The organism is Mycolicibacterium rhodesiae (assembly GCF_002086695.1).
GTDB lineage: Bacteria > Actinomycetota > Actinomycetes > Mycobacteriales > Mycobacteriaceae > Mycobacterium > Mycobacterium rhodesiae.
In genome coordinates this window covers 114,082-169,723 of record NZ_MVIH01000010.1, presented here as the reverse complement: position 1 = coordinate 169,723, position 55,642 = coordinate 114,082, and the positions used below count along the sequence as shown (strand labels likewise).

Below are 55,642 nucleotides of genomic sequence, written 5' to 3'. Positions count from 1 at the left end.
TCGTCGCCGTACTGACCCACCAGACCGCCCTGGCCGAGCGGCGCACCTCGTCGCCGCTGGAGCGGGCCTACCTGGACTGCGCGGGCAACCTCCTGCACATGCTGTCGGAGGGCACCTTCCCGAACGTCGGCGATCTGGCGCTGTCCCGATCGAGCCCACGCGTCGGCGACGGGTTCATCCGCCTCGACGTCGACGGCGTCGTCGCTTATGCCAGCCCCAACGCGTTGTCGGCCTATCACCGGATGGGTCTGGCCGCCGAGTTGGAGGGCCACAACCTGGTGGTCATCACCCGGCCGCTGATCTCCGACCCGTTCGAGGCTCAGGAGTTGGCCGAACACGTCCGCGACTCACTGTCCGGCGGGTCGAGCATGCGCCTGGAGGTCGATGCCGGGGGCGCCGCGGTGCTGCTGCGTACGCTGCCGCTGGTGGTTCACGGCGCCGCTGCGGGGGCGGCGGTGCTCATCCGGGACGTCACCGAGGTCAAGCGCCGCGACCGCGCTCTGCTGTCCAAGGACGCGACCATCCGCGAGATCCACCACCGGGTGAAGAACAACCTGCAGACCGTCGCCGCGCTGCTGCGCCTTCAGTCTCGCCGCACCAGCAACGAGGAGGCTCGCGAAGCCCTGATGGAGTCGGTGCGCCGGGTCGCCTCCATCGCCCAGGTCCACGAGGCGCTGTCGATGTCGGTGGACGAGGAGGTCAACCTCGACGAGGTGATCGACCGGATCCTACCGATCATGAACGACGTCGCCCGGGTCGATACCCCCATCCGCATCAACCGGGACGGGGCGTTGGGGGTGCTCGACGCCGACCGGGCCACCGCCCTGGTGATGGTGGTGACCGAGCTGGTGCAGAACGCCATCGAGCACGCCTTCGAGTCGACGGCCAAGCAGGGCTGCGTGACCATCCGGGCGGAGCGTTCGGCGCGGTGGCTGGACGTCGTCGTGCACGACGACGGGCGGGGGCTTCCCGAAGGGTTCTCGCTGGAGAAGTCCGACCGGCTCGGCCTACAGATCGTGCGCACGCTGGTCACCGCTGAGCTCGACGGCTCGCTGGGAATGCACGATGTCCCCGGCGGTGGGACCGATGTTGTGTTGCGGGTACCACTCGGCCGGCGTTCGAGTGCTCGACTTCCCCAATAGCAAATGTGACCGAGGCGACATTTGCAAATAGAAATCGCGGCCCCGGCATTTGCCGGGACCGCGATGTCAAGATTGTCGAAAGAGCGGGCTAGACGGTGCTGCGTGCGCGGGTGCGGGCGTTGCGACGCTTGAGCGCACGGCGCTCGTCCTCGCTCATGCCGCCCCAGACGCCGGCGTCCTGGCCGGATTCCAAAGCCCAGCTCAGGCACTCCGTCGTCACGGGACAACGGTTGCATACGAGCTTCGCGTCAGCGATCTGGGCGAGCGCCGGGCCGCTGTTCCCCACGGGGAAGAACAGTTCCGGATCCTCGTCACGGCAGACCGCCTTATGGCGCCAATCCATTTGTCGCTACTCCTTACTATGTGCGCAACGAAGCGCACTCGATTTTTCTTCGGCTGTTAATGCGGTGCACACAAATGTTTCTGTGTTGTTGCATCCGATCGTTTCACGTCCTCGACGGATGTCAATAGAACTCAGTTAACACGTGGGCAATGTCACTACAAGGTCTGGCTGGGGGTGGGTTACCGAACCCTCTATCCGTTTGTACTACACTCAACCCATCTGCGCCCTGAATCCTTCGGCGCAATCCCATTACTGCTGGTCAGCGCCCTTCGCTGCGGGCGGCGCGACGACGCAGAGGGCTCCCGGAACAACGCGGAACGTCATTTCCGCGCGCAAACCCAGAAAATCTCCGTCGATCTGGCTGGCGACCGGCTCGGTGGCGGTGACCCGCACCCACGCCACGTCGTCGTGGCGGATCAGGTGCTTGGCCTTGATCACCGGCTTCTTCGACAGCATCCGGCGCACCAGCATGAGGTTGCGCCAGACGTTCATGCTGGTGATCGCGAAGACGCCTAGGCCGGTCTCGAAGGTGGTGTCCGGGTTGGTCCACACCGGCCTGGTGTTGGCGTACGTCCACGGGCTGGAGTTGGAGATGAACGCGAAGTAGACGCCGCTCTGCGGTGGCTGGCCGGGCAGTTCGAGGGTCATCAGCGGCTCGTTGCGCGCGCTGGACAGCATCTCGCGGACCGCGACGCGGATGTAGCGGCCCGGGGTGACCTTGCGGCCCTTGGCGCGCTGCGCCTCGACGGCCGCGACCACGTCGCCGTCCACCCCCATGCCGGCGGTGAACACCGCCCAGCGCTCGCCGCAGTCCATCAGCCCGATCTCGCGCCAGGCTGCGCCGTTGCGGCGCGCACTGAGCAGGTCGACCAGCTGGTTCGTTGCCACGATCGGGTCGGGGCTGATCCCGAGCGCACGGGCGAACACGTTGGCCGAGCCGCCCGGCACCACCGCCACCGCGGGCATCGTCTCCGGTAATTCCCGGCCTGGCCTGCCCAGCAGCCCGTTGACCACTTCATTCACCGTTCCGTCGCCGCCGTGGACGATGATCACGTCGGTACCGTCGTTGCGGGCTGCTTCGGCGATCTCGATGGCGTGGCCGCGGTGGTCGGTGTGGACGACGGACAGGTCCACCCGGCTCTCCAGCGCGTGGGCGAGGAGGTCGCGGCCGGCCGCAGTGGTGGAAGTGGCGTTCGGGTTGACGATCAGGACGGCACGCACGAGCCATGAGCCTAGACGGGTGCGGGAGGGATGCTCGAAGTGTTTGTCTGCTCATCACGAAGCAGACAGCTGCCGGTGGCATGCTCGCGACGTGGTCGTGGGGTCGGAGCCGGGATCGGCCAGTGCCGTCGGCTGGTTCCACCGGGCCTGCGAGGCGGTGGTCGCGCGCCTGCCGTTCGGGCTGAATTCGGTTGTGCCGCCGACCTTTCTGGGCTTCGTGGTGATCAACTCCGGCACCTTCGCGCTCGACCTGCTGGTGCTCACGCTGCTGCACGGGGTGCTGCACGTGACGTTCGGGGCCGCGGTGACGGTGGCTTACGTGTGCGCCTTCGCGGCCAGCTATGTCCTCAACCGGGTAGTGAATTTTCAGTCGCACGGCGCGGTGGGACCGCAGGTGGGTGTCTACGTCGTCGTGGTGGCGATCAACTATCTGGCGTTCATCCTCGGTGTCTCCACCGCGTTGCGGGCCTTCGGTGTCGAGTACCACGTGGCCCGGATGGCGGCCGGCGGCTGCGAGGGCATCTTCATGTACTGCGCGATGCGGTGGGTGGTGTTCCGGCGCTAGGGGCGATGACGCGGGTCGCCGCCTCGATCGCCGCAGACCGCCGATGGGCCAGCACCGCCGCCGAGGTGGTCTCCGCAGCGGGGTCGGGCCAGTGCGCCCATGCCAGGGCGATCCCGAAGAGGACGACGATCAGATCGCCTGGATCCCACGCCGGGTCGACATGGCCCGTGGCCTGAGCCTCTTCGATCGCGGCGAGGGCCAGCTGGGGCAGGGGTAGCCCGTCAGCGCTGGGCGGCTCCAACGTCAGCCCCTCGAGGTGAGCCCACGCGACCATTCGGTGGTGCTCGGGCCTGCGCACGCTCAGGTCGAACATCCCGCCGACGAATTCCGGCACGTTGTCGGGCAGCATCCGGACCGCGTGGAAGAACTCCGCGACGTTGGCGGTGAGCACCTCGCGAAACAGCGTCTCTTTATCGCCGAAGTGCGCGTACAGGCGCTCTTTGCTGGCGCTGGCTGCCGCCGCAATGCGGTCGATGCGGGCGCCGGCGAACCCGCACCGCGCGAACTCGCCGCGAGCCGCGGCCAGAATCTCCTCCCGCAGCTCTGAGGTGCTTCTCATGAAGAGCGAGTATAAAGAACGAACTAGTTCGTCTGGACGATGGGAGCGGTCGACATGGTCGCCGAGAGCAGCCAAGCAACGGTCGACGTGTCGGCCGTCATGAATCACCCGCCGCGGGTCCGCGCCATCAAGCAGGTGCTGGGAGCCGTCGCCGACGGTATCCAGCCGGTGGTCGACCTGTGGCGCCCGTACGTCGACGGGTTGCACAACCTGCCCGCTGACGGCCGATTTCTGTTGGTGGGCAACCACACTCAGGGCGGTGCCGAGGCATTCCTGATCCCGTACGTCGTGCGCAGGCAGATCGGGGTCCGGGTGCGGCCGCTGGCCGACCGTCAGTTCGGCCAGATCCGTGGCCTGTTCGGCGACCTGCTGGCGGCATTCGGCGGCGTTGTCGGCGCCCCGGAGACCGCACGGGAACTCATGCGCCACGACCAGACCATCCTGGTCTTCCCGGGCGGCGGTCGGGAGATCCCGAAATTCAAGGGCGAGGAATACACCCTGCGTTGGCAGGGCCGGTCCGGATTCGCGCGGATCGCGGTGGAGAACGGATATCCCATCATTCCGGTGGGACTGGTCGGCGGTGACGACGTGTACCGGAGCATGACGTCGCGGGACAGCACGTGGGGTCGGTTCAGCCAGGCCCTGAGCGGCCGCTTCGGCGGCCGCCAAGACATGGCGATGCCATTGATGCGCGGCATCGGACCGACCCTCATTCCTCGGCCGGAGCGGATGTACCTACGGTTCGGCACACCGGTCGACACCACCACGCCGGCGGGCGTCGACGCTACGGGCTGGGCTGAGGAGGTGAAGCGCCGTACGCAGACCGCGCTCGAGCAGATTCTCGATGACCTTCTCGGTCTGCGGGAGACCGATCCCTACCGGAGCCTCAGCCCGCTGGGCTGGTCTCGCGCCGCGCGTCCCGGATCGCCATAGGCCGCGCGGCCCCGATGGGCACAACGTGACCCGCTACCTTACGAAGGTGACCGAATCCGTTGTCCCGCCCGTGGTCCGCTACGCCGGCTTCGTGGCGGCTGCTGAAGGTGTGGTGGCGATCGTCGTGGCCGTGGTGCTGGTGGTGCGCGCTCTGGCGGGCGCTGACCAGCACATCGTCAACGGGTACGGCACGGCAGGCTGGTTCGCGGTGATGGGCGGGGCGGTGGCAGCCGCCGGTTGGGGGCTGATCACCGGGCGTCGCTGGGGTCGGGGCATCGCGGTGTTCGCCAACCTGCTGCTGCTGCCGGTGGCCTGGTACATCGTGGCCGCCCACCAGCCGATCTATGCGATCGCCATGGGTGGGGTGGCAATTGCGGTGCTGGCGTTGCTGTTCAGCCCGCCCGCGCTGCGCTGGGCGTCGCGGGCCGGCGGCTAGACCTCAGCTGCCAGCGCCGCAAGCTCCGGGCCGCTCACGCGGTAGTTGATCCACTCCGACATCTGCTTGCCGCCGACGGCGTCGTAGAGCGCGATCGCGTTGACGTTCCAGTCCAGCACTTCCCACGCCAGGCGGGTATAGCCGTTGTCGACGCAGACCTTGGCCAGCGTCGCGAGCAGCGTGCGGGCCAGGCCGCGCCTGCGGAACTTGTCGCGGACGAACAGGTCTTCCAGGTAGATGCCGGCCACGCCGTCCCAGGTGGAGAAGGTTCGGAACCACAGCGCCACCGCGGCGGCTTCGCCGTCGACCTCGACCACGTGGCAGGATCCAACCGGATTGTCGCCGAAAAGCGCTGCGGTGATCTGACTTTCGGTCACGGTGCACTGATCGATGGCGTGCTCGAACTCGGCGAGTTCGCGGATCATCGCGACGATCTCGGGCTCGTCGCCGGGACGGGCCATCCGGATCACGGTCATTGCTGCACCCCCAGGGCTGACAGAATGGTTGTGAATTTCGTTGTGGTCTCAGCGACTTCGTCATCCGGGTCGGATTCGGCGACGATACCGCCGCCGGCCTGGGCGAGCGCCCCCAACCGGTCGGCGGACAGTTGCGCGCCGCGGATCGCCACCACCCATCGGCCGTCGCCGCGAGCGTCGCACCAGCCCACTGCGCCTGCGTAGAAGCCGCGGTCACCTTCGAGCTGCGCGATCAGATCGACCGCTGCCGCGGTGGGCACCCCGCCCACCGCCGGGGTGGGATGCAGTGCCAGCGCTAAATCGAGTGCGGTGGTGGAGGTGTCGCGCAACCGGCCGCGGATCGGGGTGGACAGATGCCACAGTGCGGCGGTGCGGCTCAGTTGCGGTTGCGGCGCGATCTCCAGATCGGCGCACAGCGGTTCGAGCGCAGCGCGCATCGTGTCGACGACCAGCTGATGTTCGTGGCGGTTCTTGCCCGATTCGGCCAGCGCGGCACCGTTGGCGGCGTCGGTCTGCGGATCGGCCGATCGCGGCGCGGACCCGGCGAACGGCTGGCAGGTCACCACCTCACCGGAGCGGGCGACCAGCAGTTCGGGGCTGGCCCCCACCAGCGCGGTGCCCGCGTGGTCACCGCCCGCGACGGACAGGTCGGCCAGGTAGGCGCATGCTTCGGCGTCGGCGGCCACCAGGCGGTCCAGGATCGCGCGTGCGTCGAGTGGCCCGTCAGCGACCAGACGCAGCGCCCGCGCCAAAACGACCTTCTGCAAAGCACTTTCGGGCGCGGTCAGGCGATCCAGCGCAGCGCGGATTCGGGCACGATGCTCCGCGGGCGCCGGTAGCATCGCCTCGACACGCACCGCGGGCAGCGGCGCCGTCGACCAGGACGGAAGGGCGTCGCGGAACGTCACCGTCGTCGGCGTCAGCAGCGCCGTCCTGCTCCGGATGTCGAACGGCAGCGCGCCCACCAGCACGTCCGCCGAACCGTCGGCCAGCGCCGCCGCCGCTGCCGCGACGTCGTCGTACCCCGTCCGGATCCCCTCGGCGACGACTGTCCCGGCGGGGCCGCTCAGCACAAACGACGGAAGGGCCATCACGTCCCGGTGACCGGCTCGCGGTGGCTGGTCAAGCCCAGCGCCGAGAGCTGCCGCAGGCCGTATTCGAAGCCGCACACCGCCACCGAGGCAGCGCCGAACCCGTAGCGCGCACCCTCACGCAGTGGCTGCTCCACCCAGCGCGTCACCACCGAGCGGGAGAAATGCCCGTGGCCGACGAACACCACGTCACGGTCGACCATACGTTCCAGCGCGTAGGACACCGCCTGGTCGGCCCGCATGCTGACCTGGTCGACGCTCTCACCGCCGGGGCAGCCGTAGGTCCACAGCAGCCAGCCCGGGGTGTCGGTGCGGATCTGGTGGGTGGTCAGGCCTTCGTAGTCGCCGTAATTCCACTCCGACAGCAGCGGCGACACGTCGTCGACCGTCAGACCGGCCAGCTCGGCGGTGGCCAGGGCGCGCTTGCGGGGGCTGCTGACCACCAGTGGGTTGTCCAGTCCGAGGTGCTCGATCGTGTGCGCGGCCAGTTTGGCCTGCTCGCGCCCGTGCTCGGTGAGATCGAGGTCGGTGGTACTGGTGTGCTGACCGCTCTTGGACCACTCGGTCTCGCCGTGCCGAAGCAGGACCAACCGATGCGTACCGACACTCACGATGATTGATTCTGCCCGATGACCAGGCGCGCCGTGGCAGCCGGGACGTAACGGCGGCGAACCTGCAAGGATGGTCCGTGTGACCCGAGTATTGGCGGTGGCCAACCAGAAGGGTGGGGTGGCCAAGACAACCACGGTCGCGTCTCTTGGGGCGGCTTTCACCGATGCGGGCAAGCGTGTCTTGCTCGTCGACCTGGACCCGCAGGGGTGCCTGACGTTTTCGCTGGGCACTGATCCGGACAAGTTGGCGGTGTCGGTGCACGAGGTGCTGCTCGGCGACGTCGAACCCAACGCGGCGCTGGTGGAGACGACCGAAGGCATGACGCTGCTGCCGGCCAACATCGACCTCGCCGGTGCGGAAGCCATGCTGCTGATGCGCGCCGGACGCGAGTACGCGCTCAAGCGCGCGCTGGACAAGCTCGACCAGTTCGACGTGGTGATCATCGACTGTCCGCCGTCGCTGGGTGTGCTCACCCTCAACGGGCTGACGGCGGCTGACGAGGTGATCGTGCCGCTTCAGTGCGAGACGCTGGCGCACCGCGGGGTCGGCCAGTTCCTGCGCACCGTCGACGACGTGCAGCAGATCACCAACCCGAACCTGAAGCTGTTGGGTGCCTTGCCCACGTTGTACGACTCGCGCACCACGCACAGCCGCGACGTGCTGCTCGACGTCGCCGACCGTTACGACCTGCCGGTGTTGGCCCCGCCGATTCCGCGCACGGTCCGCTTCGCCGAGGCAAGCGCATCCGGTTCGTCGGTTCTGGCAGGGCGAAAGAGCAAGGGCGGCACCGCATATCGTGATCTGGCGGCCGCGCTGCTGAAGCATTGGAAGTCCGGCAAAGCGCTGCCGACCTTCACTCCCGAGGTCTAGGTCTACAGCTCGGCCCTGGTCCCCGCGGATGAGGGGGCCGTCCACCCACGAGACCGGCCCGATAAATCGCCTCGGGCAGCCGGCTGCAGCGGTGACTTTCGGCGTCGAGCCGGGCGTCGGTATGGTGGCAGCCAGCAAACCAGCGAAAGCCAGGGGGACACGTGGCCGAGCCTATTGAGCGCGCTTCAACCAGGACGGGCCTCCGCCGCTGGCTGTGGTTGCTGGCCGTCGTGATCATCGGCGCAGTTATCGCCACCTTCTGGACCCTCCGCAGCACCCACCACACCCAAAATGATTGCGCAGCAATAGAACCCCTGGGGCCGCAGTGGAGCGCGATGCAACAGTCGATCGCGAAGCTGGGCAGCGGACCCGGTGACACCTCAGACCTGCTCAAGATCGCCGAACAGGAATCGGCCATGAGCGACAAGATCCGGGCCGCCGCCTCGTCGGTGACAGCCCCGGACCTCGAGGACCAGCTCAGCAAGTGGGCCGACGGTGCGGCCCTGTCAGCCAAAGCCCAACGCGACGCCGCCACCGCCCCCGCCCCCGCCGGCGGCGACGCCGACACGATGCGAGCCGCTCAACTCACCTTCGACGCCACCGCCGCACTCGGCAAAAGCTGCCCCAACCTGCACCTCTGATCGCCGATGCTGCCCACCGTCGTCGTCATCCTCAAGGTGGCACTGCTGGTGTTCATCGTCGGTGGCGTCGTCGCGATCGTCACCCGCGGCATTCGCCGCTCCCACGCCAACAGGGGTGACCCCAAGTGGAGGCCGTCCCGAAATCAGCCGGGCTTCGAGGCGTCCGCCCACGGAGCGATGCCCAGCACGCCGCTGCCGGAATGGGTGGACTGGGAAGACGGTGAATCCGATAACAATCCCCGCCGTAAGTCCGAGGGGCGCTGATGCATACCCGGATTGCTGTACTGCTGGCCGCGGTGTGCACCGCCGCGGCGGCCTGTGGCCACGGCGGCACCCCTCACGGGGAGGGCTACGCGACTCCCGAACACATCGCCGCGCTCGATCAACAGCTGCGCGCCAAACCGCCGCTGGAAGCGGCGCAACAGCAATACCGCGACATTCTTCATGGGGTAGCCACCCAGATCGCCGATCTCACCCCGGACAGCACCTGGCAGACCGTGCAAGACGAGTGGACCGGCTGCGGCGGTGACTACGCGCACACACCCGGCAAGGCTGCTCACTTCTTGATCAGTTTCAGCGCGCCCATCTCTGACGACCGGTGGCCGCAGGCCGTGGACATCCTCAAACGGGGCGCGCAAACGTTGGGCACCAACCACTTTGGGACGACCAAAGACAGCGCCGGTGACCACGACGTCTACCTGCAAGGCTCCGATGGGATCCTATTTCAGCTGTCTACGCAGAAAGCGGCAGCCCTGAGTGCCCGCTCGGATTGCCGCATGGCTCAAGCCGACCTCTCGGCTGCGGGGTCAACACCGCCGAGTTAGGTCTTCGGGCCGAACACGGCCAGCGCGCCACCGCGCTGTTCGATCACTGACGAGCCGGTGACGGCGGGCACCACCGGTCCCGTGCCGGCCGGGTGGGTGACGGCGATGATCCGCTCGCTGGCGCCGCTGCCCGGGTCGTACACCCCGATGCCGTTGGTCAGCGGGATGAGCAGCCGGCCCGCCATCATCGCGCCCGGGCCCAGCGGGGCCACCGCAGCCGATGCCTCGATGGTGTAGCGGTAGGACAGCCGCGCATCGAACACTTCCACGCTGTCGCCGGTCCACCAGGTGTACAAATCGCCGGCGTGAGTGACGGCCTGGGCCGGATTGGCAAGCACCGGAGCCTTTTTCAACAACGTGCTGGCGATCTTGGTGCCGGTGTCGTCGTACACAGCGATCTGGGGTTGCGGGGACGGCAGGTACACCGCGGTGGTGGTGCCCGACACCGCCAGCACGCGGGCCTCGGAATCGGCGCCGACGCCGGGCAGCGGCACGTTCTTGGTGTCGGGCTCGTCTTCTTCCTTCGCCGGCTTGAGCAGCGTCAGGCGCAGGTCTTTCTGGTCGCGGCAGGCTTCCATCACCGACACGGCCTCGTCACTGGCCGCCGCCGACATCAGGGTGCAGCCGGCACCGACGCCTTGGTTGACGGGTTTGACCCGGGCATCGATCTCGCCGTAGGACAGCATGCGCACAAGATCTGAGCGCCACAGTTCCAGCCGGGTGGGACCGGCCGACAGCACGGCGCTGCCGTTGGAGCTGAGCACCACCTGCTTGTCGGCGTAGGCGGTGCGGGTCGGTCCGCGGTGGCCGGTGCCGCCGTTGATGCTGCTGACCTGTCCGCAGCCACGCGAATCCGGATACACCGCGACAGCAAGGTCGTAGACGTAGGACACCCCGCACAGGTTGGTATCGCGGGCGAACGTCCACCGGATCTGACCGCTCTGCGGGTCATGCCCGTCGACGGTCCGCCCGTCGCCGGTCACCACGGTGCCGCCAACGACGATCGGGCTCAGCGTGCGCGGGCTGCTCGCGGTCCACAACTGTTGCAGCACGTCGGGAACCACCCGTGCCGGAATCGGGTTGGGCGCCGGTGAGGTGGCGGGCCGGCTGATCGTGGCCCGCGCAGAGCTGTTCCACCAGAACAGCGCGGCGATGACGGCCACGACAAGCGCGATCGTCGCCGCGGCGACGAGATCGCCCTTGGTGCGGCGCTCGGGTCTGACCATCTAGGCGACGATAGCGGTCGTCATCCTGCGGTTGCGGGGGCCTCGGCGGCGTTGCGCGGCCGACGCCGGCGACGGCGCTTGCGGGCCGGGCTGTCGTCGCCACCCTCGGCCGGCTGGTCGCCGCCTGCCGGCGAGTCGGACTGCGTGGCGGTGTGTCCGTTGGCGCCCTCGCCGCCGCGGGTGCGCCGGCGAGAACGGTTGCGGCTGGGCCGCTCCCGGTTGGAGTCGGCGGAGCTGATCCGGGTGCCGTCCTGCGCCTTGGCGCTCTGGGACTTGGCGCCCTGCGACTTGCGCGCGGCGCCGACCGTACCGCCGGCGTCGGTGGGGATGTTCAGCTCCTCGTAGAAGTGCGGGGAGTTGGAGTAGGTCTCGGCGGGATCGGCGCAGTCGAGCTTGAGGGCTTTGTCGATCATCGACCACCGGTCCAGCTCATCCCAGTCCACCAGGGTGATCGCGATGCCGGTCTTGCCGGCCCGGCCGGTGCGCCCGATGCGGTGCACGTAGGCCTGCTCGTCCTCGGGGATCTGGTAGTTGATCACGTGAGTGATGTCGTCGATATCGATACCTCGAGCTGCCACGTCCGTCGCCACCAGCACGTCGATGTCGCCGCTGCGGAACGCCTTGAGCGCCTTCTCACGGGCGATCTGGCCCAGGTCGCCGTGCACGGCGCCGACCTTGAAGCCGCGCTCGGCCAGCTCGTCGGACACCTTCTGCGCGGTTCGCTTGGTACGGGTGAAGATCATCGTCGCGCCGCGGCCCTGCGCCTGCAGGATGCGGCTGACCATCTCGACCTTGTCCAGCGCGTGGGCGCGGTAGACGAACTGCTCGGTGGTGTCGTGGGTCGCGGCGCCCTGCACACCCTCGGCCCGGATGTGGGTGGGCTGGTTCATGAAGGTGCGGGCCAGCGTGATGATCGGGTCCGGCATGGTCGCCGAGAACAGCATGGCTTGCCGCTCGGTCGGGATCTGCTTGAGGATCCGCTCGATGTCGGGCAGGAAGCCCAGGTCCAGCATTTCGTCGGCCTCGTCGAGCACCAGAACCGACAGGCCGCCGAGCTGCAGGTGGCCCTGCTGGGCGAGGTCGAGCAACCGGCCCGGGGTGCCGACGACGACGTCGACGCCCTTCTGGAGCGCCTCGATCTGCGGCTCGTACGGGCGGCCGCCGTAGATGGCGGTGACGGTCAGCTTGCGCGACTCGTCGGCCTTCAGATACTTCGATGCGGCGACCAGGTCGCCGTGGACCTGCAGACACAGCTCGCGGGTCGGGACCACCACGAGCGCGCGCGGAGTGCCGGTCAGCGGCCGAGTGGTGTCGGTGGTGATGCGGTGCAGCAGCGGCACACCGAAGGCAAGGGTCTTGCCCATGCCGGTGCGGGCCTGGCCGATCAGGTCGTCGCCGGCCAGCGCCATCGGCAGGGTCTGCTCCTGGATGGCGAAGGCGAATTCCTTGCCTTCTTCGGACAGCGCCCGGACGATCTCGTCACGTACTCCGAGCTGGGCGAATGAGATTTGGGGATGGATTGTCAGTGGGGTCATGTGGTGGCGTTGTGCCTTCCGTAGTCGGTCCTCGAATGCGTTGTCACGCGCGCACGAGTTCTGACTTCGGAATGGAGTCGGTGCCATCGATTCGATGCCCCGATTCGCCGGGCCCTGCACTGAGGGAGCGGGCCCACTGCGTGCACGCACATTTCCTTGACCACGCCTCACGGCGTTCGTCAGACCCCATCATAGCTGGTCGCGCTCTCCCGGACTGATCGGCGCTCTGGCCGGGACTACAGTGACGGCCATGACGGCCCCCCAGCCCGCCTCGGAGTCACCGGCGCGGATCACCGCCGACCACCCCGGCGTCAACGAGTTGTTCGCGCTGCTGGCCTACGGCGAGGTCGCCGCGTTCTACCGGCTCACCGAGGAAGCCCGGATGGCTCCGGACCTGCGCGGCCGGATCAACATGGCCAGCATGGCCGCTGCCGAGATGGCGCATTACGAGCTGCTGCGGGAGGCGCTGGAGGCGCGCGGTGTCGACGTCGTCCCGGCGATGACGCGGTATGCCTCGGCGTTGGAGAACTACCACCGGCTGACCACGCCGAGCACCTGGCTCGAGGCCTTGGTCAAGACGTATGTCGGTGACGCGCTGGCGGCCGACTTCTACCTCGAGATCGCCGACGTGCTGCCCGACGAGGTGGCCTCGGTGGTGCGCGGGGTGCTTTCCGAGACCGGGCACTCCCAGTTCGTGGTCGCCGAGGTTCGTAAGGCTGTGACCAGCAGCGGACGCCAGCGCAGCCGGTTGGCGCTGTGGTCGCGCCGCCTCCTCGGCGAGGCGATCACCCAGGCGCAGTACGTGTTGGCTGAGCGTGACGAACTGGTCGACCTGGTGCTGGCCGGTCCGGGTGGCCTCGGGCAGGTCGCCGAGTTCTTCGACCGGCTGCAGCGCACGCACGCCGATCGGATGCGCGAACTCGGCCTGACCTAACGGTTGCAGGTCGCCGAGATCGTGTTGTCGGTCGCGGCGGCCACGGTCGCCCCCCGCGCGTCGGTGATCCAGCAGTTCAGCTGACTTCCGTTGCTGCTGGCGGTCACGTAGTTGACGGGCACGGTCGGCACGACGGTGAGCCGCCACGGCAGGGAGACGTTCTCGACGGTGCGCAGAGCGCCCACCTCGTCGGCGTAGGTGATCGTGACCGGGTCGTCGGGCCGCTGGTTGCCCGCCACGGTGTAGACGATTTCGGCGGGATCGACCGTCGCCTGGGCCATCGGCGCGGCGGCCGGGCTGGGCGGCGTGACCATGACCGGCGTCTCGATGGGCAGGCCAGGGACGGTGACGGTGACCGGCGCCGGCGGTGGCGTCGAGGTACGGGGACCGGGAATCGCCACCACGGTGCGGGTGGGGGTGGTGCTCGAATCGGCGATGGTGCTGGCGGCGTCCCCGGTCCGCACCACGAACGTCGTCGCGCTGGCGGCGACCAGGACGCCGCCGACGGTCAGCGCCACGCGGGGCCACTGGACCAGCCGCTTCCGGCGCTTGTTCTCGCTCACGCGAAAAGGTTATGGACGCGCGCGCCTGGCCACGGCGCGGCGCGCCTGTCCGTTGCCATGCTGTTATCGCAGCTTGACGCCCTATTCGCTAACCGCGAACGGCTGGCCGCGACCGCGGACAGCTTTGTTTCGGGGCGTCCACTAGCCTTCCTGGGGTAGATGCGCACACGACGCAGACGAGAGAGAAGGGGCCAGCGTGGAGGTCAAGATCGGTGTCACGGACAGTCCGCGTGAGCTCGTGTTCGCCAGCTCCCAGACGCCCGCTGAGGTCGAAGAGCTGGTGACCTCGGCGTTCGCCAAGGACGGTCCGGATGTGCTGAGCCTGAGCGACGACAAGGGCCGCCGCTTCCTGGTGCAGACCGCCAAGATCAGTTATGTCGAGATCGGTGTCGCCGACGTACGCCGGGTCGGATTCGGGATCGGCGCCGGGGGACCTGCCGGCGCGTAGCCGCTAGGAGCGTGTCAGCGGGACGTGTGACAGTCCGCCCCAGGCGAACTGCACCGTCCCGTCGACCGCGGTCTCCTTGGAGACCGGGCGGTCGGCATCCAGCCAGTACCGGGCGCAGTCGACGCTGATCGCCACCAGGCCCACCGCGATCATGCGGGCGCGATGCGGATCCAGCCCCGAGTCGCGGCTGATCAAGTCGAACACCGCGTCCGTGCAGGATTCGGTGGCCACTTTGACCTGCGAGGCGACCTGCGGCTCGGTGACGTAGTCGTTCTCGAAGATCAGCCGGTAGCCCTGGCCGTCGTGCTCGATGAAATCGAAGAACGCCTGCACCGCGGCGCGCAGGCGCTGGCGGTTGTCCGTCGTGGTCCGCAGCGCTTGGCGCACCCCGGACACCAGGTTCTCGACGTGCCGGTTCAGGACGGCGAGATAGAGTTCGAGTTTGCTCGAAAAGTGTTGGTACAGAACAGGTTTGCTGACGCCGGCGCGGTCGGCGATCTCGTCCATGCCTGCGGCGTGATAGCCGCGGTCGACGAAGACTTCGCTGGCGGCGATCAGTAGCTGGCCACGGCGCTCGTCGCGCGGCAGCCGGCTTCCGCGCCGCGGGGCGCCGGCGGCGGTACGGTCGCCACTGGCCGTTCGAGCGGACTTCCGCTCGGCCGTGTCGGCGAGTTCGCTCATCGAGTCCTCAATCTGGTTCTGTGGCCGGTCGCCATGCCCCCGCGCTACCAGCCCGTCGGGTCGACATTACTACCCGGCTGGGGTTACTCGCCCGTAGCTGCGTCCGTCGGGCACGGGCGCGCCGGAACTCCCGTGTTCGGCTGTTGTGCCATCCTGGGGCGGTGACCTACGACCCGGGGCACCGCGGCGGCGGTCGTGTGCCGGTGCTGCGCGACGAGTGGCGGGAGCCGCTGCGCGCGTTGCGCGACCCGCTGGCGGGGGAGTCGGGCCGGGCCAGATCCAACCGCGATCAGCACCGCCAATGGCGTAAGCAGACCTGGTTGGGTCGATTCATTTCCACCTACGGCTGGCGGGCGTATGCCCTTCCGGTTCTGGTGGTGGTGACAGGAGTCGTGCTGTACCAAACGATCACCGGCACCGCCGCGCCTGCGGTGCCCAGCGCCGCCCAGGGGCCGGTGCAAGGGCCGCCGACGATCGGGTCGAGCGGGACGGCGATCATCGGCGCGCCACCGCGCGGGCTCACCGAGTTCGACGCCAACCTGCCGACCGGGATCCTTCCGGAGGGCGGGGCGTTCACCGAGGCCGGCGCCAAGACGTGGCACATCGTTCCGGGCACGACGCCGAAGGTCGGCGACGGAACCGCCAAGACGTTCACCTACACCGTGGAGGTCGAAGACGGTGTCGACACCGCGTCGTTCGGGGGTGACGAAGGGTTCGCCCGGATGGTCACCGAAACCCTTGGCAACCCCAAGAGCTGGATTCACAATCCGCAGTTCGCGTTTCAGCGTGTCGACGCCCCCGACGTCAAGCCCGACTTCCGGGTGTCGCTGACGTCGCCGATGACGGTGCGGGAAGGTTGCGGCTACGAGATTCCGCTGGAGTCGTCCTGCTACAACCCGGCTTACGGGCCTGACGCCCAACCCCGGGTCTTCATCAACGAGTCGCGGTGGGTGCGCGGTGCGGTGCCGTTCCAGGGCGACATCGGCTCCTACCGGCAATATCTGATCAACCATGAGGTCGGCCACGCGATCGGCTACCAACACCACGAGCCCTGCGCCGACAGCGGTGGCCTGGCGCCGGTGATGATGCAGCAGACCTTCTCGACCTCCGACGACGATGCGTCGCGCTTCGATCCGGAGTACGTCAAGGCCGATGGCAAGACCTGCCGGTTCAACCCCTGGCCGTATCCGATCGCCTGACGATCCTAGGAGTGCCGGTGCCTTCGTTGCCGCCGCTGGTCGAGCCAGCCGCCGAACTCACTCGCGACGAGGTCGCGCGGTACAGCCGACACCTGATCATCCCGGATCTCGGTGTCGACGGTCAGAAGCGGTTGAAGAACGCCAAAGTGCTGGTGATCGGCGCGGGCGGCCTGGGCTCACCGACGCTGCTCTACCTGGCGGCCGCCGGTGTCGGCACGATCGGCATCGTCGAGTTCGACGTCGTCGACGAGTCCAACCTGCAGCGCCAGATCATCCACGGCCAGTCCGATATCGGCCGCTCCAAGGCCCAGAGCGCGCGCGAGTCCATCCTCGAGATCAACCCGCTGGTGACGGTCCGGCTGCACGAGCAGCGGCTCGAAGCCGACAACGCGGTGCAGCTCTTCGAGCAGTACGACCTGATCCTTGATGGGACCGACAACTTCGCCACCCGCTATCTGGTGAACGACGCCGCGGTGCTGGCGCACAAGCCATACGTGTGGGGCTCGATCTACCGCTTCGAGGGCCAGGTCTCGGTGTTCTGGGAGGACGCCCCCGACGGCGTGGGATTGAACTACCGCGACCTGTATCCCGAGCCGCCGCCACCGGGCCTGGTGCCGTCGTGCGCCGAGGGCGGCGTCCTGGGCATCCTGTGCGCGTCGATCGCCTCGATCATGGGCACCGAGGCCATCAAGCTCATCACCGGCATCGGGGAGACCCTGCTGGGCCGGTTGATGATGTACGACGCGCTGGCCATGACGTACCGCACGATCACCATCCGCAAGGATCCGGAGACCCCGAAGATCACCGAGCTGATGGACTACGAATCGTTCTGCGGCGTGGTGTCCGACGCCGCGGCCGCCGTCGCGCAGGAGTCCGCCGTCACCCCGCTGGAACTGCGTCAGCTGCTCGATTCCGGAAAGAACCTGGCGTTGATCGACGTCCGCGAGCCGGTCGAGTGGGAGATCAATCACATCGCCGGTGCCGAGCTCATCCCGAAGTCGGCGATCGAGTCCGGCGAGGGCCTGTCGAGGTTGCCACACGACCGCACACCGGTGCTGTACTGCAAGACCGGGGTTCGCTCCGCGGAGATGCTGGCGGTGGTGAAGAAGGCGGGTTTCGCCGATGCGATGCACCTGCAGGGCGGCATCGTGGCCTGGGCGAAGCAAATCGATCCCGACATGGTGCTCTACTGACGGCTACTTTGCGTCGCGACAATTTAGGCTGTCGGGGTGGCTGACGGGGTGAGTGAAGAGCGCCCGCCTGAGCATGTACTGGCGGCGTTCGGTCTCAAGGGCCACGATCCCGAACCGCTGGGCGCGGGCTGGGAAGGCGGCTTCAAGTGCGGCGAGGTGGTGTTGTCGGTGATCGCCGACCACGCCAGGGCCGCCTGGTCGGCGAAAGCACGCGAGACGCTGTTCGTCGACGGGGTCCGGCTGGCGCGGCCGGTGCGGTCGACTGACGGACGCTACGTGGTCTCGGGTTGGCGGGCAGACACATTCGTCGCCGGTAGCCCGGAGCCCCGCCACGACGAGGTCGTGTCGGCCGGGGTGCGGCTGCACGAGGCCACCGCCAAACTCGAACGGCCGAGGTTTCTGACCCAGGCGCCGGTCGCTCCGTGGAGCGATGTCGACGTGTTCATCGCCGCCGACCGCGCCGCGTGGGAGGAGCGCCCGCTGCATTCGCTGCCGCCCGGCGCGCTGGTGGCTCCCGGCTCGGCCGACGGCGAGCGCTCGGTGGAACTGATCAATCAGCTGGCCGGCTTGCGTAAGCCCACCAAGAGTCCCAACCAGCTGGTACACGGCGACTTGTACGGCACCGTGTTGTTCGCCGGGACGGCGGCGCCGGGCATCACCGACATCACTCCCTATTGGCGACCGGCGTCGTGGGCGGCCGGGGTGGTCGTCGTCGACGCGCTAGCTTGGGGCGAGGCCGACGACGGTCTGATCGAGCGGTGGGATGCCCTACCGGAGTGGCCGCAGATGTTGTTGCGCGCGTTGATGTTCCGGCTTGCCGTGCATGCACTGCATCCGCGCTCGACGGCGGCGGCGTTCCCCGGGTTGGCTCGCACCGCAGCGCTGATCCGGCTGGTTCTCTAGAACCGGTGGCGCGTGTGCGCCAGGTCCACCCGGCCGTCGCGGGCCAGTACACCTTCGGCGCGCAGCAATTCGAGTTGACGGGTCGACAGATGGGCGGCCGGCCGCCCGGAAGCGGTGATCACCCGATGCCACGCCAGGTCGGAGGAGTCGGTACGCATGATCCAGCCGACGATGCGCGGGCTGGAAAGCTGTGCCGCTGAGGCGATGTCACCGTAGGTGGCGACTCGACCGGGCGGGATGGACGCGACCAGCTCGCGCACCCGCTCGACCTGCGCATCGGTGATCGGGGCCATCGCTACCCGTCCAGCAGATCCCGGATGACCTTCGCGGTCTCCTCCGGTTTGGCGTGCGGCACCATGTGCTGGCACTCGACGTCAACGAGGGTGAAATCGTCGCCGAGTCGGTCGGCCAGGGCGTCGATCAATTCGGCACTGACGTACGGTGGATCAGTCCACAGCGCGCGTACCAGTGTCGTCGGAGTCCCGTTGTGCGGCAGCACGATATCGCGGGCGAGCTCACTCCAGTACGACATCATCGCGGGCACGCTGATCCGCCAGCCGAATCGGCCGTTCGGCAGTGCGACGAGGTGCTCGTCGAGATCCTCGTCGAGTTCGGCCGGGTCCACGTCGGCCCATGAGCCGCTGAACTTCTCGGCGCGGGCCTCCTCGCGGTCGGGGTAGTCCGGGGAGGACAGCATCGAGTCCGCGATCTCGCGCATCCACTGTCCGTCCAGGCCGATCGCGGGATCCAGCAGCACCAACCCGGACACCAGGTCCGGGTACGCCGCCGCGAGATTCAGTGCGACCGCTCCGCCGAAGGAGTGGCCCACCACCAGCACCGGCCCGTCGGCGTCGTTTTCCAGCAGGCTCGCCAGCGCCGCTACATTGGCATCGATGGTCCACGGCGCTGACCACGCCGACCGGCCGTGCCCGATCAGATCGGGTGCGGCCATGGCGTATTCCGGAAGGTGGTTCTCCGAGAGCGCTCGCCAGCGCAGGCCGTGGCCGGTCAGGCCGTGGATGGCCAGGACCCGGATCGGTCCGGGCGGCCCGAAGCGGTGGACGTGAAGATCGTGGGTCACGGGTCTCATGCTGCCACTTACTCATTCTTGTCGGTGGGCCGTGGTGGTATCGCTGGCATGACCACCGCACTGCTGGCCCGGGCGACCGAACCTGCCGATGTGCTGCGCCCGGAGTTGCGCGGCACGGTGCGTATCGTCGGCGGTCCCGGCACCGGCAAGACCAGCCTGCTGGTGGCGGCGGCCGCGGCGCACATCACGGCCGGGACCGACCCGGAATCTGTTCTGCTGCTGACGGGTTCGGGCCGGTTGGCGGGTTCCACCCGCAGCAAGCTGACCGCTCGACTGCTCGCGGCGCGCTCTGCGGAGCCGTGCCGCGCGGTGGTGCGGGAGCCCCTGGTCCGGTCGGTGCACAGTTACGCCTTCGCGGTCCTGCGGCAGGCCGCCGCCCGCGCCGGTGACCCGCCTCCACGGCTGGTCACCGGGGCTGAGCAGGACGGCATCATCCGCGAACTGCTGGCCGGTGATCTCCAGGACGGCGACGTGTCGGCGTCGCGCTGGCCGCAGGTCCTTCGCCCCGCACTGACCACCGGCGGGTTCGCCACCGAGCTTCGGGATCTGTTGGCTCGCTGCGCCGAGCGGGGAGTGGATCCGCAGCAGCTGCAGCGCATCGGCCGGTTGTCCGGGCGCCCCGAGTGGGCGGCCGCGGGCCGGTTCGCCCAGCAGTACGAACAGGTGATGCTGCTGCGCGCGGCCGTGGGCACCGCCGCGCCGCAGGCCACGGTACCTGCGCTCGGCGCGGCTGAACTGGTGGGTGCGGCGCTGGAGGCGCTGGCAGCCGATCCCGAACTCCTGGCGGCCGAGCGGTCCCGAATCCGCTTGCTGCTCATCGATGATGCCCAGCACCTCGACCCGCAGGCCGCGCGGCTGGTTCGGGTGCTGGCTGCCGGCGCGGAGCTGACTCTGCTTGCCGGGGACCCGAATCAGGCAGTCTTCGGTTTCCGCGGCGCAGATCCGGCCGTACTGACGGCGGCCGACACTCCGGTGGTCGAACTCGGGCAATCGCACCGGTGCGCGCCCGCGGTGGCGCGCGCGATCAGCGGGATCGCCGCCGGGCTGCCCGGCAATAGCGCGTGGCGCGTACTGGTCGGCAATGCCGGCGACGACGGATCGGTGAGCGTGCGGATCGCAGGCTCGGCGCACGCGGAGGCGGCACTGATCGCCGACACGCTGCGCCGTGCGCACCTCGTCGACGGTGTGCCGTGGTCGCAGCTGGCCGTCATCGTCCGGTCGCCGTCGGCGGCAGCGGCGCTGCCGCGTGCGCTGGCCGGTGCCGGTGTTCCGGTCGATGCGGCTCAGCTGGCCGGACCCGTCGCCGAACAGCCTGCGGCGCAGGCGCTGCTGGGTGTGCTGGCGGCGACTGCCGACGGTCTGAGCGGTGAGCTGGCGGTATCGCTGCTGACCGGGCCGATCGGCCGGGTGGACCCGGTGACCCTGCGCCAGTTGCGCCGGGCGCTGCGTCGCGGGGGCTCCGGCGACTTCGGCGAGCAACTGGTCGCGGCGCTCACCAGCGGTCCGGTAGATCTGCCGGCAACGCTGGCCCGCCCGGTGAACCGGGTGCGTGCGGTGCTCGCTGCGGCGGCCCGCGGACATCGCGGGCACCGCGACCCGCGCTACACCCTGTGGCAGGCGTGGGAGCGCAGCGGGCTGCAGCGCCGCTGGCTGTCGGCGGCCGAGCGCGGCGGAACCGAAGGCGCGCTTGCCGACCGGAACCTGCACACGATCACTGCGTTGTTCGACATCGCCGACGACTACGTCACCCGCACCACCGGGGCGTCGCTGCGGGGGTTCGTGGATCATGTTGCCGGCCTGCAACTTCCACCGGTCAGCGTCGACGGCCGGACGGTTTCGGAGACCGTCGCGGTGCTGAGCCCGCATGCGGCGCTCGACCGTGACTGGGACCTGGTGGTGATCGCCGGAGTGCAGGACGGGTTGTGGCCCAACACCACACCCCGCGGAGGCGTACTGGGCACACAGCGGCTGCTGGACGTGCTCGACGGCCTGGGAGACGACGTGTCGGCACGAGCGCCGCTGCTGGCCGAGGAACGCAGGCTGCTCATCGCCGCCATGGGCCGCGCTCGGCGGGGGTTGCTGATCACCGCCGTCGACAGTGATGCCGGTGACGATGCGGCGCTGCCGTCGCCGTTCGTCGCCGAACTCGAGGCGTACGCATGCGCCGATGGCGTGCGGCCCGCCCAGCCGGTCGTCGCCCCGCCGGTGCTGGCGCCGTCGGCCGTTGTCGGCCGGCTCCGGGCGGTGGTGTGCGCGCCTGCAGGCACGGTCACCGACGGTGAACGTGCCACCGCTGCACAGCAATTGGCCCGGCTGGCCGCAGACGGGGTGGCCGGTGCGGACCCGGCACAGTGGTACGGCATGACCTCGGTCAGCACTGTGGAACCGCTGTGGAGCGGTGAGCACACCGTCACCCTGAGCCCCTCGATCGTGCAGACGCTCACTGACTGCCCGCTGCGCTGGCTGGCCGAGCGGCACGGCGGCACCGAACGGCGTGACCTGCGCTCGACCCTGGGGTCGGTTGTGCACGCCCTGATCGCCGACTCGGCGACCAGCGCGGAGCAGTTGGTGAGTGATCTGGAAAAGCTCTGGAGCACAATTCCATTCGACTCCACGTGGTACGCCGACAACGAGCTGGATCGGCACCGCGCCATGCTCGAGGCGTTCGTCGCGTGGCGTTCGGCGACCCGCCACGAACTCACCGAAATCGGTACCGAGGTTGCCGTCGACGGCGTGATCGCCGAGCCCGGTGACGGTCAGCCGGGGGTGCGGGTGCGCGGGCGCGTCGACCGGCTCGAGCGCGACGCGGAGGGCCGGCTGGTGATCGTCGACGTCAAGACCGGGAAGAGCCCGGTCACCAAGGACGAGGCGCAGCGCCACGCCCAACTCGGGCTCTACCAGTTGGCCATCGCCGAGGGGGCGCTGGCCGACGGTGACCAACCCGGCGGCGGCCGGCTGGTCTACGTCGCCAAGCCGAACGCGTCGGGCGCCACCGAACGCGAACAGTCCGCACTCACCGCCGACAGCACTGCCGAGTGGCACCAGACCGTACGTCAGGCAGCGGCCGCGACGGCCGGACCGCAGTTCGTCGCCCGGGTCAACGACGGCTGCGCGCACTGTCCGATGCGCCCGTCCTGCCCCGCACACACCGCACCGCGAACGGAGTCGCCATGACCTACAGCCCGTTCGAACTTGCTGAGGCCCTTGGCCTTCCGACGCCGACCGACGAGCAGGCCGCGGTCATCGCCGCCCCGCCGGGGCCGCTCGTCGTCATCGCCGGCGCCGGTGCGGGCAAGACCGAGACCATGGCCGCGCGGGTGGTTTGGCTGGTGGCCAACGGATTCGCCGACCCCGGTCAGGTGCTCGGCCTGACCTTCACGCGCAAGGCGGCCGGCCAGCTGCTGCGCCGGGTGCGGTCCCGGCTGGCCCGCCTGGCGGGTCACCTCGGTGGCGCCGTGCCGCAGGGAGCGCCGACGGTGAGCACCTACCACGCCTTCGCCGGCGCGTTGCTGCGCGAGTACGGACCGCTGCTTCCGGTGGAGCCCGACGCCCGGCTGCTCAGCGAAACCGAGCTGTGGCAAATCGCTTTCGAGGTGGTCAGCAGCTACCCCGGGCCGCTGGACACCACCAAGGACCCGGCCGGTGTCACCGCGATGGTGCTCAAACTGTCCGGCGAGCTGGCCGAGCACCTGGTCGACACCGACCAGCTGCTGGACACCCACCTCGAACTCGACCGGCTGGTCCATCACCTGCCGGCCGGGCGCTATCAACGCGATCGCGGCCCCAGCCAGTTCCTGCTGAGCATGCTGGCCACCCAGACCGAACGCACCGCGCTGGTACCGCTGATCGATGCGCTGCACGCCCGGATGCGCGCCGACAAGGTGATGGATTTCGGCTCGCAGATGTCGGCCGCGGCGCGGCTGGCCTCGACCTGCCCGCAGGTGGGGGAGCAGCTTCGCGGCCGCTACCGCGTCGTCCTGCTCGACGAATACCAGGACACCGGCCACGCGCAGCGCATCGCGCTGTCGTCGTTGTTCGGGGCCGGTGCCGACGAAGGCCTGGCGTTGACCGCGGTCGGCGATCCCATCCAGTCGATCTACGGTTGGCGCGGCGCGTCCGCGACCAACCTGCCGAGGTTCACCACCGACTTCCCGCAAGCCGACGGATCGCCGGCGCCCACTCTGGAACTGCGGACCAGCTGGCGCAACCCGCCGACCACGCTGCACATCGCCAACGAGATCTCCGCCGAAGCCCGCCGCCGCTCGGTCGCGGTCCGGGCACTGCGGGCCCGCCCCGGCGCCGAGGCCGGCACGGTGCGCTGCGCGTTGCTCACCCATGTGGCCACCGAGCGCGAGTGGGTCGCCGACCACATCGCGGCGCGCTACGCCGAGGCAGCGGCAGAGGACAGTGCGCCACCGACCGCCGCGGTGCTGGTGCGGCGCAACGCCGATGCCGGACCGATCGCCGAAGCTCTCAGCGCCCGTGGTGTGCCCGTCGAAGTCGTCGGTCTGGCCGGCCTGCTGTCGATCCCGGAGGTCGCCGATGTGGCGGCGATGGTGCGGCTGGTCGCCGATCCGGCGGCCGGCGGGGCGGCGATGCGGGTGCTGACGGGTCCGCGCTGGCAGCTCGGCGCCGCCGACCTCGCCGCGCTGTGGCGGCGCGCCGTGGCGATCGACGGGGCTCGGCAGGCGGCCGTCACCGCCGAGGAGATCATCGCCTCCGCCGCACCCGACGCCGACACCGCCAGCCTGGCCGACGCGCTGGCCGACCCGGGTCCGGCCGCGGCCTACTCGCCCGAGGGGCACCGTCGCATCACCGAGCTCGCCGGTGAATTAGCCCGACTGCGAACACTATTGGGCCACCCGGTCACCGAACTCGTCGGGGAGGTGCGGCGCGTCCTCGGCATCGACGTGGAGGTGCGGGCCACCCAGCCTGTCGCCGCGGGCTGGGCCGGTGCCGAGCATCTCGACCGCTTCGCCGATGTGGTTGCCGACTATGCAGCCCGGCCGGGCGCATGCATCAACGGGCTGCTGGCCTACCTCGATGCGGCCGCGGTCGTCGAGAACGGTCTGGCGCCTGCCGAGGTCAGCGTGGCCACCGGGCGGGTGCAGGTGCTGACCGTCCACGCCGCCAAGGGACTCGAATGGCAGGTGGTGGCGGTCCCGCACCTGTCCGCGCGGGTGTTCCCGTCCACCGCATCCAAGCGGACCTGGCTCTCCGACCCGGCCGACCTGCCGCCGCTGCTGCGCGGTGACCGGGCCGCCGCCGGTCTGCACGGCGTGCCGGTGCTGGACACCGAACACGTCACCGACCGAAAAGCATTGTCCGACAGCATCATGGCGCACAAGAAGCAGCTCGAGCAGCGCCGCCTCGACGAGGAGCGCCGATTGCTCTACGTCGCGATCACGCGAGCCGAGGACACCCTGCTGCTCTCCGGCCACCACTGGGGTTCCACGGAGGGCACGCCGCGCGGGCCGTCGGATTTCCTGCGGGAGATCAAGGCCATCATCGACGCCGCCGACGCGGCGGGGCGGCCGTGCGGTGTGGTCGAACAGTGGGCCCCGGAGCCCGCCGACGGTGAACGAAACCCCTTGCGCGACAGTGTCCGTGAAGCGGTCTGGCCCGCCGACCCGCTCGGTCGGACCCGCTGCGACATCGAACAGGGCGCCGCACTGGTCCGGTCGGCGCTGGCCGGCGCGATCCCGGACACCGGTGTGGACCCGGAGAACTGGGCTGCCGACGTCGACGCTCTGCTGGCTGAGAGGGCGCGGATCGCCGCGCCGCCGCCGGTGCAGCTGCCCGGGCAGTTGTCGGTCAGCGCACTGGTGGAACTGGACCGGGATCCGGCTGCGCTGCGCCGGCTCACCCGAAGGCTGCCGTCGCGCCCGGACCCGCACGCGATCCTGGGCACCGCATTCCACGAATGGGTGCAGCGCTTCTACGGCGCCGAGCGGCTCTTCGACCTCGACGACCTTCCCGGGGCTGTCGACGGCGCGGCCTCCGAGACGGCGGAGCTGGCCGTTCTGCAGGACGCATTCACGAAATCGCAGTGGGCGGCGCGCACTCCGGTCGACGTCGAGGTGCCGTTCGAGATGGCGATCGGCGACACCGTGGTGCGCGGACGCATCGACGCGGTGTTCGCCGACGCCGATGGCGGGATGACCGTCGTCGACTGGAAGACCGGCGAACCGCCGGCCGACGACGACGCCAAAAGGCACGCCGCCGTCCAGCTCGCGGTCTACCGGCTGGCGTGGGCGGCGATCAAGAACTGCCCAGAGTCCGAGGTCCGGGCGGCGTTCCATTACGTGCGCGCAGGGGTCACCGTGATGCCGGAAAACCTCGCCGGCCCAGAGGAATTGGTGGCCCTGCTGGCCGAGGCTAGTAGCGCGGAGCGTTGCGCCTGATGGCCAGCGCCTGAGTGATCATCGGAATCTGCAACGGCAACCGGGCCAGCGCCACCAGCTTCATCGGCAACGGCTTGTCCTTCCACAACCGGACCATGTTGACGTTGGCCGGGAACACCGCGAGGTACAACGCGATCGCGAACAGCGCGGCAGCGCGACGAGTCCGCGGCACCAGCAGCATGGTCCCGATGCCGACCTCGGCCACCCCGGAGGCGTAGGTGTAGAAGCGAGCGTCGCCAGGAAGCTCGGCAGGCACGATCTCATCGAAGGGCTTGGGCGCCACGAAATGCCCGACGCCGATGCCGATGAGCATCAGCGCGGCGCGGTAGGCGGGCAGCTGAGAGGTGCTGCGTGAAGGTTCGAGTTCGGTAGTCGTCGTCGGCATGGGTACATAATGCTGGAGTGGTGGCGCTCACGACGAGAGGGTTGGGCTTGACGACGGAGTCGCGTGGCCAAGGGTAGGTTGCGGCGCAGGCTCGAGGCGATCGACGAGAACCTGGCAGCCAAGCCCGACAGCGCACTCGTCGAATACCTGCATATCCCGGAGAAGTTCGTCAGCCCGGGCCGCCGCATCGCCCGCCGGTTGATCTACGCCCTGACGGCGCTGTTCCTGGCGGTCTTCATCGTCTACCTCGACCGGGACGGCTACCGCGACGTCCGCGACGGGCCGCTGACCTTCCTGGACTGCCTGTACTACGCCACGGTGTCGCTGTCGACCACCGGCTACGGCGACATCACCCCGTACACCGAGACCGCGCGCCTGGTGAACGTCTTGGTCATCACCCCGCTTCGGGTGGCATTCCTGATCGTGTTGGTCGGTACCACCGTCGAAACCCTGACCACGGCGTCGCGGCAGGCTCTCAAGATCCAGCGTTGGAGGAACACCGTGCGCAACCACACCGTCGTCATCGGTTACGGGACGAAGGGCAGGACGGCGGTGGCCGCGATGATCGGTGACGGTGTCGCGCCCGCCGACATCGTCGTCGTCGACACCGACCAGGGGTCGCTCGATCGGGCCAACGCCGCCGGACTGGTCACCGTGCGCGGGGACGCCAACAAGTCCGACGTGCTGCGGCTGGCCGGCGCCCAGCACGCCAATTCGATCATCGTGGCCACCAACAGCGACCCGACCGCGGTGCTGGTCACGCTGACCGCACGCGAGCTGGCCCCGAAAGCCAAGATCATCGCCGCGGTGCGGGAAGCCGAGAACCAGCACCTGCTGCGTCAGTCCGGCGCCGACTCGGTGGTGGTGTCTTCAGAGACCGCGGGCCGGTTGCTCGGCATCGCCACCACCACGCCCAGCGTCGTCGAGATGATCGAAGACCTGCTGACCCCGGACGCCGGCTTCGCGATCGCCGAGCGCGAGGTCGAGCACAAGGAGGTCGGCGGCTCACCGCGCCATCTGCCCGACATCGTGCTCGGCGTGGTGCGCGACGGAAAGCTGCTGCGCGTCGACGATCCGAATGTCGACGCCCTGGAAACCACCGACCGGCTGCTCTACGTCCGCGCCACCGGAGAAGACTGACGACGTGGCGTTCCGACTGCGTAACGTTCCGCTGCTCTCCCGGGTGGGCGCCGACCGTGCCGACCATTTGCGTACCGACGTCGACGCCGCCATCGCCGGCTGGGCCGACGCCGCGCTGCTGCGCATCGATCACCGCAATCAGGTGATGATGAGCGACGGCAGGATTTCGCTGACGGCGGCGGCCAAGCACGCCGACGCGCCGCCGCCGGATGCGGTGTTCCTCGGCCGCCTCGAGGGCGACCGCCACGTGTGGGCGGTGCGCGCCGCCCTGGAGGCGCCCGAGGAGGGTGAGGGCGAGGTCACCGATCTTCGCCGCGGCGGTCACGAGATCGACGACGTCAGCGCGCAGCTGCTGGCCTCGGCGCTGGCGCTGCTGAACTGGCACGAGCACGCTCGGTACAGCGCGGTCGACGGGTCACCGACCAAAGCGGTCAAGGCGGGGTGGTCGAGGCTGAATCCGCTCACCGGCCACGAGGAGTTCCCCCGCATCGACCCGGCCATCATCGTGCTGATTCACGACGGCCATGACCGGGCGGTGCTGGCCCGTCAGACCGTATGGCCGCAGCGGCTGTTCTCATTGCTTGCCGGGTTCGTCGAGGCGGGGGAGTCGTTCGAGAGCTGCGTGGTGCGCGAGGTCAACGAGGAGATCGGGCTGTCGGTGCGCGACGTCGAGTACCTGGGCAGTCAGCCATGGCCGTTCCCGCGGTCACTGATGGTGGGGTTCCACGCGATCGGCGATCCCGAGCAGGAGTTCGTCTTTCACGACGGCGAGATCGCCGAGGCGGCCTGGTTCACCCGCGCCGAGGTCCGTGAAGCGCTCGAGCACGGCGACTGGAGCAGCGAATCGTCGTCGAAACTGCTGCTGCCGGGCTCGATCTCGATCGCCCGCGAAATCATCGAATCCTGGGCTGCCCAGGACTAGGCCTACGACGCCAGCTTGGTCTGAACGTCTTTCAGGCTGGGATTGGTCAGCGCCGAGCCGTCGGCGAACTTCACCGTCGGGACGGTCTGGTTGCCGTTGTTGACCGACATCACGAACTTGGCGGCGTCCGGGTCGTGCTCGATGTCGACTTCGGTGAACGCGATGCCCGCCGATTTCAGCGCGGTCTTCAGGCGCTTGCAGTAGCCGCACCACACGGTGGAGTACATGGTGAGCTGGGGATCGTTGCCACTCATGGGCTCGAACCTATCTTCAGCGCCAAACGTGCAATGTCCCCACCCCCTGCCAAGATGGAGCGCATGCCGGTGACCGTCGACCATCTGAGGAGCCTCGACGACGAACAGCGCGAGGCCGTGCTGGCCGCCCGGGGGCCGTTGTGTGTGCTGGCCGGTGCCGGCACCGGCAAGACCCGCACGATCACGCACCGGATCGCGCACCTGGTGGCCAATGGTCACGTCGCCGCCGGTCAGGTACTGGCGGTGACGTTCACCTCGCGCGCCGCGGGGGAGATGCGGTCCCGGCTGCGCGCCATGGACGCGCAGAACATGGGCGCCCCGGTCGGATCGGTGCAGGCGCTGACCTTCCACGCCGCCGCGCTGCGCCAGTTGCGGTACTTCTGGCCACGGGTGGTCGGTGACACGGGCTGGCAGCTGCTGGACACCAAGTTCTCCGTCGTCGCCCAAGCCGCCAGCCGGGCCCGCTTGCAGGTCAGTACCGACGACGTGCGTGACCTGGCCGGCGAAATCGAATGGGCCAAGGCGTCCTTGATCAGTCCCGAGGGTTACGCCGCCGCGGTGGCCAAGATCCAGCGCGACATCCCGCTGGACGCCGCGAAAGTCGCGACCGTCTACGCCGGCTACGAGAAGCTCAAAGCCAACCGCGACGGCATCGCGCTGCTGGATTTCGACGACCTGCTGCTGCATACCGCCGGCGCGATCGAGAACGACGCGGCGGTGGCCGCCGAGTTCCGCGACCGCTACCGCTGCTTCGTCGTCGACGAGTATCAGGACGTCACACCGCTGCAGCAGCGGGTGCTCGACGCATGGCTGGGCGATCGCGACGACCTGACCGTCGTCGGCGACGCGAACCAGACCATCTACTCGTTCACCGGCGCCTCGCCGCGCTACCTGCTCGACTTCTCCCGCCAGTTCCCCGACGCGACGGTGGTCCGCCTCGAGCGGGACTACCGCTCGACCCCGCAGGTGGTGTCGCTGGCCAACCGGGTGATCGCGGCGGCGCGCGGCCGGGTCGCCGGCAGCAAGCTGCACCTGATCGGTCAGCGCGACCCCGGCCCGTCGCCGACGTTCCACGAGCATCCCGATGAGGTCGCCGAAGCGGCGTCGGTCGCGCGGTCGATCAAGCGTCTGGTCGAATCCGGAACGCCCGCAGCCGAAATCGCGGTGCTGTATCGCATCAACGCGCAATCCGAGGCGTACGAGGAGGCGCTCACCGAGGCCGGGATCCCGTTCCAGGTGCGCGGCGGCGAGGGCTTCTTCAGCCGCCAGGAGATTCGGCAGTCGCTGCTGGCGTTGCAGCGCGCGGCGGAGCGCGGGGCGGAAGGGCCGATACCGGAAGTCGTGCGCCAGATCCTCGAACCGCTCGGCCTGACCGACGAACCGCCGGCCGGCACCAAGGCCCGCGAGCGCTGGGAGGCTTTGACCGCACTGGCGGACCTGGTCGACGACGAGGTCGCCGCCCGCCCGCAGTTGGACCTGCCTGCACTGGTGGCCGAACTGAGGGTGCGCGCCGACGCCCGGCACCCACCGGTGGTGCAGGGCGTGACGCTGGCCTCGCTGCACGCCGCCAAGGGCCTGGAATGGGACGCGGTGTTCCTGGTCGGACTTGCCGACGGCACCCTGCCGATCTCGCACGCGCTGGCACACGGACCCGACAGTGAGGCGGTGGAGGAGGAGCGTCGTCTGCTGTACGTCGGAATCACCCGCGCCCGAATGCATTTGGAGCTCAGCTGGGCGCTCGCCCGAACGCCGGGCGGCAGGCAGGGCCGGCGCCCGTCCCGGTTCCTCAACGGCATCGCACCCCAGACCCAGGCCGAGCCGACGCCGACCCGGCCGCGCAGGCAGAAAGGCGCGACGCCGCGCTGCCGGGTGTGCAACGCGGTGCTGAGCACGGCGCCGTCAATCATGTTGCGCCGCTGCGAAACCTGCTCGGTCGACGTCGACGACGAACTCCTGAGTCAACTCAAGGATTGGCGGCTGCGGACCGCCAAAGAGCTGAAAGTGCCTGCCTACGTTGTCTTCACCGACAACACACTGATCGCTATCGCCGAGTCGCTGCCCGCCGACGACGCCGCGCTGGTGGCGATCCCCGGGATCGGGGCGCGCAAGCTCGAACAGTTCGGTCCCGACGTGCTCGAACTGGTGCGCGCCCGCCAGTAGGTCAGCGGCCGGGGCCGTAGTTCCCGGTCCGGGTGGTCGCGTTGGTCCCGTTCTCCGCATGTCCGGAGGTGCCCTGGCCGGTGTAGCTGCTGACGTCCCCGACACCTTGGCTGGCGAAGCCGCCCGGGTGGTTGGCGGTGGCGCCACCGGTATAGCTCGACGGCCCGCCCACGCCGACGCTGGCGCCGGTGCAGTGCTGGTGGCACAGGTCGTTGGACGTCGAACCGCCGGTGTAGCTCGACGGTCCGCCGACACCCGCGCTGGGTCCGAATCCGGCGCCCGTCACCGCGCCCGACTCGCCACCCGTGTCCGCAAGAGCGACCGGGGAGGCGCTCATCGCGATCGCCGCGAACAACGTGACGGAACCGACCGTCAGTACGCCTCGGTGCCGAATCGGACTGTGCTTGAGCTCATTTCGAGCTGTGAGTTCCATGTCTCAAGGATGGCTGCGGAATTCGGCCGGGTCACGGGACTCATACCGAAGACAAATGTATGCCCACGGGTGTGCCGTCGTCGGGTTCCGTTATCCCGGGCCGTAATTGACAGTCCGCGTGGTGGTGTTGGTGCCGTTGAGGGTGGTTCCAGACGTGCCCTGTCCGGTGTAGCTGTTGACTCCGCCGACTCCCAGGCTGGCTGTGTTCTGTGCATTGTTGGCGGTGGAGCCGCCGGTGTAGCTCGACGGCCCTCCGACGCCGACCGAGGCGCCTGAGCAGATGGCGGTCGTGGGGCTGCCGGTGTACGTCGATGGGTCGCCGCAGAAGCTGGAGGACGTGGCTCCGCCGGTGTAGCTGGATGTACCGCCGACTCCGAGCGACGGTCCGCCGCCTGCGCCGGTCACGGCGCCGGACTCGCCGTCGGCCGGCATCCAGTCGGGTGCCGCGGACGCGGTGAAGGCACTGCTCATCGGGATCGCCGCAGCCCAGGCCACCGCGCAGCTCGTGGCGATAATTTGCTTTTTGTTCATCTTCAGGCACCTTTCCGTTCGGTATTTAGCCGTATTGGTGTGCTAAGTGCCTGAGGTTACGCCGCTAAGGCTTCCCTTCGTTGTAATTGAGCCGTGAGCGCAACCTGGAGAACCGGTGCAGACAGCATTACTCCGCGATACCGCGGCGTTGAGCGGCGGTATCGCGGAGTTGCGTGTGAAGGAAAAAGGCTGTCAGAACGCGACGGCGGCGCCGTCGCGAAAGCCCCCTATCAACCCAGGGCGGCGACGGCGGCGTCGTAGTCGGGTTCCTGGCCGATCTCGGGAACCAGTTCGGTGTAGGCCACCTTGCCGTCGGCGCCGACGACCACGACCGCGCGACCCAGCAGGCCCGCCATCGGTCCGTCGGTGATCGTGATGCCGAAGTCCTCACCGAAGCTGCTGCGGAACGCTGACGCGGCCACCGCATTCTCGATGCCCTCGGCGCCGCAGAATCGCTTGAGCGCGAACGGCAGGTCCTTGGAGATGTTGACCACCGGTGCGCCGGTGGCCGCCGCGCGCTCGTTGAACGTCCGCACACTCATGGCGCACACCGGGGTGTCGACCGAGGGAAAGATGTTGAGCACCAGAGCTTTTCCGCTGAACTGGCTGCTGTCCAGGTCGCCGAGATCGGTGCCGGTCAAAGTGAAGGCGGGGGCCTGGGCGCCCACGGCGGGCAGGTCTCCAACGGTGTTGATCGGGTTTCCACGCAGGGTTATCTGTGCCATGGGAATTAGTTTCTCAGGACCGGCGTTGCGGCTGCTGAGCGGGTCAGCCCCGATGGCTTCGACGGATGCCCCGCCCGGATATCCGACAGGGTTGAAACCGCAGGTCAGAAAATCGCTTGTAGCGAAACGGCATTAGGGTTTAGCCTCTAAAACGAATCCTGTGCCGATCGATGGCTACAGGGCGGCGTGAGGAAGGAGGGACCGACGATGATCAGCAGCACTGCGAATTATGGCGTAGCTGCAGTCGCGCGTCGTGCGTGGTCCTTCCGTGCCGTCATGGCGACCCCCACGCACCATGCTTTCGCTGCCCACGCCGCCGGCGCGGCCGCCGCTATTTCGGCGCAGCGTAAGCGTCGCGTCAACGCCGCCCCGACGATCGCGTCCGTGGACAGGAGCTTCATCTAGGAAAGCTCCCAGACACAGCCACTGGCCACGGACCCGAAGTCAAAGGATCCGTGGCCTTTCTGGTTTCCACCCGATTCCTGGCCCGGATCCCCGAAGAGATACAGCCATTCGACCAGGAAGCAGGTGAGCGAGACATGTCGACATCGACAGTCCGCGAGGAGAAGCTGCCGGTGTTGCCGTGCCACGACGGGAATCCCGACTTGTGGTTCGCCGAGAGTCCCATGGAACTGGAGCGCGCAAAGGTGCTCTGCGGGGACTGTCCGATCCGGCGGCAATGCCTTGCCGCCGCACTGGACCGCGGTGAGCCGTGGGGAGTTTGGGGCGGCGAGATCATCGAACGCGGCAGCATCGTGGAGCGCAAGCGGCCACGGGGACGTCCGCGCAAGGACGTGATCGCGGCCTAGCGGGGTCGGGTCCGAGCCGGCTAGTGCGCCGGCTCGGGCTCGACGAATCCTGGCACGAATTTCGCCGCCAGCTCGCGAGTCGGAACATGGGCGTCGAGCTGACACGAGATCGCCACGGTGGATGCGATCACCCGCAGCGGGATTGCCAGTTTGGCAGGCAGATCCATCGCGCGGGCGGTCCTGATCTGCTCCGCTGAGACGTTCATATTCGCCGCTGCCATCTTCTGCAGCCACCGGCGGGTGTAGTGAAAGACGTCGACCTCGATGGGCTCGACGTACTGGCGCAGCATGTCGTCGATCTCGCGCACCGACACCTGCTCACCCTTCTGGATGAAGCCGACGCGTTCCATCGCGGGCAGCAGTTCGTCGTACTTCTTGTCGCGGGCCAGACAGATGATCTGGCCGATCTCGACGGGCAGTCCATCCGGCAGCGGGCCGACCGCGCCGAAGTCGATGACGCCCATCCGGCCGTCGGGCAGCATCATGAAGTTTCCGGGATGCGCGTCGCCGTGGATCATGCCGAGCCGTGCCGGTGCGTCGAAGGTCAGCTCGATAAGCCTTGTGCCACAAAGGTCTCGCTCGTCGGGCGTGCCATCCCGGATGATCTGCGCCATCGGGGTGCCGTCGATCCACTCGGAGATCATCACCTTCGGCGAGCTGGCGACCACGTGCGGCACCACGAAATGCGGGTGGCCCTGATAGGCCTTCGCGAAGGCGCGCTGATTGTCGGCCTCCAGCCGGTAGTCCAGCTCCATCTCGGTGCGTTCGATGAGCTCGTCGACCACGCCCTCCACATCGGCGCCCGGCGCGAGCTGCTTGAACACACTGACCAGGCGTTGCATGGTCTTGAGGTCGGCGCGCAGGGCCTCGTCGGCTCCGGGGTACTGGATCTTGACCGCCACCTCGCGACCGTCCGACCACACCCCCTTGTGCACCTGGCCGATGCTGGCCGACGCGACCGGCGTGTCATCGAAAGACTGGAAGCGCTCACGCCACTTGGTGCCGAGCTGACCGTCGAGGACGCGATGCACCTTCGCCGCGGGCAGCGGCGGGGCGTCCTTCTGCAGTTTGGTCAGCGCCTCGCGGTAGGGCTCGCCGAATTCCGGGGGGATGGCGGCTTCCATCACCGACAGCGCCTGGCCGACCTTCATGGCTCCGCCCTTGAGTTCACCGAGCACGGTGAACAATTGGTTGGCAGCCTTCTCCAACAGCTCGGCCTGGACCTCGTCTTTCGACTTACCGGTCAGTCGTTTGCCCAAGCCCAGCGCCGCCCTGCCGGCGAAGCCGACCGGGATGGTCGCCAGCTTGACGTTGCGGGCCGCGCGGCCTCGCTTGATGTCTGCCACCAGACCATCATCCCTGACGGCGGTCTCCTGGCAACCATGGATGTCAGCATTCACAGCGTGGATGCCGTGACCAGCGGCGAGCCGTGATCGTGTTGTTACTCACATCGACCTGCAGGGTGGTGTTGAGCGTGGTCGGGGGAGCACCTGCGGCTTCTTGTCCGCGCACCGCGGTGATGATGCGCTGCAGCTGCCCGAGCGCGACAGCGGCGGTTGCTAGGACGGTCGGACGGTCGGCGGTACCGATCACGTCTCGTAGCTGGGCGGCCACCGCGGGCCAGGCGCCGTCACGGTCGGTGCGGTGCAAATCGGCGCAGGCCAGGCAGCTCGTCACCCCGGGGATCACCAGCGGGCCGACCAGCCCGGCGCCGTCGCGCACCCGCACCGGCAGGTGCGGGACGCCGACGGTGTGCAGGTCGCGCACCAGCCGCGGATCGGCCACCAGGTAGTCGGTCAGCACGACGATGTCGGCGCGGGCCGTTGACAGCGCGGCGCCGGTGTGGCTGGTCTGGGCGATCCGTGCTCCGGAACAGCGCAATGCCTCGATCAGGAGATCGGACAGGGGGCCGTGGCCGTGCACCCGGATCGACAGTGCGCGTGCAGCGGTGGGGCGGGCCCGGCCGCGGACGACGCCGCTGGTCTCCAGTGCGGCCAGCAGCTGGTCGAGGTCGTCGGCCAGCCCGTGGGTGGCGGCCAGTCGCTGCAGCTCGGACTTGCTGAGCGGAACCTGCATGCCGCGCAGCAGGCCGGCCAGCGCGGTGGGCGTTACGCCGTCAGGCGGGCGAACCAGCACGGCGCGGCGGGGATCCCAGCCGACCTGCACCGCGTCGTCGGGTCGCAACAGAACCGGCATTGCCGGGTCGAGCGCGTAGAGCACCTGCCGACTGTGGCACCACGAGGGCGCCGCGCGGCTCAGCTATCCACAGGCCCGTCGTCGTCCTTCTTCTCGTCGGCTTCTTTCTGGAACTCCGCGATCGCCGAGTCGATGTCCAAGGCACTGGTGTCGCCGCCGATGATCCGGTCGATGAAGCCGGCCGGTTCGTCGAGGTCGGCGGAGCTGGGCAGCAGGTCCGGGTGCTGCCAGACGGCGTCGCGCGCGTCGATGCCGACGGCGTCGGTGAGCCGCTCCCACAGCACGGCGGCCTCGCGCATCTTGCGGGGCCGCAGTTCCAGCCCGACCAGCGTCGCGAAGGTCTGTTCCGCCGGTCCGGCGGTGGCCCGGCGGCGCCGCAGCATCTCCGAGAGCGCGGCGGTGCCGGGAATGCGCTCACCGAGCGCGGCGGTGACCACGGTCTGCACCCAGCCCTCGATCAGCGCCAGCAGGGTTTCCAGCCGCTCGAGCGCCGCGGTCTGCTCCGGGGTGGCCTTCGGCTCGAACATGCCCTGGCTGAGCAGCTGTTCCATGGCGGCCGGGTCGGTCAGTGCGGCCGGGTTGATGCCCTGCGCCAGCTCCTCGAGGCCGCTCATGTCGATCTTCATGCCCTTGGCGTAGGCCTCGACCGCATTGAGCAGCTGGCTCGACAGCCACGGCACATGGCTGAACAACCGGTGGTGAGCCGCCTCGCGGGCGGCCAGGAACGTCATGATCTCGCTGCGCGGCTGCTCAAGGCCCTCGGACAGGGTCTCGATGGCCTCCGGCATCAGGGCGGCCACACCCGTCGGCCCCAGCGGCAGACCGATGTCGGTCGACGTCAGCACTTCGCGCGACAGCTTTCCGAGCGCCTGGCCGAGCTGCGAGCCGAACGCCATGCCGCCCATCTGGGTCATCATCGCCATCAGCGGCCCGGCCATCGCTTTGGCTTCCTCGGGCAGCGACTGCGCCCACACCGACGAGATCTGCTCGGCCATCGGGTCGCACAACCGCTTCCAGCGGTCCAGCGTGCCGTCGACCCAGTCGTTCGGGGTCCACGCGACGGCTTTGGTCGCCCCGGCGGGCAGCGCGGTCGCGCCGTCGAGCCAGGTGTCGGCCAGGTGCACGGCGTCGGCGACGGCGGTGCTGGTGGCGGACGGGATGGGCGCGACGAAGCCGATCGAGCTCGACGCCAGCTGGCGGGCCACGTCGTAGTTGACCGGTCCCGAGCCGCCGGCCATCGGGTTGCCGGCGCCACTGAACATCTGGCCGAGCTTGGTGAAGATCTGACCGAGGTCGGCCATGTTGAAGTCGCCGCCGGCGAAGCCGAACGGGTCACCGGGGCCGGGGTTCGGATCCTTTTTCGGCTTGTCGCGGTCGGGGTCGTCTCCCGCGGAGAAGCCGAAGGGCAGGTCAGACATGTCTCAACCGTACTCATGCTGGGTCGCGGGCGGGTAACCGGCGATCACGCTGTCAGTGAACCGAGGCCGCCAGGGGCTCCGGTTAACCTTGGCGGCGTGAACAGGCGGATTCTGACGCTGCTGACGGCGCTCGTACCGATCGTCGTCTTCGGCGTGCTGCTGGCGGTCGTGACGGTTCCCTTCGTGTCGCTGGGCCCGGGACCGACGTTCAACACGCTCGGTGAGGTCGACGGCAAGCAGGTGGTGGCCATCGACGGCACCGAAACCCATCCCACCTCGGGGCACCTCAACATGACGACCGTCGCCCAGCGCGACGGCCTGACGCTGGGGCAGGCGCTGACCCTGTGGGTGTCGGGCCGTGAGCAGCTGGTCCCGCGGGATCTGGTGTTCCCGCCGGACAAGTCGCGCGAGGACGTCGAGAAGGATCAGGACGCCGACTTCAAGCGGTCCGAGGACAGCGCGGAGTACGCGGCGCTGGGGTACCTGAAATATCCGTCGGCGGTGCGGGTGGAGAAGGTCAACGATCCGGGGCCGTCGGCGGGCAAACTGCAGGACGGCGACGCGATCGACGCCGTCGACGGTAAGCCGGTAGCGAATCTTGCGGAGTTCACCGCGCTGCTGAAGGCCACCAAACCGGGCCAGGAGATCGCTATCGACTACCGCCGCAAGAACGGCCCGCCAGGCGTTGCGCGAATCACCTTGGGCACCAACCAAGATCGCGACTACGGCTATCTCGGGGTGGCGGTGCTCGACGCGCCGTGGGCGCCGTTCAAGATCGATTTCAATCTGGCCAACATCGGCGGCCCGTCGGCCGGTCTGATGTTCAGCCTCGCGGTCATCGACAAGCTGACCACCGGCGATCTGAACGGATCGAAGTTCATCGCCGGTACCGGAACGATCAGCTCGGACGGCAAGGTGGGCCCGATCGGCGGGATCACCCACAAGATGCTGGCCGCTCAGGAGGCCGGCGCGAGCGTGTTCCTGGTGCCCGCCGAGAATTGCGATGAGGCCAAGTCCATGCGTGACGACGGGATGGAGTTGGTGAAGGTCGACACGTTGAACACCGCGGTCGATTCGCTGCATACGCTGACCTCCGGTGGGCGTCCGCCCAGCTGCTAGCTCATTGCTGCAGGACCGCATGGTTCTTGCGATGCGTAGAGTTGTGGCCGTACTGCTGCCTCGGCGCGGCGCGGCCGCCCGACAAGACTCAGGAGCCTGACAGGTGAGTATGCGGCCCGGCGCCAGGATGCCGAAGCTGACTCGGCGCAGCCGGATTCTGATCGGTATTGCGCTCACGGTCGTTGTGCTGTTGCTGGTGGGGCCACGATTGGTCGACACCTACGTTGACTGGTTGTGGTTCGGCGAGCTGGGCTACCGCTCGGTGTTCTCGACCGTGCTGGTCACCCGCATCGTCGTGTTCCTGGTGGCCGCCCTGGCGGTGGGTGCGATCGTCTTCGCCGGACTGGCGTTGGCCTACCGCACCCGGCCGGTGTTCGTGCCGACGGTCGGGCCGAATGATCCGGTGGCGCGCTACCGGACCGCGGTGATGGCCCGGCTTCGGCTGTTCGGATTCGGGATTCCCGTTGTCATCGGTGTGCTGTCCGGGGCGGTGGCGCAGAGCTATTGGGCCCGGGTGCAGTTGTTCCTGCACGGTGGCGACTTCGGCATCACCGACCCGCAGTTCGGCAAGGACCTCGGGTTCTACGCCTTCGATCTGCCGTTCTACCGGTTGGTGCTGTCGTACTTGTTCGTCGCGTTGTTCCTGGCGTTCCTGGCCAACCTGATCAGTCACTACATTTTCGGCGGGATCCGGTTGGCCGGCCGCAGCGGCGTGCTCAGCCGCCCGGCCCGCATCCAGCTGGTGGCCCTGATCGGGACGCTGGTGTTGCTCAAGGCATTCGCCTACTGGCTGGACCGCTATGAACTGCTGAGCCACACCCGCGGCGGCAAGCCGTTCACCGGTGCCGGCTACACCGACATCAACGCCGTGCTGCCGGCCAAGCTGATCCTGCTGGCCATCGCGCTGATCTGCGCGGCAGCGGTGTTCTCCGCACTGGTGCTGCGCGATCTGCGAATCCCCGCGATCAGCTTGGTGCTGTTGCTGCTGAGCTCGCTGATCGTCGGCGCGGGCTGGCCGTTGGTCGTCGAACAGATCAGCGTCAAACCCAATGCCGCGCAGAAGGAAAGCGAATACATCAGTCGCAGCATCGCCGCGACCAGGCAGGCGTACGGGTTGACCAACGACCACGTGACGTACCGGGATTACAGCGGCACCGCGCCCACCACCGCGCAGCAGGTGGCTTCCGATCGGGCCACCACCTCGAACATCCGGGTGCTCGACCCCACGATCATCAGCCCGGCGTTCACCCAGTTCCAGCAGGGCAAGAACTTCTACTACTTCCCCGATCAGTTGTCGATCGACCGCTACCAGAGCGCCGACGGGGAGCTGCGTGATTATGTGGTCGCCGCTCGCGAACTCAACCCGGACCGGCTGCAGGACAACCAGCGGGACTGGATCAACCGGCACACCGTCTACACCCACGGCAACGGGTTCATCGCCTCGCCGGCCAACACGGTGCGCGGAATTGCCAACGACCCCAACCAGAATGGCGGGTACCCGGAGTTCCTGGCCAGCGTCGTCGGCGCCAACGGCAACGTCGTTTCGCCCGGCCCGGCCCCGCTGGATCAGCCGCGGGTTTACTTCGGCCCGGTCATCTCCAACACCTCGGCCGACTATGCGATCGTCGGTAAGAACGGTGCCGACCGTGAGTACGACTACGAGACCAACACCGAAACCAAGAACTACACCTACACCGGCGCCGGTGGCGTGCCGATCGGAAACTGGCTGACGCGCAGCGTGTTCGCCGCCAAGTTCGCCGAGCGGAACTTCTTGTTCTCCAACGTGATCGGCAACAACAGCAAGATCCTGTTCAACCGCGACCCCGCGCAGCGGGTGGAGGCGGTGGCGCCGTGGCTGACCACTGACAGCACGGTGTATCCGGCCATCGTCAACAAGCGGATGGTGTGGATCATCGACGGCTACACCACGCTGGACAACTACCCGTATTCGGAGCTGACGTCGCTGTCGTCGGCCACCGCGGACTCCAACGAGGTGGCGGTCAACCGGTTGGCCCCGGACAAGCAGGTGTCCTACATCCGCAACTCGGTCAAGGCCACCGTCGACGCCTACGACGGCACCGTGACGCTGTACGCCCAGGACGAGAGCGACCCGGTGCTGAAGGCGTGGATGTCGGTGTTCCCGGGCACGGTGAAGCCGAAGAGTGACATCACGCCGGATCTGGCTGCGCACCTTCGCTATCCGGAGGACCTGTTCAAGGTTCAGCGGATGCTGCTGGCCAAGTATCACGTCGACGACCCGGTGACCTTCTTCTCCACCTCGGATTTCTGGGACGTGCCGCTGGATCCCAACCCGACCGCCAGCAGCTACCAGCCGCCGTACTACATCGTGGCCAAAGACCTTGCCCGCAATACCAATTCGTCGTCGTTCCAGCTGACCAGCGCGATGAACCGGTTCCGGCGCGACTTCCTGGCCGCCTACATCAGTGCCAGTTCCGATCCGGACACCTACGGCCGGATCACGGTGTTGACCATTCCGGGTCAGGTCAACGGTCCGAAGCTGGCGTTCAATGCGATCAGCACCGACACCGCGGTCAGCCAAGACCTCGGTGTGATCGGCCGCGACAACCAGAACCGAATACGGTGGGGCAATCTGCTGACCCTGCCGGTCGGGCAGGGCGGCCTGATCTACGTATCGCCGGTGTACGCCTCGCCGGGTACCAGTGACGCCGCATCGTCCTATCCGCGGTTGATCCGGGTGGCGATGATGTACAACGACAAGGTCGGCTACGGCCCGACGGTCAGTACCGCGCTCGACGGCATCTTCGGTGCCGGTGCCGGTGCGACCGCCACCGGGCCGGCACCGGCCAGCGGGGCGGGCAGTCAGCCGCCGGGTTCGCGTCCGCCTGCCGCCGCGCCGCCGCCGGCGCCGGGCAGTGCTCCTGAGGTGCCCACGCCGGCCGCTGCCGTGCCTGCCACGCCGGGTGTCCCAACCACGTTGTCGCCGGCCAAGTCTGCGGCGCTGACCGACATCGAGACGGCGCTGGGCGCGGTGCAGGAGGCCCAGAAGAACGGCAACTTCGCCGATTACGGTGATGCGCTGCAGCGCCTCGACGACGCGATGAAGAAGTACGAGGCCGCCAAGTAGCGAAGGTGCGGTATGCGTGAGTTGGTAGTGCTCGGCACCGCCAGTCAGGTGCCGACCCGCTACCGCAACCACAACGGCTATCTGCTGCGCTGGGACGACGAGGGAATTCTTTTCGACCCCGGCGAGGGCACCCAGCGTCAGATGATGCTGGCCGGGGTGCCGGTCAGCGCGGTGAACCGGTTGTGCCTCACGCATTTCCACGGTGACCACTGTCTCGGCGTGCCCGGCATCATCCAGCGGGCCTCGCTCGATCAGGTGAACCACCCTCTGGTAGCGCACTTTCCGGCGTCCGGTCGTGAATACTTCGAGCGGCTGCGGTACGCCTCGGTGTTCTACGACCGGGTGGAGGTGCGCGAGGAGCCGGTGTCGGTTGCCGGAGTTATTGCTGTCGGTTCGTTCGGTGTGCTCGAAGCTGCTGCGCTGGAGCATTCCACCGAAGTGTTCGGCTACCGGCTGGTCGAACCGGACGGCCGGCGGTTCATTCCGGAGTTGTTGTCCCGCTTCGGAATCAGTGGGCCTGCAGTGGGCGAGCTGGATCGCACTGGTGTGCTGCGGGTGGGGGACCGGGTGGTCGATGTCGCGGAAGTCAGTGAGCCGCGGCTCGGTCAGCGATTCGCGTTCGTGATGGACACCCGGCTCTGTGATGGGGTGTACGCGCTCGCTGATGGCGCCGACATGTTGGTGATCGAAGCGACGTTCCTGGCCGAGGACGAGGATCTGGCGCACCGGTACGGGCACCTGACGGCGCGACAGGCGGCCTCGGTGGCGTCGGAGTGTGGGGTAGGCACGCTGGTGCTGACGCACTTCTCACAGCGCTACGTCGACGCTTCCGCGCGGTATGCCGAGGAGGCCGCCGCGGTGTTCTCCGGCGAGCTGGTGGTGGCCGAGGATCTGATGCGGGTGCCGGTGCCCGCGCGCCGCTAGGGAGTGGGAAGGCCGACGCGCAGGGCGATCGCCTGCTTCTGGCCGACGTTGGTGACGAAGTCGGCAGCGGCGGGCTGGCCGGGCAGGCCGTCGAACTCGATGCGGGCCAGAGTGGAGCCTTCGGTGAACAGCAGGACGCTCACCGACTTCTTGCCGTCCGGGGAGTTGCCGGCGACCACCGTGCCGCCGGTGCCCACGATGGAGGGCTGCGGCGGGCCCGGGGTGACGGCCTTCTGCAGGCTGGCCTGGGCCTCGGCGAGGGCCGAGGGGCCGGCGGCAGGGTTGTCGAGGGCGACCAGCAGGATGCTGACGGCCTTGGTCTGCTCCTCGTTGACGAACAGCACCTCGGCGCCGGGCCGGCTGTCGGGGTTGGGGGTCGGCGGCTGGTCGACGAAAGCGTCGCCGGTCGCGGAGATGTCGCCGGCCTGCAACAGCAGTCGGGTGTAGTCGACCGCGGCGGCCGCGGGCTTGGTCTTCGTGGTGGTGGTCGCGCTCACTCCGGGTAGTGCGGGGGCCGATGCGGCGGGACTGCTTGTGTTGAGGCCGGATTCGTTGTCGCAGGCCGTCGCCCCGAGGGCGACCGCGGCGATCATCCCGAGCGCGGCGAAGCGGGTGGCGTGTTGTCGTTTCATCTCCGTCGAGCCTGTCGACTTCTGGTCTGAGACGCAAGTGAATACGGGTGGCGTGTGACGAACTCGTGACGGCGGGTGCTCAGCGTTCGTGACATGGTTCCCGACATCGTTTCCAGAGCAACGAATGTGCCTCTGAGCACTCGATTTGGAAGCACTGGTCGACGTTGGGTAACGTTGCGTTCACCGACGCGGGGTGGAGCAGCTCGGTAGCTCGCTGGGCTCATAACCCAGAGGTCGCAGGTTCGAATCCTGTCCCCGCTACCAGCGAAAATGGCCCTCAGAGACCTCTCTGAGGGCCATTTTCATGCCATTTGGGAACATATTTGGGAACATAAGGCTGTCTAACTACCAGTCTGGAGCTGCCCAAAGGGTGGTCAACGAGCGTTGAATTAGTGGTCTTGGGCCGCAGAATGGTTGTTTGCTAGGACGGGGGGCGGTGCCCGCTGGCGTGAAACTGGCGAAGAGATGGAGCCCCGTCTCCGTGTAGCTCGTCGGCGACTGCCTCGAATCGTCCCGTCATCACCAGCAGTAGCGCCTCAGCCGTGCCGAGCACCGCAGGTCCGTGTCCTGCAGACCAATTCATGTCTGTGGCGACAAGCTGGACGCCGCGTGTGCGACGCGCGCCGCCGATTACCGGACTCATGCGTGCGAAGTTCAGCGAGACGCGAAGCCGATCCTGTGGGACCGTCCGCAGAACTCCCAGCGGACGGCGAATGTCTTGCTGGTGGATCAGGCACTCTATGAGCGCCACACGGCCGTCATAGAGGGCGCCGGCTCCAGAAGGTTCCGCGCCGCGACGCATCTGTCCGACGGTCTGGTCCAGTGACTGGGCGCCGATCCGGTCCAGCGCGCGAGCATTGAGTCGATCGACGTTCCAGCGACTGCGGACCATGTCGATGAACAGGCCGCTCCGCGTTTGATCGAGGTACGTAATCGTGTGTGTGACGACGTCCCGCACGGTCCATCCCGCGCACAGGCTTGGCGTGTCCCACTGTTGCGGCGTCAAAGTGTCCAAGAGGTCCGCAAGCTCCACTCGCTCCTGCTGGGCGAGCGCGCGGACAGTCGACACACTCACAGTTTCAGGGGCCGACCCGAAGCAGGCCGAGGCGGATCCCCGATTTTGCAGTTATGGATGTCGCTTGGCCGGGGCGATAGCGCTGACTTCAGGCTGTCAGTTCGACGGTGTCATCGCCGAACTCTGCGACGATGCGCAGCTGCCCACCCAGCGCAGCGACATACGCCTGAAGCGTCCCCAATTCGGTATGCGACAGGTCGCCGCTCTCCAGCTTCGACACACGGGCCTGAGAGACGCCCATCAAGGCCGCAACGTCTGCTTGGCGGGAGTGGCCCAGCGCCTTGCGGATCTCGGCCAGACGGTGCGCCTGGACGGCCTCACGCATCTCCTCACGCGCAGCGCCGGCCCGCTCGGCATCGAGTGCACCCTGCGCGATCGCATCCGCGCGAATGTCTCGCCAGTTGCGCGCCATGGTCATCACCTTCCGAGCTCGGTCGCCAGCCAGCTGTCGAAGCGTGCGTCCGCGATCGGAATGTTCCTGTCGTACCAGCGCTTCCAATCGCCTGCCTTATCGCCGCCCAGGAGCAGGATCGCCTGCCGGGCCGGGTCGAAGATGAACAGGACGCGGATGCTGGTGCTGGCCGGGCGCAGCTCCTTCATGCTGTGAAACTTCGAGCCGTTCACCTTGTCGACGATCGGCCGGCCCAGTGTCGGCCCCTCCAGCTCCAGCAGGTCGATGGCACCGGTGACCGCCGCCATCTCGTCACTGTCGAGCGAGAAGAACCACTGTTCGACCTCGTCGAGCAGAATCACGTCCCAACGCTTCGACACCAGTATAACCTCTACGTTATATCGTGTGGCGGCAGATTCGCCGGAGCATCGTCGCCGTCGGCCCAGCTGTCGCCGAGCAGGAACGCGGCGGCTTGCTCGGCCGCTTCGCTGTCGTCGTTGTCTAGCACGTGAGCATAGGTCTCCAGGAAGAAGCCGATGTTCGCGTGGCCGATGCGCTCGCTGACGATCTTGGGACTCACCCCGGCCCGCAGCGCGCCGGTGGCGTACGTGTGGCGCAGATCGTGAAACGTGATGCGGGACAACCCAGCCCTGGCCGTCAGACGTTCGAAGCGCTGGCGGATCGAATCTGGGTGTGGAGGACGTCCGTCGGGGTAGGTGAACACGAAGTCACCCGGGTGGTAGGCGGCGCCGAAGAACTCCCGCTCGGTGTCCTGGTGGGCGCGCCAGCGCCGCAGGGCACCGACTGTCGTCTTGTCGATGGAGATGGTTTGGTCGGCGTTGCGGGTCTTTCCGCCCGCCTTGTCCACGACTTGTCCGCCGACGACCACCCGGTTGTCGTGCACGGTCACCTTTCCGGCGTCTAAATCGACCGCCGACCATTTGAGTCCGCAGATCTGGCCACGTCGGATTCCGGTGGTCAACTCCAGGAGGAACAGTGCGGCGAAGCGGTCTTCGCGTGCCGAGGCCAGGAAGGTCCGGATCTCCTCGGGTTTCCACACCTGCCGGCGGGTGCGTGGGTTGCGTGGCGGTTTGACGTTGCTCGCCGGGTTCTCGGAGATGTATTTCCAGGCGACGGCATCGGCGAGTGCCCGGTGCAGGAACGAATGAATGTTGCGGACGGTCTTGGGTGCCAGGCCTTGCGTGAGGGTCCGGGGTGTCAGGCCCGCCTTGTAGCGTCGGACGGCGTCACGCGCGGCGTGGATGGAGGTGCCGCACGCCGTGGACAGCTCGCGAGGTGTCGGTGGCGGCTTGCCGCTGGCGATCAGCTTCGCCCAGTGGGTGTACATCACCGCGTCGTTGTTCGGTTTCACCCGGCCCTTGGCGAGCAGCATTGCGTAAAACTGCAGCAGCACTGGCTCATTGAGCGCCTGAAGCCGCTCGCCGCCGATGTGGGGGATGACGTACCACCGGGCATAGTCGCTCCAGCTGCGCCACGTGGAGGCGTCAAGCGCCGGTTGCACCGCAGTCAGCCAGTCGGTGACGAACTCACCCACGGTCTGTTGCGACGGCCGCACGATCCGATTGCGGTCGGCATCGCGCATTGCCTCGCGGCAGGCCTCCCATGCTTCGCGCTCGGTGTCGTGGCCACCCTTGGTCACCCACGGGAACTGGCCGGTCGAGGGATCGCGCTGCGGCATTCGAAACTTGTAGTACCACTTCGCGCCCCGCCGATATACCGAGCCCTTCATCACTCTCCCAAGTCGCGCAGGCCTGCGGTTACCACGTAGATGCGTCCGCCGAGCCGACGGACTGGCAGCTCGCCAGACTGGACGAGCCGGTAGGCCGCGGCACGACTGATTCCCAGAAGCTTCGCCGCGTGCGGTACCGCGAGGAGCAGGGGAAGATCGCTGAACACGTTATCTTCCAATGTAATTCACCACCTCTCACTGTGCCGATCGATTGACCAAGAACGCTGCCAACTGTGGATGGCGCGCGAGTTGGTGACGGGCCGCGGTCGAGCGGTCGCCATGTCGCTGGCACCGAGTCGGCGAGCGCCACCACCGTGGCGTGAAGACGACCCCGCAGTCACCGGCATAACTGACAGCTAAATGCGCTCCACACCACTATGCGACGGTGGATTGAAATTAATCCGCGGTTGCGGGCTCAGAAGTTTGGCGCGGCCGTATGCCAGCGTCACCGTTTCGCTTCCCCGGGCTTGAGGCCGCGGCAGTCACGGCGCGCTGGGCTACGTCGCGGCCGCCCGGCCCGGCGCTACCTGCACTCCACCGATGGACATGGCATCCGCCGTGGACCTTGGATCGGATATTGGCGGGTCAGCAATTCGGAGCATGCGCCGAACCGGTTTGTGCCACTGTCAGCCTGTACACCGACCGGCGGGGCAAGCCGCCCACGCGCAGTGAGGGAGCAAAGCATGGCTCGTAGGGTCAAAACGTCGCCCGAACTCATCGGTGGAGACGTCGAGGACGGGTACGGAAAGATCGCCGACGTCTTCCGCCGCAACATCAGCAGCGGTCAGGAGGTCGGTGCCGCTTTCGCTGTGTACCGGGAGGGCCGTAAAGTCGTCGATCTTTGGGGTGGCTACTGTAACGGCAACACCAAAGCGCGGTGGGAGCAGGACACCCTCGTCAACGTGTTCTCGACCACGAAAGGCATTGCCTCGCTGGCTGTCGCGGTCGCTGTCTCTCGTGGACTGCTCTCGTATGACGCAAAAGTGGCCGACTACTGGCCGGAGTTCGCGCAGGGCGGCAAAGACGAGGTCACCGTGCGCCAACTTCTGTCACACCAAGCTGGGCTATCCGCCATTGACCCGCCGCTGGCGCTGGGCGACCTGGCCGACCCAATCACAATGTCAGCGAAGCTTGCGGCGCAAGCGCCCGCGTGGGCTCCGGGGACACGGCATGGTTACCACGTTGTCACGCTCGGCTGGTATGAAGGCGAGCTAATCCGCCGCACCGACCCTGCAGGCCGGTCGTTAGGCCAGTTCCTCGCCGACGAGATCATCAAACCACTCGGGTTGGACTTCTACATCGGATTGCCCGCGTCGGTTAACCGTGACCGCGTGGCACACCTGCATGCCTGGTCGAGGGCCCAGCTGCTATTGCATCTCAACAGGTGGCCGCCCCGCTTTGTGCTCGCCCTATTCAATCCGTTGAGCCTGGAGGCCCGGTCCTCGCTTATCGCCAAAGGCATCACAGGGCCCGCACAGTTCAACCGCGACGAGCTGCGGGTGGTCGAGATGCCCGCATCCAACGGCACCGGTACCGCACGGTCAATCGCGAAGTTATACGGCAGCGCCGCCACCGACGGTTCTGAGATCGGTTTAACGCCAGGAATTCTTGAGGCGTTGAAGAAGCCGGCGTTACCACCGGTACATGGATCGCGCGATAGGGTTCTGCACGTCGACACCTCGTTCTCCCTTGGCTTTGCCAAGCCGGCGCCTCTATCTTTCTTCGGTTCATCCGATAACGCGTTTGGGACTCCAGGAATGGGCGGCTCGTTCGGATTCGCGGATCCAGACACCGGCATCGGATCCGCGTACGTGATGAATAAGTTGGGGTTCCACCCGATTAGCGATCCAAGAGAACTCGCGCTCCGCCGTGTCCTGTTCCACGACATTCTCGGAACCAGGCCCCAAAGCTGACCTTCGCATCACATTCTCGGAGACCCCGTTGCGTGCGTATCCGGAAGACGGGATACCACCATGTGCAGGATCGATTTCAGGTTGAATACCGCTATGCCAGCCCGTTCTTTCGACGATGCGAATGTCGTTTATCGCGCGATGCGCGCCGTGGCGGTCACGAAGGCGGGCCGAGTTGTCTTCCGGCCGACGGCACACCACCTGGATCAGATCGTTAGCAAGCTCACCGGCGGTAAGCGCAGCTTCGCCGGGATCGCGGCCGGTCTGCCGACGGTCATCCTCACCACCACTGGCGCCAAGTCCGGAAAGCCCCGCACCGTAGCGCTTTTAGGCATTCCGCATCCCGAGGGCGTAGCGGTAGTCGCGAGCAATTATGGCGCTGCTAATCACCCGAGTTGGTACCACAATCTCAAGGCCGACCCGGGGGCCACAGTGACGATGGACGGGGATACCTGGGACACCACCGCCCGCCTAGCCACACCCGCTGAGCGCGAAGAGATTTGGGCGAGGGGCATCGAAATCTTCCCCGGCCTGACTAAGGAGCAGACGTGGGCCGGCGACCGCCACATCGAGGCTTTTGTCCTGAAGCGACCCTGAGGAACATGGGGCGGCCCACGCGCGTCGCGACATGCTGGGGAGGACGATGTCGTGGATTGCTCCGCCGTTAGATGCCGGGTGCTTGGGGTTGGTTGCTCGGATGTTTGTGCCAGTCGCAGCTGGTCAGTTGGGCGGACAGTTCCCACAGCCGACGGGCCATCGCCGGGTCGCGAGCGATCTTGCGTGGCTGGGTCACCCGAGGTTTGCCCCACTGGTTGAAGCGGGGCGCGAGATAGGTTCCGCTGGGCAGGGCCGTCGTGACCGCCTGGAGCGTGGCTCGCGCGGCGTTGGGCGGGCTCTGTCCGAGATGCCCGAGCAGGTGCTCACCCAGCCAGTGCAACCCGCCGGTGCTGTCTCGGGTGATGTCGCTCGCCGCCATCCCCGGATCGGAGGCATAGGCCCGCACGCCGCGCCGGGCCAACTCGTTGATAAAGAGCATGTTGGCCAGCTTGGATTGCGCATAGGCCGCCCACATTGAGTACTCGCGGGTCTGCCAGTTCAGGTCGTCGAGATGGATGCGGCCCAAGACATACAGCGCGCTGCTGACTGAGATCACCCGGTCGGTGATCTTGTCGCCCAGCTCGCACGTCAACGCGAAGTGGCCGAGGTGGTTTGTTCCCATATGCGCCTCGAAACCATCGGCGGTGCGGGTCAGCGGCAGACCCAAAACGCCGGCGTTGTTCACCAGAACATCAACGGTTTCCACGGAGTCGGCGAAGGCACGCACACTGCTCAGGTCTGCCAGATCAAGGTGGCGCACCTCGATGTCACCCGACATCTCGGCGGCGGCGCGTTCGCCCTTTGGGATGGTTCGACAGGCGATCACCACGCTGTGACCGGCGGCGGCGAGAGCGGCGGCGGTCGCCTTACCGATACCGCTGTTGCCGCCGGTCACGATGATCCTCATTCGATGAAGCCCTCACCTCTCGCGTCGCGCTCGACTATCCCACCTCGTCGGGTTAACGGCGCGAGTGTTCGACTACTCGATGGTGCCTGCCACCAACCCGCGCACGGGGTGCCCATCAACTTCCGTCCGGGACGCCGCGATCAAGGCGAGATCTACCAGCCTGCGATGCGTGGGCGTGAGCGCAGTAGGCGGCCTCGTGTTCCTCGGCGGGACGTCGTCGAGCACGCCGTGCAGGCGGCGGGTCTTGTACCAGGGGACCCATTCCATCGTGGCGTACTCCACCTCGTCGAGGTCTCCAGTGGCCGGAATTGAAACGGGCTGTCCGATCTGATCGCCTAGGTCTTTCGACAGCCCGACCATCGTCTCCGGGAGGGCGTCATCGTAGGCGCCGACCGAGCCGTATCTGCGCCGCCAGTGTCACCACGTTGCGCGGTGCACGGTGGACCGCTCACCCACGCCTCGTAGCCGATTCGATGCACTAACGCTTGACCGGCCCGCTGTGTTGGGCGTGGCGGCAGCCACCCACGCCTACTGCGACCCCTGCCCAATTGCTTTCTTGCTACGTCTCTGTAGTCTCAACCACCTCGCCACGTTCCTCTGGTCATCTCTGCGTCTCTAAATGTGTTGCTGTACAGAGCAACTCACTGCGACTCACCCATTTTTCCTATGGCACATTTGCACAAGGGTGTGCGAGATTGGCAGTAGCGAACGTTGCGTTCGCCGCCCGGCGGTATTAAGCCCCGGGAGATCTCAAGCCCGGGCGGTGATCGACATGCTCATGATTGCCAAGCTGTCAGCCTGGTCGATCAACTACTACAACGACACCGCGCGCGCCGCGGTCGACGCTCAGAAGGCCGGCGGCGGACTGGGGGAGTACTACTCCGAACACGACACCCGCACCCCAGTCTGGTTGTGCGCCGGCGATACCCGCCGCGCGGCCGAACTCGTTGGATTGTCGGACCGCGAACGCGTGGGCGGAGGGGCCGATCCAGACGTCGTCGAGAACTGGCTGTTCGGAGGTGAAGCACCCAACGGTGCATCCGGTCGAGGGTTCCGAAACGGGAGCGTGCATGGCTTCGATCTAACGTTCTGCGCGCCGAAGTCGGTGTCGCTGATCCGCGCAATCCGAGCCGACGATGTCGCCGATAAAGCGATCGCGGACGCGCACGCGACCGCGATCGCGGAGGCGATGGAATACCTTGCGACCCATGCCGGATACACGCGCGTGCACAACCCTGCGACGGGGGAGAAGGACCTCGTTCGGCTTCCCGGCTTGGTGGCGATTGCCTATCAGCACGAGACCTCCCGGACAGGTGATCCGCACCTGCACACTCACGTCATCGTGCCCAACCGCCAAGCCCGCGGCGACGGTCGATTGGTGTCGATCGATGGCACGTCTCTGTACCACGAAGCGAAGGCCGCCGGAGTCATCTACCAAGCGACGCTACGCCGCGAACTGCACCGGTCGTTGGGGTACGAATGGCTGCCCGTCGACCCGTCAACCGGCATGGCCGAAGTCGCCGGCATCGACCCGAACAGCATCGCCGCGTGGTCGCAGCGGTCTTCCCAATTGCGCGAATGGGCAGCCGGAAATCTTGAGGTGAACGAGAGCCGCGAGCCGACGGCATCCCAGCTTGCGGCGGCTCAAAAAGCCACCCGCCCAGGCAAGCCCGAACAACTCGGCTGGATGGAACTGCGGGCCGGATGGCGCGCCGACGAACGCGGTCTAGGCATCGATTCGGCGCCGCATCGCCGGGCGCGCCGCGACCGGCTCGTTGCGAGCGGGCCGCGGTTCGATCGGCACCGGATCGCCGATGCTGCTGCCACGATCGAGAAGGCCGCGTTCACCCGTGCCGACCTCATCGAAGTCATCGGAGCCCAACTCCCGGTCGATACCGCACGCTCGCCACGTGAGCTGGTGGAGGAAGCCGTCGACGAAATCGCGGTGCGCCTGACCGCCCCGCGCGAAGCGCATCAAAGGGAGGGGCATGAGCGGTTCACTCTAGATCTGATCCTGGCCGAGGAAGCCGCTGTGCTGGACCTGGTTGACGCCCAAGACCCTCGGTCAATTCTGTGGGGTCTGCCGGACGACATTGACGGGTTATCGCCGGATCAACAACGTGCAGTGGTGAATATCGCCGTCTCGCCGTGGTTGGTGCAACCGCTGAGCGCACCGGCCGGTGCAGGCAAGACCACCTCCATGCGCGCACTGGCGGCGATGGCGCGCCGCCGCCGCGATAGCCGGGTCATTGTTTTGGCGCCAACGGGCAATGCCGTCGACGTCGCGGTCCTTGAAGGCGCCGGCGACGTCGGCTACACCATCGCCAAAGCGCTGCAGGACATCGAGAATGGCCGCCTGACTTTGGACCCACGGGACTTGGTCATCGTCGATGAGGCAGGGATGGTCGGCACCGACGACCTATGCCGCCTGCTGACCACCACCACGAGCGCTGGGATCAAGACCGTGTTGGTCGGCGATCAACACCAGCTCGCCCCCGTCAAGGCCCGCGGCGGCATGTTCGCCCAACTCTGCACCGACCTGCCCTGGACGCAAAAGTTGTCCGAGGTGTGGCGCATGCGCGACCCCCAGGAGCGCAGCGCCTCACTAGCGTTGCGCGACGGAGGACCGGCCCCGGTACGCCGAGCGATCGAGTGGTATCGCAAAAACGACCGACTTCAAGCGGGCGACGAAATCGCCATGGCGAGTGCAGCTTTAGCTGCCTACCGGCGTGACATCGCGGCCGGGAAAGACAGCTTGCTCGTGTGCGACACCAAGGAGATGGCCGACGCGCTGAATCATCGCATCCACAACGAGACCATCGATCCGCAAGCGCCGACTGTGACCGCGGCTCGCGGACACCAAATTGGTGTCGGAGATCTGATCATCAGCCGCCGCAACGACCCCACCATCAGCGTCTTGCACCCGACCGAAAAGACCGGACATGCCGACCCAGTACGAAATGGGAACCGCTGGCGCGTATACGCCATCGACCCGGACAACCACCGCATCGCCGCCCGCCGCATCAACGACGGCGCCCGCACCGTCTTCACCGGCGACTACCTCCGCGACCACATCACCCACGGCTACGCCATCACCGTCCATTCCGCACAGGGCGCCACCACGGACACCACCCACGCCGTGCTGAGGGAAAACACCACCCGCGCACTCTTCTACGTCGCCATGAGTCGAGGACGCAATGCCAACACTGCGTACCTCACCGAGCAGCTCGGAGGCGACAAGCAGACAAGCCACCACTCGCAAGTCGAGCTGGGCAACGCCTCGCCTGACACGAGTCGACATGCCGCCCAACTGGTTCGCGGAGTCGTTGCCAACGACAGAGAGCAACCCCGCACTGCTCATTACATCGCAGCGCAGACGCCTGGCGACTCGGCGGGTTCGGACCCCGTTTCTGCACTACAGTCTCGACGGCTTCGACAGATCACTGACCGCAAGACTGCTCTGCAGGACTGGCAGCGCGGGCATTCGGGCGTCACGGACAAGGTACGTCGGGGGAAAAGCCAGAGCTGGCAAGCGGGAGTCGAAGGCGGAGTGGAACTCTAACCTGGCGTCCGAATAAGGACCCAGCAGTAGTCTCCTCATCCGTCGACAGTGTCGCGTCCATCCACTGTGATCTCCCACCATCGCCTCGCCGTCGGCGACAAGCTCCCGTGCGCGCAAGACGATGGCTCCGCAGAGGAAATGTGACCGTTCTTCATTGCTTGCTATCTAGCGGTTGAGGGCTACACGCAAGCGACGTGCTCTCTCCTTGAAAGCGTTCTCTCCGCCTTCCAGAATCTTGCACACGCGCTCCCGGATGGCCGAGTCTTCCAGCCCGCCACTGATATACGTGAACTCGGGCGGCTGGCCGCCGCCGTGCTTTGTGCACGACGCGACGATCACCTGGTCGACGTCGGCGTTCACCACCAGGTTGGCGTTATGGGTGACGATGATGACTTGGCGTCGCTGCCGAGCATCACGGAACAGCGCCACCAGTTCGGTATACACCGACTGGGGATCGAGGTTCTCCTCTGGCTGGTCGACTATCAGCGGGCGGGCGTCCTCCACATCGAGCGCCAGGTAGAGCAGCAACAGGACGATCCCACGTGTGCCCGGCGAGAGCTGAGTGATCGAGACGCCTTCGTACTCGATGCTGTAGTGCACATGGATGTGGTCGGTTGAGTACTGGCGGCGCGCAAGATCGACGATCCACTGCTCGTACTCGGCGGCCTCTCGGTCGACGGACGATTGATCGAGCAAAGCTTGGTTGTACCTGTTTCTGAACGCTTCCATCGCCGTTGCCGCCTCTGCCGCGGTGCCGGTCTGCCAGGCCGGTAGGAGGTCCTCTTTGGCAATTTCCGCCAACGCTCCGCGCCCGCGGAACTCGCCATTCTTGCGGAGGTCAAGTAGGGCTTCGATGTCATGCGCCCACTTGTCGACATCGACGCTGCGAACGACCTTCAAGCGCAACTTGTTAGCGGAGTTGGAGGCGCCTTGCAGCTTGGCGTCTAGCGGGGCGTACAGGTCGGCCAGGATGTTGCACTGTTCGGTAATGAGCTCGAAGAAGCGCTCATAGAGCTTGGCGCGCTCGGCCAATATGCCCTCAAGGCGTGCGGGACTCTGTTCTGCGCGGGCCTGGTCTTCCTCCAGTTGGGTGCGACGCGCTTCGTGCGTCGCCTGCAGCTTGGCGAGCTGCTGGAGGCGCTGCGCGTTCTTTTGGTCCGTGCCGATCTGCTCGCCGACGTTCTTTTGCTCGGCGCGTAGCGCCTCCAGAGAACATGCGCCGAGCTCTTCGACTGTCATAGCGATCGTCGGCGTCGCGCTCGCCTGATCGGTGGCGACCTTGATCAAGGCGGACTGCTCGTCTTGCTTCGCTGTGAGCATAGTGGTCGGGTCGTCGGCGAACGACGGGAGCAGTTTTGCCCACTCTTCTTTCGTCAGCAGCGCTTCACCGTGCGCACGCTGCATATCGGATACGGCCTGTGGAAACACCTGCGTCTTATAGCGCTCGGCCTCAATCTGCAGCTTCGTGAACGCCTGCCGTTTGCGCGTCAGGCCCTGGATGGTCGTTTCGCGGGTGCTGATGACGGTCGTCAGGCGGCTGTAGTACTCGGCGCGTTCCTTGCCACCAGGCTTGATGAGCTGCTTACGCGCCGCGTCGACCTTCGACAGCTCTTCCTTGATCTTCTGCAGATCCTTGGTGATGCCAGCGCGGCGCATGTACCAGTTCCGCTCTGCGAGCAGATCCTGCGAGAGCCGATCAAGTCGCTGGTTGAGTGACTGGACCGCCAGCTGCGTTTCACTGCTACGGAGCTGCACCAGCGCGTTAAAGCTATCCGCCCCCAGGCGCGACTCAGGTGGGTGGGCCTGGAAGACTACCCGCTTGATCTCGTCGAGTAGCTCGTCGCTCTCCGCTACCGATGAGCACAAGCGGTCTACGAACTGCTGGGTGAGGTAGTGGACTTCGGCGTAGTCCGATGGCGCTTGATCCAGTCGGCGATCCGACTCGGCGCCGTCACTCCAGGCAGCTCTCACGGTCGCGGAACCGAGATACGGTCTCGCTCGAATTAAGAATGATTGTTCGCCCTCGATCGGGTGGGGACTGTCTCCAGCGTGCGCGATGAGGTCAGCAAGGGCGGTCTTCCCAGAGCCCCGCGCACCAATTATCGCCACCATGCCCTCGTTGATCGGTTGTGGATGTTTTGTCAACCATGGCAACGTCGGCGTCGCAACAGACACGATGCTGTACGGAGTATCGGTTTCGGGCGGCGTTGGTCCGATGTGGACGCGTGTGCGCGGTTCCAGGCAAGCCTGCCGCAGCGCCTCGAAGGTTGCGCTGCCCTTGATCCAGCAGCGCCGATCCTGGTCAGGCTGAGCAACTTTGGCGAGCGAATGCGCGTCTGACCCATGCAGGCACGGTTTGGGTCCGCCGTATTTCTTGTCCAGATCCTCAACTGATAGCACTCCAGCACCGCGCCAAAACTCGATGTTTTTCGGCGTTGCTGTGAAGATGATCTGAGCGAACGCCTCGATCTCTTTTCGAGTCGCGGCGAAGCTGGCAGTCTCGTCCTGCAATCCTGCGGTGCCGTCATTCGAGCTGCCAGCTACCGCGATTAGGACGTTGTTCTGCGCCCACTCTGTGCCGTCGTACAGCGCGCGCAATTGATCGAAGTTGACCTTGAATTGGTTGACGCCAGCCCGCAGCGCTGCCTCGTCGTCCTGGATGGATGCGTCGTGCGCATAGCCCAGCCGGCGCAGGTCGTCAGGAGTGCAGCAGTAAGTGTCCTTGGCGAACGTGAACGTGAGCTTTGAAAGGAAGCGATTGATCTGTTGGACGTGCTCGGGGTCGTCCGGCGATACCAGGAGGTGCA

At 67.4% G+C, this 55,642-nt stretch carries 55 protein-coding genes and 1 tRNA gene (2 of these 56 running past the window's edge); 27 read left to right on the top strand and 29 right to left on the bottom strand.

Annotated features, from left to right (window positions below):
* Positions 1–1,142: the 3' portion of a two-component system sensor histidine kinase PdtaS gene (locus BST42_RS20275; protein ID WP_083121099.1), read on the top strand. The gene continues 355 nt to the left of window position 1, outside the view; the window shows 1,142 of its 1,497 coding nt (coding positions 356–1,497); its start codon lies beyond the left edge, outside the window; its stop codon occupies positions 1,140–1,142.
* 88 nt (positions 1,143–1,230) lie between these two features.
* Here BST42_RS20275 and BST42_RS20270 read toward each other — a convergent pair whose 3' ends face one another.
* Complete coding sequence (locus BST42_RS20270) at positions 1,231–1,485, bottom strand: WhiB family transcriptional regulator (RefSeq protein ID WP_083121098.1); 255 nt, start codon at positions 1,483–1,485, stop codon at positions 1,231–1,233.
* Between the two features lie 249 nt (positions 1,486–1,734).
* Positions 1,735–2,706, bottom strand: coding sequence for a diacylglycerol/lipid kinase family protein (locus tag BST42_RS20265; RefSeq protein ID WP_083121097.1), 972 nt, complete (start codon positions 2,704–2,706; stop codon positions 1,735–1,737).
* A 91-nt stretch (positions 2,707–2,797) separates the two neighbouring features.
* Here BST42_RS20265 and BST42_RS20260 point away from each other — a divergent pair, with 91 nt between their 5' ends.
* On the top strand, positions 2,798–3,271 hold the full coding sequence (locus BST42_RS20260; RefSeq protein ID WP_083121096.1) for a GtrA family protein: 474 nt from the start codon (positions 2,798–2,800) through the stop codon (positions 3,269–3,271).
* Here BST42_RS20260 and BST42_RS20255 read toward each other — a convergent pair.
* Positions 3,231–3,830 (bottom strand): TetR family transcriptional regulator, encoded by a 600-nt coding sequence (locus tag BST42_RS20255; protein ID WP_083121095.1) that lies wholly within the window; start codon positions 3,828–3,830, stop codon positions 3,231–3,233. The genes BST42_RS20260 and BST42_RS20255 overlap by 41 nt on opposite strands.
* A gap of 99 nt (positions 3,831–3,929) precedes the next feature.
* On the opposite strand from BST42_RS20255, the gene BST42_RS20250 reads away from it, so the two are divergent.
* Positions 3,930–4,763 carry a lysophospholipid acyltransferase family protein gene (locus tag BST42_RS20250; RefSeq protein ID WP_435406048.1) on the top strand — a complete coding sequence of 278 codons (834 nt, stop codon included), beginning with the start codon at positions 3,930–3,932 and terminating at the stop codon, positions 4,761–4,763.
* 46 nt (positions 4,764–4,809) lie between these two features.
* The gene (locus tag BST42_RS20245) at positions 4,810–5,199 is read left to right on the top strand and encodes a hypothetical protein (protein WP_083121139.1); all 390 of its coding nucleotides are present in this window, start codon (positions 4,810–4,812) and stop codon (positions 5,197–5,199) included.
* On the opposite strand, the gene BST42_RS20240 is transcribed toward BST42_RS20245, so the two are convergent.
* From BST42_RS20240 to BST42_RS20230, 3 genes are read right to left on the bottom strand one after another with little or no spacing between them, the layout of a single operon-like run.
* Complete coding sequence (locus BST42_RS20240) at positions 5,196–5,675, bottom strand: GNAT family N-acetyltransferase (protein ID WP_083121094.1); 480 nt, start codon at positions 5,673–5,675, stop codon at positions 5,196–5,198. The genes BST42_RS20245 and BST42_RS20240 overlap by 4 nt on opposite strands.
* Complete coding sequence (locus BST42_RS20235; protein WP_083121093.1) at positions 5,672–6,766, bottom strand: isochorismate synthase; 1,095 nt, start codon at positions 6,764–6,766, stop codon at positions 5,672–5,674. Before BST42_RS20235 ends, BST42_RS20240 begins: the two co-directional genes overlap by 4 nt.
* A complete protein-coding gene (locus tag BST42_RS20230; protein ID WP_083121092.1) occupies positions 6,766–7,377 on the bottom strand; it encodes an acid phosphatase in 612 nt (203 codons plus the stop codon). The genes BST42_RS20235 and BST42_RS20230 overlap by 1 nt, the downstream gene beginning before the upstream one ends.
* Before the next feature lie 70 nt (positions 7,378–7,447).
* Between BST42_RS20230 and BST42_RS20225 the strand changes: the two genes are divergently transcribed.
* The 4 genes from BST42_RS20225 to BST42_RS20210 all read left to right on the top strand — a co-directional run bounded on the left by BST42_RS20225 (position 7,448) and on the right by BST42_RS20210 (position 9,713).
* Positions 7,448–8,248 (top strand): ParA family protein, encoded by an 801-nt coding sequence (locus tag BST42_RS20225; protein WP_083121091.1) that lies wholly within the window; start codon positions 7,448–7,450, stop codon positions 8,246–8,248.
* Between the two features lie 335 nt (positions 8,249–8,583).
* Positions 8,584–8,889 carry a hypothetical protein gene (locus BST42_RS20220; RefSeq protein WP_133057488.1) on the top strand — a complete coding sequence of 102 codons (306 nt, stop codon included), beginning with the start codon at positions 8,584–8,586 and terminating at the stop codon, positions 8,887–8,889.
* Between the two features lie 6 nt (positions 8,890–8,895).
* Entirely contained in the window at positions 8,896–9,153 is a 258-nt protein-coding gene (locus BST42_RS20215) for a hypothetical protein (protein ID WP_083121089.1), read from the top strand.
* Complete coding sequence (locus BST42_RS20210; RefSeq protein WP_083121088.1) at positions 9,153–9,713, top strand: LppA family lipoprotein; 561 nt, start codon at positions 9,153–9,155, stop codon at positions 9,711–9,713. Before BST42_RS20215 ends, BST42_RS20210 begins: the two co-directional genes overlap by 1 nt.
* Here BST42_RS20210 and BST42_RS20205 read toward each other — a convergent pair.
* Together BST42_RS20205 and BST42_RS20200 are read right to left on the bottom strand one after the other, a co-directional pair.
* Positions 9,710–10,939: an Rv3212 family protein gene (locus BST42_RS20205; protein ID WP_083121087.1), complete on the bottom strand. Its 1,230-nt coding sequence runs from the start codon at positions 10,937–10,939 to the stop codon at positions 9,710–9,712. The genes BST42_RS20210 and BST42_RS20205 overlap by 4 nt on opposite strands.
* Before the next feature lie 20 nt (positions 10,940–10,959).
* Positions 10,960–12,474: a DEAD/DEAH box helicase gene (locus BST42_RS20200; RefSeq protein WP_083121086.1), complete on the bottom strand. Its 1,515-nt coding sequence runs from the start codon at positions 12,472–12,474 to the stop codon at positions 10,960–10,962.
* Between the two features lie 250 nt (positions 12,475–12,724).
* Between BST42_RS20200 and BST42_RS20195 the strand changes: the two genes are divergently transcribed.
* On the top strand, positions 12,725–13,408 hold the full coding sequence (locus BST42_RS20195) for a ferritin-like fold-containing protein (protein ID WP_083121085.1): 684 nt from the start codon (positions 12,725–12,727) through the stop codon (positions 13,406–13,408).
* On the opposite strand, the gene BST42_RS20190 is transcribed toward BST42_RS20195, so the two are convergent.
* Positions 13,405–13,971: an MmpS family transport accessory protein gene (locus BST42_RS20190; protein WP_083121084.1), complete on the bottom strand. Its 567-nt coding sequence runs from the start codon at positions 13,969–13,971 to the stop codon at positions 13,405–13,407. The two genes, BST42_RS20195 and BST42_RS20190, sit on opposite strands and share 4 nt — an antisense overlap.
* Positions 13,972–14,167: 196 nt before the next feature.
* Here BST42_RS20190 and BST42_RS20185 point away from each other — a divergent pair, with 196 nt between their 5' ends.
* Positions 14,168–14,419, top strand: a complete 252-nt coding sequence (locus tag BST42_RS20185) for a DUF3107 domain-containing protein (protein WP_083121083.1) — start codon at positions 14,168–14,170, stop codon at positions 14,417–14,419.
* A gap of 3 nt (positions 14,420–14,422) precedes the next feature.
* Here BST42_RS20185 and fasR read toward each other — a convergent pair whose 3' ends face one another.
* On the bottom strand, positions 14,423–15,100 hold the full coding sequence (gene fasR / locus BST42_RS20180) for an HTH-type transcriptional activator FasR (protein WP_083121082.1): 678 nt from the start codon (positions 15,098–15,100) through the stop codon (positions 14,423–14,425).
* Between the two features lie 161 nt (positions 15,101–15,261).
* Here fasR and BST42_RS20175 point away from each other — a divergent pair, with 161 nt between their 5' ends.
* The 3 genes from BST42_RS20175 to BST42_RS20165 are packed head-to-tail and all read left to right on the top strand — an operon-like array spanning position 15,262 to position 18,395.
* The gene (locus BST42_RS20175) at positions 15,262–16,299 is read left to right on the top strand and encodes a DUF3152 domain-containing protein (protein WP_083121081.1); all 1,038 of its coding nucleotides are present in this window, start codon (positions 15,262–15,264) and stop codon (positions 16,297–16,299) included.
* A gap of 26 nt (positions 16,300–16,325) precedes the next feature.
* Entirely contained in the window at positions 16,326–17,492 is a 1,167-nt protein-coding gene (gene moeZ / locus BST42_RS20170; protein ID WP_207569544.1) for an adenylyltransferase/sulfurtransferase MoeZ, read from the top strand.
* A 48-nt stretch (positions 17,493–17,540) separates the two neighbouring features.
* The gene (locus BST42_RS20165; protein WP_083121080.1) at positions 17,541–18,395 is read left to right on the top strand and encodes a TIGR02569 family protein; all 855 of its coding nucleotides are present in this window, start codon (positions 17,541–17,543) and stop codon (positions 18,393–18,395) included.
* On the opposite strand, the gene BST42_RS20160 is transcribed toward BST42_RS20165, so the two are convergent.
* Complete coding sequence (locus BST42_RS20160; RefSeq protein WP_083121079.1) at positions 18,392–18,688, bottom strand: MGMT family protein; 297 nt, start codon at positions 18,686–18,688, stop codon at positions 18,392–18,394. The two genes, BST42_RS20165 and BST42_RS20160, sit on opposite strands and share 4 nt — an antisense overlap.
* Positions 18,689–18,690: 2 nt before the next feature.
* Positions 18,691–19,476 (bottom strand): alpha/beta fold hydrolase, encoded by a 786-nt coding sequence (locus BST42_RS20155; RefSeq protein WP_165760885.1) that lies wholly within the window; start codon positions 19,474–19,476, stop codon positions 18,691–18,693.
* A 57-nt stretch (positions 19,477–19,533) separates the two neighbouring features.
* Here BST42_RS20155 and BST42_RS20150 point away from each other — a divergent pair, with 57 nt between their 5' ends.
* Together BST42_RS20150 and BST42_RS20145 are read left to right on the top strand one after the other, a co-directional pair.
* Positions 19,534–22,659 (top strand): ATP-dependent DNA helicase, encoded by a 3,126-nt coding sequence (locus BST42_RS20150; RefSeq protein ID WP_083121077.1) that lies wholly within the window; start codon positions 19,534–19,536, stop codon positions 22,657–22,659.
* Complete coding sequence (locus BST42_RS20145; RefSeq protein WP_083121076.1) at positions 22,656–25,889, top strand: ATP-dependent helicase; 3,234 nt, start codon at positions 22,656–22,658, stop codon at positions 25,887–25,889. Before BST42_RS20150 ends, BST42_RS20145 begins: the two co-directional genes overlap by 4 nt.
* Here BST42_RS20145 and BST42_RS20140 read toward each other — a convergent pair.
* Positions 25,864–26,274 carry a DoxX family protein gene (locus BST42_RS20140; protein ID WP_083121075.1) on the bottom strand — a complete coding sequence of 137 codons (411 nt, stop codon included), beginning with the start codon at positions 26,272–26,274 and terminating at the stop codon, positions 25,864–25,866. The genes BST42_RS20145 and BST42_RS20140 overlap by 26 nt on opposite strands.
* A gap of 63 nt (positions 26,275–26,337) precedes the next feature.
* Between BST42_RS20140 and BST42_RS20135 the strand changes: the two genes are divergently transcribed.
* Both BST42_RS20135 and nudC read left to right on the top strand, forming a co-directional pair.
* Positions 26,338–27,414, top strand: coding sequence for a potassium channel family protein (locus BST42_RS20135; protein WP_083121074.1), 1,077 nt, complete (start codon positions 26,338–26,340; stop codon positions 27,412–27,414).
* A 4-nt stretch (positions 27,415–27,418) separates the two neighbouring features.
* Entirely contained in the window at positions 27,419–28,336 is a 918-nt protein-coding gene (nudC, locus tag BST42_RS20130; RefSeq protein WP_237159522.1) for an NAD(+) diphosphatase, read from the top strand.
* A 2-nt stretch (positions 28,337–28,338) separates the two neighbouring features.
* Here nudC and BST42_RS20125 read toward each other — a convergent pair whose 3' ends face one another.
* Positions 28,339–28,590, bottom strand: a complete 252-nt coding sequence (locus BST42_RS20125; RefSeq protein WP_083121072.1) for a mycoredoxin — start codon at positions 28,588–28,590, stop codon at positions 28,339–28,341.
* 54 nt (positions 28,591–28,644) lie between these two features.
* Between BST42_RS20125 and BST42_RS20120 the strand changes: the two genes are divergently transcribed.
* Positions 28,645–30,750, top strand: coding sequence for an ATP-dependent DNA helicase UvrD2 (locus BST42_RS20120; RefSeq protein WP_083121071.1), 2,106 nt, complete (start codon positions 28,645–28,647; stop codon positions 30,748–30,750).
* 1 nt (position 30,751) lies between these two features.
* Here BST42_RS20120 and BST42_RS20115 read toward each other — a convergent pair whose 3' ends face one another.
* The 3 genes from BST42_RS20115 to tpx all read right to left on the bottom strand — a co-directional run bounded on the left by BST42_RS20115 (position 30,752) and on the right by tpx (position 32,439).
* On the bottom strand, positions 30,752–31,183 hold the full coding sequence (locus BST42_RS20115) for a hypothetical protein (protein ID WP_083121070.1): 432 nt from the start codon (positions 31,181–31,183) through the stop codon (positions 30,752–30,754).
* A 90-nt stretch (positions 31,184–31,273) separates the two neighbouring features.
* The gene (locus BST42_RS20110; RefSeq protein WP_133057487.1) at positions 31,274–31,714 is read right to left on the bottom strand and encodes a hypothetical protein; all 441 of its coding nucleotides are present in this window, start codon (positions 31,712–31,714) and stop codon (positions 31,274–31,276) included.
* Positions 31,715–31,944: 230 nt separating this feature from the next.
* Entirely contained in the window at positions 31,945–32,439 is a 495-nt protein-coding gene (gene tpx, locus BST42_RS20105) for a thiol peroxidase (RefSeq protein WP_083121068.1), read from the bottom strand.
* 276 nt (positions 32,440–32,715) lie between these two features.
* On the opposite strand from tpx, the gene BST42_RS30330 reads away from it, so the two are divergent.
* Positions 32,716–32,844 carry a hypothetical protein gene (locus tag BST42_RS30330; RefSeq protein ID WP_264049089.1) on the top strand — a complete coding sequence of 43 codons (129 nt, stop codon included), beginning with the start codon at positions 32,716–32,718 and terminating at the stop codon, positions 32,842–32,844.
* Between the two features lie 134 nt (positions 32,845–32,978).
* Positions 32,979–33,248: a WhiB family transcriptional regulator gene (locus BST42_RS20095; RefSeq protein WP_036340081.1), complete on the top strand. Its 270-nt coding sequence runs from the start codon at positions 32,979–32,981 to the stop codon at positions 33,246–33,248.
* A 20-nt stretch (positions 33,249–33,268) separates the two neighbouring features.
* Here the strand turns inward: BST42_RS20095 and BST42_RS20090 are convergent, their stop codons facing one another.
* The 3 genes from BST42_RS20090 to BST42_RS20080 are packed head-to-tail and all read right to left on the bottom strand — an operon-like array spanning position 33,269 to position 36,862.
* Entirely contained in the window at positions 33,269–34,636 is a 1,368-nt protein-coding gene (locus tag BST42_RS20090) for a macrolide-binding ATPase MABP-1 (RefSeq protein ID WP_110918690.1), read from the bottom strand.
* A 1-nt stretch (position 34,637) separates the two neighbouring features.
* Entirely contained in the window at positions 34,638–35,444 is an 807-nt protein-coding gene (locus BST42_RS20085; RefSeq protein WP_083121137.1) for a TOMM precursor leader peptide-binding protein, read from the bottom strand.
* A gap of 59 nt (positions 35,445–35,503) precedes the next feature.
* Positions 35,504–36,862 (bottom strand): zinc-dependent metalloprotease, encoded by a 1,359-nt coding sequence (locus tag BST42_RS20080; RefSeq protein WP_083121065.1) that lies wholly within the window; start codon positions 36,860–36,862, stop codon positions 35,504–35,506.
* A 96-nt stretch (positions 36,863–36,958) separates the two neighbouring features.
* Here BST42_RS20080 and BST42_RS20075 point away from each other — a divergent pair, with 96 nt between their 5' ends.
* The 3 genes from BST42_RS20075 to BST42_RS20065 all read left to right on the top strand — a co-directional run bounded on the left by BST42_RS20075 (position 36,959) and on the right by BST42_RS20065 (position 42,011).
* Positions 36,959–37,981 carry a YlbL family protein gene (locus BST42_RS20075; RefSeq protein WP_083121064.1) on the top strand — a complete coding sequence of 341 codons (1,023 nt, stop codon included), beginning with the start codon at positions 36,959–36,961 and terminating at the stop codon, positions 37,979–37,981.
* Positions 37,982–38,084: 103 nt separating this feature from the next.
* Positions 38,085–41,087: a UPF0182 family protein gene (locus tag BST42_RS20070; protein WP_083121063.1), complete on the top strand. Its 3,003-nt coding sequence runs from the start codon at positions 38,085–38,087 to the stop codon at positions 41,085–41,087.
* Positions 41,088–41,099: 12 nt separating this feature from the next.
* Positions 41,100–42,011, top strand: a complete 912-nt coding sequence (locus tag BST42_RS20065) for a ribonuclease Z (RefSeq protein ID WP_083121062.1) — start codon at positions 41,100–41,102, stop codon at positions 42,009–42,011.
* On the opposite strand, the gene BST42_RS20060 is transcribed toward BST42_RS20065, so the two are convergent.
* Positions 42,008–42,643 (bottom strand): hypothetical protein, encoded by a 636-nt coding sequence (locus BST42_RS20060; protein ID WP_083121061.1) that lies wholly within the window; start codon positions 42,641–42,643, stop codon positions 42,008–42,010. The genes BST42_RS20065 and BST42_RS20060 overlap by 4 nt on opposite strands.
* A gap of 187 nt (positions 42,644–42,830) precedes the next feature.
* On the opposite strand from BST42_RS20060, the gene BST42_RS20055 reads away from it, so the two are divergent.
* Positions 42,831–42,907, top strand: a tRNA-Met gene (locus tag BST42_RS20055).
* A gap of 157 nt (positions 42,908–43,064) precedes the next feature.
* Here the strand turns inward: BST42_RS20055 and BST42_RS20050 are convergent.
* From BST42_RS20050 to BST42_RS20030, 5 genes are all read right to left on the bottom strand, one after another.
* Positions 43,065–43,712, bottom strand: a complete 648-nt coding sequence (locus tag BST42_RS20050) for a maleylpyruvate isomerase family mycothiol-dependent enzyme (protein WP_083121060.1) — start codon at positions 43,710–43,712, stop codon at positions 43,065–43,067.
* A 94-nt stretch (positions 43,713–43,806) separates the two neighbouring features.
* On the bottom strand, positions 43,807–44,136 hold the full coding sequence (locus BST42_RS20045) for a type II toxin-antitoxin system RelB family anti-toxin (protein ID WP_083121059.1): 330 nt from the start codon (positions 44,134–44,136) through the stop codon (positions 43,807–43,809).
* Positions 44,136–44,417, bottom strand: coding sequence for a type II toxin-antitoxin system RelE/ParE family toxin (locus tag BST42_RS20040; protein ID WP_237159527.1), 282 nt, complete (start codon positions 44,415–44,417; stop codon positions 44,136–44,138). Before BST42_RS20040 ends, BST42_RS20045 begins: the two co-directional genes overlap by 1 nt.
* A gap of 83 nt (positions 44,418–44,500) precedes the next feature.
* A complete protein-coding gene (locus tag BST42_RS20035; protein WP_237159521.1) occupies positions 44,501–45,859 on the bottom strand; it encodes a site-specific integrase in 1,359 nt (452 codons plus the stop codon).
* Positions 45,859–46,026: a helix-turn-helix domain-containing protein gene (locus tag BST42_RS20030; RefSeq protein WP_237159526.1), complete on the bottom strand. Its 168-nt coding sequence runs from the start codon at positions 46,024–46,026 to the stop codon at positions 45,859–45,861. The genes BST42_RS20035 and BST42_RS20030 overlap by 1 nt, the downstream gene beginning before the upstream one ends.
* Positions 46,027–46,542: 516 nt before the next feature.
* Here BST42_RS20030 and BST42_RS20025 point away from each other — a divergent pair.
* A complete protein-coding gene (locus BST42_RS20025) occupies positions 46,543–47,772 on the top strand; it encodes a serine hydrolase domain-containing protein (RefSeq protein ID WP_083121135.1) in 1,230 nt (409 codons plus the stop codon).
* A 93-nt stretch (positions 47,773–47,865) separates the two neighbouring features.
* The gene (locus BST42_RS20020) at positions 47,866–48,366 is read left to right on the top strand and encodes a nitroreductase family deazaflavin-dependent oxidoreductase (protein ID WP_083121056.1); all 501 of its coding nucleotides are present in this window, start codon (positions 47,866–47,868) and stop codon (positions 48,364–48,366) included.
* 67 nt (positions 48,367–48,433) lie between these two features.
* Here the strand turns inward: BST42_RS20020 and BST42_RS20015 are convergent, their stop codons facing one another.
* Positions 48,434–49,273, bottom strand: coding sequence for an SDR family NAD(P)-dependent oxidoreductase (locus BST42_RS20015; protein WP_083121055.1), 840 nt, complete (start codon positions 49,271–49,273; stop codon positions 48,434–48,436).
* Positions 49,274–49,345: 72 nt separating this feature from the next.
* The gene (locus BST42_RS20010; RefSeq protein WP_083121054.1) at positions 49,346–49,633 is read right to left on the bottom strand and encodes a hypothetical protein; all 288 of its coding nucleotides are present in this window, start codon (positions 49,631–49,633) and stop codon (positions 49,346–49,348) included.
* A 412-nt stretch (positions 49,634–50,045) separates the two neighbouring features.
* On the opposite strand from BST42_RS20010, the gene mobF reads away from it, so the two are divergent.
* Positions 50,046–52,835: a MobF family relaxase gene (gene mobF, locus BST42_RS20005; protein WP_083121053.1), complete on the top strand. Its 2,790-nt coding sequence runs from the start codon at positions 50,046–50,048 to the stop codon at positions 52,833–52,835.
* A 165-nt stretch (positions 52,836–53,000) separates the two neighbouring features.
* Here mobF and BST42_RS20000 read toward each other — a convergent pair whose 3' ends face one another.
* Positions 53,001–55,642, bottom strand: the 3' portion of a protein-coding gene (locus BST42_RS20000; protein ID WP_083121052.1) for a TrlF family AAA-like ATPase. The gene runs 310 nt beyond the window's last position; 2,642 of the gene's 2,952 nt are visible here — the last part of the coding sequence; its start codon lies beyond the right edge, outside the window; its stop codon occupies positions 53,001–53,003.

Excerpts from the sequence above, each read along its gene's own strand:
- BST42_RS20210 (WP_083121088.1), top strand. The coding sequence starts at position 9,153 with ATGCATACCCGGATTGCTGTACTGCTGGCCGCGGTGTGCACCGCCGCG.
- mobF (WP_083121053.1), top strand. The coding sequence starts at position 50,046 with ATGCTCATGATTGCCAAGCTGTCAGCCTGGTCGATCAACTACTACAAC.
- BST42_RS20140 (WP_083121075.1), bottom strand. The coding sequence starts at position 26,274 with ATGCCGACGACGACTACCGAACTCGAACCTTCACGCAGCACCTCTCAG.
- BST42_RS20205 (WP_083121087.1), bottom strand. The coding sequence starts at position 10,939 with ATGGTCAGACCCGAGCGCCGCACCAAGGGCGATCTCGTCGCCGCGGCG.
- BST42_RS20235 (WP_083121093.1), bottom strand. The coding sequence starts at position 6,766 with ATGGCCCTTCCGTCGTTTGTGCTGAGCGGCCCCGCCGGGACAGTCGTC.
- BST42_RS20240 (WP_083121094.1), bottom strand. The coding sequence starts at position 5,675 with ATGACCGTGATCCGGATGGCCCGTCCCGGCGACGAGCCCGAGATCGTC.
- tpx (WP_083121068.1), bottom strand. The coding sequence starts at position 32,439 with ATGGCACAGATAACCCTGCGTGGAAACCCGATCAACACCGTTGGAGAC.
- BST42_RS20200 (WP_083121086.1), bottom strand. The coding sequence starts at position 12,474 with ATGACCCCACTGACAATCCATCCCCAAATCTCATTCGCCCAGCTCGGA.
- BST42_RS20040 (WP_237159527.1), bottom strand. The coding sequence starts at position 44,417 with ATGGCGGCGGTCACCGGTGCCATCGACCTGCTGGAGCTGGAGGGGCCG.
- BST42_RS20160 (WP_083121079.1), bottom strand. The coding sequence starts at position 18,688 with ATGGCCCCGATCACCGATGCGCAGGTCGAGCGGGTGCGCGAGCTGGTC.
- BST42_RS20145 (WP_083121076.1), top strand. The coding sequence starts at position 22,656 with ATGACCTACAGCCCGTTCGAACTTGCTGAGGCCCTTGGCCTTCCGACG.
- BST42_RS20065 (WP_083121062.1), top strand. The coding sequence starts at position 41,100 with ATGCGTGAGTTGGTAGTGCTCGGCACCGCCAGTCAGGTGCCGACCCGC.
- BST42_RS20250 (WP_435406048.1), top strand. The coding sequence starts at position 3,930 with ATGAATCACCCGCCGCGGGTCCGCGCCATCAAGCAGGTGCTGGGAGCC.
- BST42_RS20080 (WP_083121065.1), bottom strand. The coding sequence starts at position 36,862 with ATGTCTGACCTGCCCTTCGGCTTCTCCGCGGGAGACGACCCCGACCGC.
- BST42_RS20015 (WP_083121055.1), bottom strand. The coding sequence starts at position 49,273 with ATGAGGATCATCGTGACCGGCGGCAACAGCGGTATCGGTAAGGCGACC.
- BST42_RS20115 (WP_083121070.1), bottom strand. The coding sequence starts at position 31,183 with ATGGAACTCACAGCTCGAAATGAGCTCAAGCACAGTCCGATTCGGCAC.
- BST42_RS20110 (WP_133057487.1), bottom strand. The coding sequence starts at position 31,714 with ATGAACAAAAAGCAAATTATCGCCACGAGCTGCGCGGTGGCCTGGGCT.
- BST42_RS20060 (WP_083121061.1), bottom strand. The coding sequence starts at position 42,643 with ATGAAACGACAACACGCCACCCGCTTCGCCGCGCTCGGGATGATCGCC.
- BST42_RS20150 (WP_083121077.1), top strand. The coding sequence starts at position 19,534 with ATGACCACCGCACTGCTGGCCCGGGCGACCGAACCTGCCGATGTGCTG.
- BST42_RS20195 (WP_083121085.1), top strand. The coding sequence starts at position 12,725 with ATGACGGCCCCCCAGCCCGCCTCGGAGTCACCGGCGCGGATCACCGCC.
- BST42_RS20035 (WP_237159521.1), bottom strand. The coding sequence starts at position 45,859 with ATGAAGGGCTCGGTATATCGGCGGGGCGCGAAGTGGTACTACAAGTTT.
- BST42_RS20225 (WP_083121091.1), top strand. The coding sequence starts at position 7,448 with ATGGTCCGTGTGACCCGAGTATTGGCGGTGGCCAACCAGAAGGGTGGG.
- BST42_RS20215 (WP_083121089.1), top strand. The coding sequence starts at position 8,896 with ATGCTGCCCACCGTCGTCGTCATCCTCAAGGTGGCACTGCTGGTGTTC.
- fasR (WP_083121082.1), bottom strand. The coding sequence starts at position 15,100 with ATGAGCGAACTCGCCGACACGGCCGAGCGGAAGTCCGCTCGAACGGCC.
- BST42_RS20255 (WP_083121095.1), bottom strand. The coding sequence starts at position 3,830 with ATGAGAAGCACCTCAGAGCTGCGGGAGGAGATTCTGGCCGCGGCTCGC.
- BST42_RS20045 (WP_083121059.1), bottom strand. The coding sequence starts at position 44,136 with ATGACCATGGCGCGCAACTGGCGAGACATTCGCGCGGATGCGATCGCG.
- BST42_RS20120 (WP_083121071.1), top strand. The coding sequence starts at position 28,645 with ATGGAGCGCATGCCGGTGACCGTCGACCATCTGAGGAGCCTCGACGAC.
- BST42_RS20085 (WP_083121137.1), bottom strand. The coding sequence starts at position 35,444 with ATGCCGGTTCTGTTGCGACCCGACGACGCGGTGCAGGTCGGCTGGGAT.
- BST42_RS30330 (WP_264049089.1), top strand. The coding sequence starts at position 32,716 with ATGGCGACCCCCACGCACCATGCTTTCGCTGCCCACGCCGCCGGCGCG.
- BST42_RS20095 (WP_036340081.1), top strand. The coding sequence starts at position 32,979 with ATGTCGACATCGACAGTCCGCGAGGAGAAGCTGCCGGTGTTGCCGTGC.
- BST42_RS20025 (WP_083121135.1), top strand. The coding sequence starts at position 46,543 with ATGGCTCGTAGGGTCAAAACGTCGCCCGAACTCATCGGTGGAGACGTC.
- BST42_RS20020 (WP_083121056.1), top strand. The coding sequence starts at position 47,866 with ATGCCAGCCCGTTCTTTCGACGATGCGAATGTCGTTTATCGCGCGATG.
- BST42_RS20270 (WP_083121098.1), bottom strand. The coding sequence starts at position 1,485 with ATGGATTGGCGCCATAAGGCGGTCTGCCGTGACGAGGATCCGGAACTG.
- BST42_RS20220 (WP_133057488.1), top strand. The coding sequence starts at position 8,584 with ATGCAACAGTCGATCGCGAAGCTGGGCAGCGGACCCGGTGACACCTCA.
- BST42_RS20010 (WP_083121054.1), bottom strand. The coding sequence starts at position 49,633 with ATGGTCGGGCTGTCGAAAGACCTAGGCGATCAGATCGGACAGCCCGTT.
- BST42_RS20125 (WP_083121072.1), bottom strand. The coding sequence starts at position 28,590 with ATGAGTGGCAACGATCCCCAGCTCACCATGTACTCCACCGTGTGGTGC.